Consider the following 57671-nt stretch of genomic DNA (forward strand, 5'->3'; position numbering starts at 1 on the left):
CTATATTACTCTCTTCTTAAAGAAAGTCAACTGTAATCTGAAAGTTTTTTATCTTCTTCATCAAACCCCAACCTCAATCAATCTAAGAACTAAATCCTAAACCAATCAACTAAGTTATTGTTTATCAAGAAGTTTCTTTCAACATCACCGCCGATGGATACGCATTATAGACCAATCAATTCTAAACACAACCCCCTAAACCATTTTATTTCTATTTTATTTATCAATAGAACAAATTGTAGACGAAATATGCTTAAAAAATAAAAAAACCACCAAATTTGGTGGTTTTTTATTTGGAATTTGAATTAAAACTTATATTTTAAACTCAATGTACCAGAATTATCATTCATATCTTTTGAGAATTGGCCATTATAGTTCACTCCCATTTCAAGACTTTGAGTTAAATCGGCTTTAATACCTAAATCAATAAGTCCTGTATTTTCAGCTAAAGAAGTTCCTACAACGTTATATGAACTTTGAGATCCATTTAAGCTCAGGTTTGCTTTAGAGTTTAAATCACCAAATGCATGTCTCCATCCTAAACCTGCTTGAACCGCTAAATTTTGTGACTCTAATGGTAATTTATATTCTGAACGCATCCCTAATGTAGAAAATGTCGTATTGATTGTAGACTTATTACCACTTAGGCCTGCTATGCCTGTATTCTGCTCTTTAAAAGAATTTATCTGTGTCATTACATGCGATAAACGAATGTAAGGTGTTAAAGGAACTTGGATATTTAAGTTTTTCCAATACTCTCCAAAGACTTGAACACTTTGAGTATCTAAGTCTGCCGTTGCATGTTTTGTTATATTGGTAAAGTTAATATTACGATTTACAGAAACGTCTCCCCAACGACCCACTAAGCCAACTGTTGAACCTGAGTAATCTCCAACATAACGCCCGTAAAAACCAATTTCAGTATTATTATCTTTTGCAGTGAAATCTCGTGCAGCTACTTTGCTTGTACCACGACCTTGTCCTAAGGTTGCTCCAAGGTTAGCTTTATCGCTTAATGGAATTTCCACACCAGCCAAGGCACCATAGTTACTGTATTTAGAGTCAGCAACAGCTTTACCACTATTTTGTATACTCTTCGCATAGCTCTTCATCCATACCAATGGCTGCTTTTGGTACTCATGAGAAATAAGTGATTCGCCACTTGTAAGTAAGTCTTGTGTTGCATTAATACCAAGTGAAGCATAACCCTCACCAGAAAGTGCTTGAAACGACTGACGTGCTTCGTCTGTTGTTTGCTTAGCAACAAGGTTGTAAAGTGCATTACCCAAACCTAAACGATCTAAGCTGCTTGCAACTTGGTATTGGTTATTATTTTCTGCAACGCTATTAAAACTTTGATCGTTTCTTAAAAGCTGCAATGTTACAGCATTGTTATTGTAATTAATTTTTGGTGTAAGAAAAGCATAAGCACTCGATACTTTATCAAATTTCCCCGTTATGCCTTGCTGTGCTGTAAGGATTGTATATTCAGATAGTAGGTTGTAATTACTATTTATACCAACTTGTAAAACATTTCCACCGTTTAGTTTTGTTGCTCCCTTAACATCAATACCACTCGCATTGCTACTACTTGAGTTTGCCATAACTTTAAAGGTTGAGCCTTGATTCATGACAAGATCGTTCATGACATTTAAACGATTTGTATTTTGGCTTAAATCTACAGTACCACCTTGTAATACTTGTAGACTCTGAAGCTGACCATTACCTGATAATGTACCGTTATTTTCAACAACTGTTGTGCCATTTAAGTGACTTTGTACATTCAGCACACCATTTTGAATATGTGTTGTTCCTTTATAGTTAGAACCATCACCATTATAGGTGAGGTTTCCACTACCCTTTTTATAAAAATGACTATTCGTATCTGAAATGAGCGTATTCATTAACGTGTCATTATTTGCTGTATTCATTTCAAGACTTGCATTTGTTAGTGTAACACCACCCTGACCAAATGACTGTCCGTTACTACCTACCAACTTACCTGCAATTACACTTGTACCACCTGTCCAGCTATTATGACCTGCAAGTGTAAGCGTACCTGTACCTGATTTTTCTAAAGAGCCTGTACCATTAATATCATTTAGCCAAATATCTGAAGCCGAATAACCACCTTGTTGTGCATCCATATTAATTGTTGTTTTTTGATTAAATGCACCATAACCATTGCCTGCTTTATATAAATTAAGTGTGTCATAGCCCATACCATTGTCGAGCACACCACTTGTTTTATTTGAGGTTGTGAGTAAAATTTCTCTTTGTTGATCTGCATTTAGGTAAGGATAACGTGTTTCTATAAGTAGTTCCGCATTTTTAGGTACAACAGGTGTTGCTGTCGTATTACCAAGTGATGGGAAATCATTTACAAAAGTATATTTATCATAAAGTGCTTTATTGACTTGGTATCGATTGTAAAGTTGATTCAAATCGACATTTTGATAGCACCCATCTACTGAGCCACCACATTGACTACTTAAAAAAGCCTGTGCTTGTGTATAGGCTGCTTTTCTTAAGTCGGAGTTATTCGCAAGTCCATTAATAGCAATATAAGTCGCATGCATTCGCCCACCAATCACATCCAATGGGGAGTGAATACCTGCAACGACACGGTTATAGCCCATTTCCCCTGCTTTAAGTACTAAATCGCTATATTGTTGCGGGATAACATATGCAAGTGTTAAACCTGTCCAATAAGATTCATTGGTATGTCCACTTGGAAATCCACCTTCACTACCTGCTGAAGCGCGGCCAACATCAACTAAAGGTTTTTCCAAAACCCAACTTAAATCTTCTCCATTTAATTTTTGTATAAATGGGCGCGGATATTTATATTTATTTTTTGGGGGGTTAGATGATGCATTTTTAGCAATTGCATTTCTTAAGTCTAATAATTTACCTAGGTGTCCAGAGGTATTATCTCCAATGCCGTTGCCATTATCTTTTGCCGTTGTTGCAGTTAGACCATCTAAGCTTATTATTTTTTCATAATCTATGGTTGCTTGACTGTTTGCTTCAGCACGAACAATTGTTTTTAATGGGCCTAAGGCGCCAGTTAACATATAACCTGCTTTTTGAAAATCTACAGCAAATGCCTGAAACTCTTGTTGCTTTGTTCTATTGTTTGCAATATCTCTCACAATACTCAAATTTTTATCAAGTATTGTTTGTCCTTCAGCAGTTGCTTTTCCTGTCGCCAAGCTATCGCCCGAAATCCATAACTTATTAAATCCTGATAAGACATCAGTACCTGATTGAGGCTGAGGTGTATCAGCAAAGCTCATAGAAGAAATAATACAGCTCATTGCAAGGGTGAGTTTATGCAAAGGATATTTCATAAGATTCAGCAATATAGTAAAGTTATATTACTTAATATAATTACAATTTATTACCGTATATTTACTAAACAAATACTTTATTTTTTTATTTATTGTCTCCAACACTAGATCTTTCTAGTGTTGGAAAATGAATAATCATTTATCGCTTTACTGCAACTTTCTCACGTTGACGAACCACTTTTTCAACTTTGTCTCTTGCACGTTTACGCTTAAGAGGAGAAAGATAATCTACAAAAAGTTTTCCATTGAGATGGTCCATTTCATGTTGAATACAAACAGCTAAAAGCCCCTCTGCCTCAACTTCAATAGTTTCACCCTCGAGATTTAAATATTCAATTTTGACGCGCGATGGTCTTTCAACTTTATCGTACACCTGAGGTACAGAAAGACAGCCTTCCTCATATTGCTGTGTTTCTTCTGTCAGTGGTGTAATTTTTGGGTTAATAAATACCATCGGTTGATTTTTGTCTTCTGACAAATCCATTACAATAAGTTGAATATGCTGATCAATTTGTGTTGCAGCCAACCCAATACCTGGCGCATCATACATCGTTTCGAACATATCTTGCGTCAGTTGACGAATTTCGTCTGTTACTTTTTCAACTGGTTTTGCAATGGTACGCAACCGTGGATCTGGAAAGCTTAAAATTGGTAATAAGGCCATATGCCCTCCTAAAAATTCTATTGCGTCACAATGAAGACACTTCTTCATAGCAAACTAGTGTATATTTTAGCTATTATAGCGTAACTAACTCATACTGTTTTAGGCATTACATAATGAAAGATGATTTAAATTACACTCGCACTTCTAGTGCAATGGGGCTACAAAAAAAACTTTTGTCTTTATCTCTGAAGACATTAATTACGATTGGTATCTCTATGGGAGCAGTAGAAATGGCTACTGCAAAAAGTACACTTCAACTGAACAATAATGCACCAAGCACTTACATTGTTAAATCAGGCGATACACTTTGGGGAATTGCAGGTGTCTTTTTAAAGTCACCATTAGCTTGGCCAAAAATTTGGGCAAACAACCGTGATATTAAAAACCCTAATTTAATTTACCCAGGTGATCGTTTACTATTATGTAAATATAATAATAACTCACCACTTGTAGGCAAAGATTTAGGCGATGGTTGTAGAGGTATTATCTCTAGGCATACTGGTAAAGCAAGTCGTGGTGAAATTCGATTGCAACCCCAAGTTCGCGTCCAACCATTAGATGGAGCTATTCCTGTAATTCCACTTAAAAACATTCAGGTTTGGCTAGAAAGAGCTATCATTTTACCTCAAGAAACTCTAAAAGATATTCCATATGTAGTTGGGGCAGAAGAAAGCCATTTAATGGCAGGGGTAGGACAAAAAGTATATGTTAAAGGCAATGGTATTCAAACTGGGCAATACTATGGTATTTACCAACCGACTTCGCCATATATCCTTAAAGATAGTACTGGGCATGACTACAATGCAGGTAATGAGTTAACTCAAAATGCCAGAGCGCTCGCAACTAACGTTAATAATAATATTGCAACTTTAGAAATTGTAGAAAGCTACAATCAAGAAGTCCGTGCAAACAATGTTGTACTTCCAGAGAAAGATATCCGATTGCCATCAACATTCTATCCAAGCACACAAAAAATTAATGGTGGTTCAATTATTCGTGTTCTAGGTTCTATTGGTGCTGCAACAAAAAATAGTGTAGTTACTTTAGATCGTGGTGAACTTGATGGTTTAAAAGCAGGTCAAGTATTTAATATCTCGCAACCAGGTCATCAGATTAAAGACCCTAAATCGAATGAGCTCATTAATTTGCCTTCTGAAAAAGCAGGTTCATTAATTGTTTTTAGAACTTTTGATCATTTGAGCTATGCTTATGTATTAGAAAGCTTTATTCCAGTTAAAGTTGGTTCTAATATTACTACACCAAACGATGTGGAAAATTAATAATTTCGTTTTATATGCTTAATCCTATTACATCACATCAAGTCGCCATAATTAAGTTATGGCACTTGGTAAATCACTCCTTAACTACCTACTATAAACTGATAGAACATTTTGGTAGTGCAAATTATGCCCTTTTACCATCAAATATTGTCAAATGGTCTATGCTTGGTATACATGCAAGTCATATTAAAAGAGCAAGTCAATTTTCAGATTTAGAAGTACAACATCACTTAGATTCAATTATTGAAAAGACAATTCAGTACTGTGATTTTGTTTGTACTCCAGCAGACTCAACCTATCCTCATCAATTACAAAACTATGCTGATAAGCCTCCCATTCTCTTTGGTCAAGGAAATAGTCAACTTTTAAATACACCATCAATCGCTATCATTGGAAGTAGAAAGGCAACGAAATATGGTGAAAAAAATGGCTATGATTTTGCTTATTATCTTTCAGAAAAAGGGTATACAGTCATTAGTGGACTCGCGGAAGGGATTGACCAAGCAGCACACTTAGGTGCCATAAGTCACCATAATACAGTTGCTATTATGGCAACAGGTATAGATCAAACTTATCCCAAACATCATCAAAAACTTAGACAAAAAATTTTAGAAACGGGAAATACTATTATTACCGAGTTTCTACCTGGAACAAAGCCACTACAACATCATTTTCCAAGAAGAAATAGACTTGTTAGTGGAATGAGTTTGGGGGTTGTTGTGGTTGAAGCACATTTACCTAGCGGCTCTTTAGGTACCGCCAAATGTGCAGCGAACCAAGGAAAGACCGTATTTGCCATACCAGGAAATATTCATGATAAAGTATATGAAGGCTGTCATGAGCTGATTCGAGAAGGCGCCACACTGGTTTTTCATCCACAACAAATTATTGAAGATCTTTCTTTTTCATTTGGAACTATCTCTCAAACTTCAGAAATACATTCATCTCATGAAGATATCTTTATTCCAGTACACTTAAAAAATTTATATGAGCAACTGTCTTGGCAAGGACAGGATTTAGACCAAATCGCTTCATCCCTTTCTTTATCTACTGCAGAAATTACAGCTCAGCTTATGGAGCTTGAGCTGTTAGAATTATGTATACAGCATGCGGGACAATATTCTCGTTTAAAATGAGTGAAATAAATATGTTCGTCAATACCCCTTTAGAAGCCTCTGAAATTTTAAATATGGGAGAAGTTCTTGCTTATCCTACAGAAGCAGTTTGGGGATTAGGATGCGACCCTATGAATAAAGATGCCTTTTATAAAATCTTAAAACTAAAGCAAAGACCAATTGAAAAAGGGGTTATTTTACTCGCCAGTCATATTTCACAAGTTGAACCTTTATTTGAAAATATTTCACAAGAAATTCAGCAACGTATTATTGAAAGTTGGGCCGCAAAAAGTTCATCTGAACGAGCAACAACATGGCTTCTTCCCGCCAACAATTTTATTCCTGAGTGGATTAAAGGCAATCATTTATCTGTTGCAGTTCGAGTCACTCAACACCCCTTATGTCGTGAGATCTGCAACCAATTTAATAATTTTATTGTTTCAACCAGTGCCAATCCTGCAGGAGAAACTCCAGCAAAAAATTGGCAAGAAGCACAAGCCTACTTTGCTAATAACGTACATTATTTAAATGGTGAGATAGGAAAATGCACAGAGCCAAGTCAAATTATTGATGCAGTGACAGGAAAATTTATTCGAAATTAAAAAAAAGCTCAGTCGAAAAAGAGGTGACTGAGCATTGAAAACGATGTGAAATACACATCCGAGGGTTAAATCTTGATTGATTTGAATTATGTCTAAAAAAAAATATTATTAGAAATACTTTAAACATCTATTCAATATAAAACTAAAGTATCATTACATAGATAATTTGTGAATTATTTTACAAATATATCGAAAATAAACAAAGAATTAATCTCATAACAAGATAATAAATCTAAAAAAACAGTTAAATAAAAAATATATCAATTGCTAAATTTTATACTTATTTTCTATTTTTTAACGGTCCTTTCATTGATAGAACGTCTTATTTTTTGTCGTTGTGCAAGTGCAACGCCCAATAAAATAATCACACCACCGATTGTATGATATGCCGTCCATTTTTCCGACAACCAAACCCATGCAATGATAGCTGTAAATATTGGAATAAAATTCATAAATATACTAGATCGACTCGGACCAATATATTGCACAGCTAACATCCATAATAAAGGTGCAAATATAGAAGGAAATAATCCTGCATATACAATACTCCATATATTTTGCTGATTTAATTCATCAAGACCGAAATAAAAAATAAAAGGCAGATGATAAATTAATGCAAGAAAGATTTGGACATATAAACTGATCAGTATCGGTAATTTAATTTGCCACTTTTTTAAAAAAACACCATAGAAGGCGTAAAAGAAAACAGCAAATAATATTAAAATATCGCCTAGATGGGCTCCAGCACTCAATAAATCTTTTAGATTACCTTGTGATACTACGTAAACCAGTCCAATCAAAGAAATAATACTACCTACAATCGCATATATACTTGGTCTTTCTTTTAAAATTATGAAAGAAACAACAATTGTAAAAATTGGAATAAAAGCATTAATTATTCCCATATTTGTTGCTGTTGTATAATGTGCCGCTGTATATGCGACTCCCTGATACATCACCATACCAAATGCACTTAATATGGCTAATTTTGGTAAATTTTTAAAAATAGATTTTCTATTTATCCATAAGTTCGGTAACACAAAGGGAGTTAATACAATAAAAGCAATAAACCACCGATAAAAACTTATACTTACAGGAGAGATATAACCAGACACATAACGTGTAACAACGATATTGAATGACCAAATAATAATAGCAACCAGTGGAAGTATAAATGCCCATAAAGGCAATATTTTTTCTTTTTCCATGAATACAAACTACCAACTATACAAGATGGAGATATTTTGCAGAATGTCTGAAATAGTTTAAATATTGAATATAAGACATTTATATGGCAATTTAGCCAATATTATCAATTTCTTTACTTTAAAGGTGATATGCAGAAACTAAATGAACTTATAGAAATACAAGAATTCGTATTTTTTCCAAAAGATCATGTATCTTGGCACGCTTGTTTGTGGGGTGACTTTAATTTTAGTTTTGATGGGATTCTACAAATACAGGTAGGCGAACAGAAATTTATAACTCCCCCGTATTTTGGATTATGGATTCCTCCAAAAATTGAGCATTGCTGTATCTCTATAGATGATCAAGTTACACACTTCGTCTGTATCCGTATTCACCCATCTATCAGCCATAAAATTGCTCCGTCTATTAAGACATTAAGCCTTCAACCATTCTTTTATGCTTTAGTCAAAGAGGCAATTCGCTTAAAAAAGATAGGACAACATTCATATTATCATCACCTACTCCAAGTTATCTTAGATCAGATTTCTCTTGCAGATACTTATAATGACTACCTACCTCAAACAAATCACTCAATTTTAGCACCTATTTTCTCTGAGCTTTCTTCAGTAAATCGGTTACATGAACCAACTTCTAAAATTTTATCTGAATTTACTATAAGTGAAAGACATATACTTCGTCTAACCCATCAAGAAATGAATATTTCAATTCGTGAATGGCGCGATCGTGCGAAAATTCTATACGCAATTTCACAACTTAAACAAAATACTTCTATTAAGGAAATTAGCTATAAACTTGGTTATAGACACTGTTCAAGCTTTATTGAGTTTTTTAAGCGTCATACAGGGAAAACGCCAACCCACATTTCTCGCATATAAAATGCTATAACATCTATGTTAGATATAAATTCATAGGATAAAACATGACAACTTCAATTTACGATATTCCAGTTAAAACAATTAAAGGAACAAAAAGCACCTTAGAAGAGTACAAAGGCAAAGTTTTACTCATTGTAAATACTGCCTCTAAATGTGGACTTACTCCACAATACGAAGGCTTAGAAAAACTTTATAGCCAATACAAAACAGATCAATTTGAAATTTTAGGCTTTCCTGCAAATAACTTTATGGAGCAAGAGCCTGCTTCAGACGAAGAAATTGAACAATTTTGTTCTCTTAACTATCAGGTTAGTTTTCCTCTTTTCTCAAAAATTTCTGTTGCAGGTGAAGATAAACACCCCTTATATACTTATTTGACAGATGCCCAACCTCATCGCCATGGTGGTGAAGCATTTGCTGAGAAACTGAAGAAGGCAAATATTTCAATCTACCATGAGCCAGAAGTCCTATGGAACTTCGAAAAATTTATTATTAATAAAGAAGGCGATGTGATTGCTCGATTCTCACCAGATACGACTGTTGATAATCCAGAACTACTTGACGTCATAAAAAAAGCAATCGCATAACTCATTTCAAAAATGTATAGTGGATAAATTCACTATACATTTACTTCTAAAGTGAATGTATTTTTTTCCTTAGGTGCCAAGGAAATTGGTTGCGCAATTTGACCACACTCTAGGCATATAAACTCTTTCCATCCATCATCACGCATATCATTTAGGCGTTTCGATTTTTCAATCCATGGATTCCATACCACTGCACTTTCTGCATTCGTTTTTATAAAGATTGGAGAATTTGCTGTAGATGTAATTTTAAAGTTTCCTGAGGTTTTTGGGTAAATACGATCTACTTCTTCTTGTACAAAAATATCCGTCACTTCTTGTTTGTAGTATTCGTTATTTCTTAACTGATCAATATATTCTACATTTTTTAATCCTTCTATTTTCGTTGAAAAGATATCAGTTGCAAAATAACTGTGCCATGCAAATGAGTACTCAAATTGTCCTTCGTCTTTATTTTCTAATTCGAAATCAATCGTTAATTTTTGTCCAAGATGAATAGTTTGAACTAAACAAAATTTAAATGGCCAAATTTCTCTTGTTTGTACATTGTCTACAAGCTCAAAACGAAGGTGATGCCCGTCTTCATTATGAATAACTTCTTTTAGTTCCCATAAAATATTTCTAGCAAAGCCATGCGATGGATAATTTTTATTTATTGGACTTGAGCCAAACCATGGGAAACATAAAGGTATACCTCCACGGATTGCTTTCTTAGACTCATACTTATTTAAGTCAGATAACCATAATTTTTCAGATATACCTTTCTGTGTTTTTAATTGATAAGAAAGTACTTGTGCACCTTGAAAAGAAATAGCCGCTTCACAAAAATGATTATCTATTTTTAAAATATCTAGCTCACCAAATTTTTGAGTCTTTATGTTCATTTGATTTCAGTTATAAGTTAAGTATTTATTCATTATATGCCAAATAAAAAAAGCCACTCAAGTGAGTGGCTTCTTATCAATCATCAATTACATTGCACGATTCTTAATTTTACGAATCGTTTCAAGCTGTCCTGCAATCTCTGAAAGAGATGCTAATGCTGCTGCCGCGTCTAGATCACTCTTTTGATTTGCAAGCAATTGTTCTGCATTTTTACGTGCTTCTAAAATTGCCGCTTCATCTAAGTTTTCTGCGCGTGTCGCAGTATCTGCAAGTACAGTAACAACATGTGGTTGTACTTCTAGAACACCGCCAGATACATAGACGATTTCTTCTTGACCATTGTCCAAAATTACTCGGATTGGACCAGGTTGAAGTAAAGTAACAAGTGGCATATGGTTTGGCATAATACCTAACTCACCACCTGCACCTTTAGCAATCAGCATTGTTACTGCGCCAGAGTAAATTGACTCTTTTACACTTACAATATCACATTGCATAGTCGCCATGAGATCATCTCCTTAAATTAGAGTTTCTCGGCTTTAGCAATCACTTCGTCAATGCCACCAACCATATAGAACGCTTGTTCTGGAATATGATCGTATTCACCAGCGAGAAGACCTTTAAAGCCACGAATCGTTTCTTTAAGCGATACCAACTTACCAGGAGCACCAGTAAACACTTCTGCAACGTGGAATGGTTGAGAGAAGAAACGTTGGATTTTACGCGCACGGTAAACAACCAATTTATCTTCTTCAGCCAATTCATCCATACCCAAGATCGCGATAATGTCTTTTAGCTCTTTATAACGTTGCAAGATGTTTTGTACTTCACGTGCAATGCTATAGTGCTCTTGACCAACAACCAATGGGTCTAATTGACGCGAAGTTGAGTCAAGTGGATCGATCGCTGGGTAGATACCTTGTGATGCAATATCACGGCTCAATACAACTGTTGCATCTAAGTGAGCAAATGTTGTTGCTGGCGATGGATCTGTTAAGTCATCGGCAGGAACATATACTGCTTGAATAGATGTAATCGAACCTGATTTAGTCGATGTAATACGCTCTTGTAATACACCCATTTCTTCTGCAAGTGTCGGTTGATAACCTACAGCAGATGGCATACGACCAAGTAACGCAGATACTTCAGTTCCCGCTAGTGTGTAACGGTAGATATTATCTACGAATAAAAGAACGTCACGGCCTTTACCATTTTCGTCTTTTTCGTCACGGAAGTATTCAGCCATTGTTAAGCCAGTTAAAGCAACACGTAAACGGTTACCTGGTGGCTCATTCATCTGACCGTAAACCATCGCTACTTTGTCAAGAACGTTAGAGTCTTTCATCTCGTGATAGAAGTCATTCCCTTCACGAGTACGCTCACCAACACCAGCAAACACAGATAAACCACTGTGAGCTTTAGCGATGTTGTTGATTAACTCCATCATGTTTACAGTTTTACCAACGCCGGCACCACCAAATAAACCAACTTTACCACCTTTTGCAAATGGGCAAAGTAAGTCAATGATTTTAATACCAGTTTCTAGTAAATCAGTTGATGCAGCTTGTTCTGCATATGATGGTGCTTGACGGTGAATCGGTAAGTGAGACGATGCCTCAACTGGACCTGCTTCATCGATAGGACGGCCTAAAACGTCCATAATACGGCCTAAAGTTCCGTCACCTACTGGTACAGAAATTGGGCCATTCGTATTCGTTACAGTAAGACCACGTTTAAGGCCTTCAGTAGAACCCATTGCAATTGTACGAACTACGCCATCACCAAGCTGTTGCTGAACTTCTAAAGTAGTTTCAGTACCATCAACATGAAGCGCATCATAGATTTTAGGAACACTGTTTCGTTCAAACTCGACGTCGATAACCGCGCCGATGATCTGAATGATATGACCGCTACTCATTGCTGTCTCCTCAATTCAAATTTCAATATTGTTAAACGGCAGCGGCACCACCAACGATCTCAGAAATTTCCTGAGTAATCGCGGCTTGACGCAGCTTGTTATAAACGAGTTGTAGGTCTTTGATTAGCTGACCTGCATTGTCTGTTGCTGCTTTCATTGCAACCATACGCGCAGACTGCTCACACGCAATGTTTTCAATTACGCCTTGATAAACCTTTGACTCGATATAGCGAACCAATAAACCATTTAACAGTACTTCTGCATCTGGTTCATAAAGGTAATCCCAACCATATTCACGATTGAGCTCTTCACCTTCTTCTGCCGGAGCCAAAGGAACAAGTTGTTCAACTTTTGGCTTCTGTGTCATTGCGTTTACAAAACCGTTAGATACAAGATAAACGCGATCTAATTCGCCTTTATCGAATGCATCTAGCATGACTTGTACTGAGCCAGAAAGTTGCTCAAGTTCTGGTGCATCGCCAAGTTGTGTCGTTGCCCCAACCACTTTACCGCCGTAGTTTTTGAAAAACGAAACCGCTTTTTGACCAATTAAAGCAAATTGAACTTCAATTGATTGCTCTTGTTGTTGCTGAACATGCTGAACAACTTTTTTGAACAAGTTAATGTTCAAACCACCTGCTAGACCACGATCTGAAGAAACTACGATGTAACCAACGCGTTTTACAGGACGTTCTACCATATAACGGTGTTTGTATTCAGGATTCGCTTGTACCAAGTGAGCAATAACACGGTGCATATTTTCGGCATACGGACGGCCTACAGCCATACGCTCTTGCGCACGACGCATTTTAGAAGCAGCCACCATTTGCATTGCACGCGTAATTTTTTGCGTGTTTTTAATGCTGGCTACTTTGGCGCGAATTTCTTTTAAATTTGCCATACGCTTAACCTAGTCGTCGAAAGCTCCATGAAGAGCCTTCGAAGGGTGATCCGTGAACCAAACTTAAATTTAAGCTCATGCTAAAAATTAGTAAGTTTGAGTCGCTTTGAAGTTCTCTACACCTGCTTTAATTGCAGCTTCGATATCTTTGTCATATTTACCAGTTTCATCAATTTGCTTCATTAAATCAGCATGTTCTGAACGGAAATATGCAATTAATGCGGTATCAAAGTCTACAATCTTGCTTACTTGTACGTCAGTCATATAACCTTCGTTTGAAGCATAGATAGAGATTGCTTGGTCTGCGATAGAATATGGAGCATATTGTTTTTGCTTCATTAATTCAGTTACACGCTGACCATGCTCAAGCTGCTTACGCGTTGCTTCGTCAAGATCTGAAGCGAACTGAGCAAATGCTGCAAGCTCACGGTATTGAGCCAATGCTGTACGAATACCACCAGAAAGTTTCTTAATGATTTTCGTTTGAGCAGAGCCACCAACACGAGATACTGAAATACCAGCGTTTACAGCAGGACGAATACCTGAGTTAAACAATGATGTTTCTAAGAAGATCTGACCATCTGTAATCGAAATTACGTTTGTTGGTACGAATGCAGATACGTCACCCGCTTGAGTTTCAATAATTGGCAATGCAGTTAATGAACCAGTTTGGCCTTTAACTTCACCTTTAGTGAATTGCTCAACATAGTCTGCAGATACGCGAGAAGCGCGCTCAAGAAGACGTGAGTGAAGATAGAATACATCACCAGGGTATGCTTCACGACCTGGTGGACGACGAAGCAATAATGAGATCTGACGGTAAGCAACAGCTTGCTTAGACAAGTCATCATAAATAATTAATGCATCTTCACCGCGGTCACGGAAGTATTCACCCATTGTACAACCACCATAAGGCGCGAGGTACTGCATTGCTGCTGGGTCTGCTGCTGCTGCTGCAACAACAGTTGTATATTCCATTGCACCAGTTTCTTCTAGTTTACGTACAACGTTTGCAATTGTTGATTGTTTTTGACCAACAGCAACATAGATACATTTAATACCAGAGTTCTTCTGAGCGATGATTGCATCGATCGCCATCGCTGTTTTACCAGTTTGACGGTCACCAATAATCAACTCACGTTGACCACGACCAATTGGGATCATGGTATCTACTGATTTATAACCAGTTTGAACAGGTTGATCTACGCTTTGACGCCAAATTACACCAGGTGCTACTTTTTCAACAGCATCTGTTAATTTTGCATCAATTGGGCCTTTACCATCAATCGGGTTACCCAAAGCATCGACTACACGACCTAAAAGTTCTGGACCAACCGGAACTTCTAATACACGGCCTGTGCAACGTGCTTTTTGTCCTTCTTGAAGACCTAAATAGTTACCTAAGACAACGGCACCCACTGAATCCTGTTCTAGGTTCAGTGCCATACCAAATAAGCCGCCGTCAAATTCGATCATTTCACCGTACATTGCATCAGCAAGACCGTGAATACGCACGATACCGTCGGACACCATAACAATGGTGCCTTCGTTTTTAGCGGTCGCGCTGGTGTCCAGATCGCTGATACGCTGTTTAATGAGCGCACTGATCTCGGATGGATTCAGTTGTTGCATTGCGCTATTCCTCAATCTTTTATTAGTTCAGTCTTATTGCGGTTAAGCAAGAAGACGAGTCCGCATTTTTTCAAGCTTGCTAAGCGCAGAATCATCTATCACTTGATCGCCTGCATGAATCACAACCCCTGCAATTAATGCAGGATTAACTTCAACTGTTACTTGAACTTTTGCATTGAAACGCTTTACGAGCGCATCTGTAAGCAATTGTTCTTGTACAGCTGTTAATGGAAATGCCGATTCAATGACAACATCCACTACATTGTTATTTTGTGATTTTAGCGCTTCATACTCATTCGCAACTTCAGGCAATAATGACAAACGGTCATTTTCAGCCAGAAGTACGATAAAGTTCGATAGTGCTTCTGACTGTTGCTCACCTAATACTTGCGTAAAAAGCTTCACCTTCTCTTTTGGAGAAAGTTCAGGGCGATTTAAATAAGCGGAAAATGCTTCATCTTGCACCGCAGCACTGAGCAGTTGAAGTGCATTAGACCAATTGTCAGTTGCACTTTGCTCAGAAGCATAAGCAAATGCTGCTTTAGCGTACGGGCGTGCCAACGTCAAGAGTTCAGCCATATTTCGCCTCTCTTATAGTTTCGCAGCCAGCTGAGTCAGCATGGCATTGTGGGCATCTGCATCAACTTGTTGGCTTAGAATTTTTTCTGCACCATCTACTGCTAACGCAGCAACTTGTTGACGTAATTGTTCACGAGCAGAGTTGATTTCTTGATCAACAGACTCTTGAGCTTGTTGACGAATGCGCTCACCTTCTGCCGCTGCTTGCGCACGAGCTTCTTCAATCATTTGTGCTGAACGACGATTTGCCTGTTCAATCAATTGAGCTGCTTGTGCTTTTGCTGCATCTAACTCATTTTTTACTTGCGTCTGAGCATCTGCAAGATCTGCTTTTGCTTTTTCAGCAGCATTTAAGCCATCAGCGATGCGACGCTGACGCTCACTAATCGCATTGATTAGTGGTGGCCAAACGAATTTCATACAAAATGCGACGAACATCGCAAATGCAATCGCTTGACCAATCAATGTGAGGTTGATATTCATTGCAATTCCTCAAACAAATAATTTCGGAATATAGCGAATTAACCTACTAAACCTACAAATGGATTAGCAAAAAGAATGAATAGACCAATACCAACGCTGATCATTGGAATCGCATCAAGAAGACCCGCAACAATGAACATACGTGTTTGAAGTTGTGGAGCTAATTCAGGTTGACGAGCTACAGCTTCTAAGAAACGACCACCTAACAATGCAAAGCCAATACCAGTACCTAGTGCAGCAAATGCGATTAAAATAGCTACTGCGATTGCAGATAATCCAACTACTAAATCCATGAAAAAATCCTCAGAGGTTAGGTTATACCAAATTAAAATATAAATTACGCCTAACCCTATTAATACAGTTAGGCAATACCATTAATGTTTTTCGCTTGCCATACTCAAGTAAACGATTGTAAGCATCATAAATACAAAAGCTTGCAGCGTAATTACGAGAATGTGGAAGATTGCCCAAGGCACAGACAATGCCCATTGCGCCCAAAATGGTAGCAATGCGATGAGGATGAAGATAAGCTCACCTGCATACATGTTACCAAATAGTCGAAGAGCCAATGAAACTGGTCGTGCTAGGAAAGTTGCTAATTCTAAAACTAAGTTTACTGGAATTAATAAAACTTTAAAAAACGGATTACTTGGGTTAAATGGGTTAAGTGCGAGCTCACCAACAAAACCACCCACACCTTTTTCACGAATGCTATAGAATAAGATTAATCCGAATACAGACAATGACATACCTAAAGTTACGTTAATGTCTGTTGATGGAACAATCTTAAAGTAAACGTGATGTGGATCCATGCCAAATACATTTGCACCGATCACTTGCGCTAAGTAAGGGATGAAATCCACAGGGATTAAATCCATTAAGTTCATGAGGAAAATCCACACGAAAATTGTTAGTGCAAGAGGCGCAATTAAGCGAGATTTACCATGAAAAGTATCGCGAACACTTGAGTCAACGAACTCAATAATCATTTCAATAGCCGCTTGAAATTTTGTAGGTACGCCAGAGTTAGCAACTTTAGCGACAGACCAAAAAATTAAGCAAAAAATGATACCAAGACCAATTGACCAACCCATTGAGTCCAAGTGAATAGCAGAAAACCCCATCTGTTGAGCTTCATTTGCATTCTCAGCCAATTTCCATGTACCGTCAGGCATTTTGCCGTAGGTTAAATTGGTCAAGTGATGCTTGATATACTCTGTCGAAGTAAGGGCATGTTCTTCAGCAGCCATAAATCACACCTGGTCAATGTCAATCATAAAAAGAGAAATGAATACCGCGTGCTGCTTGGCATCTCATGTCTCTATAATAATATTCAATTTTTGATCTATTCTACACTCGTTTTTTGTGTTGTCTGGAAACCAATAATGGCGCAACCCATGACATCGACTGAACAAGTATAAAACCACAGAACAATGCTACCGGTGACAGCGGTTTTACATTGCTTAATATCAAAAAAAATCCAACGATCATTATTGCAAATTTACCCATCATGCCTTTATACATGTTAGATAGAACCTGTCGAGATGCACGAGCACCTGCGACACGAAAAGACTGCCAAGAGAAATAACAACTTGTCAGCAAACAAACAAATGCACCAAGTGCAATACTTTTTGCTGCTGTTATATCCTTAACGATCCATGCAACTAGAGCTAAAAGGGGCACCATTATTGCCTGTAGAATAATCAAAACTTTTGCCAATCGACGATCTATTAGACGATTTACGTTAGCCATGAATACTCATTCATCATATTAATGCTTGACACGTTTAACTCACGATCATTTTTAATCGAAGGCATTATAGAGTCCCCCCCCTAAACATGCAATCGTTTCCGAGCTTTCTATACACCTTTTTAGTAAAAACTCAAGTTTTTTTAATTAGACATTAAGCTAAACCCGCTCCATTTTAGTTGCGCGAAGTTTGTACGCAATCATGTACCTTCTTAGCAAGGTCACTCCATGCAGAGATGAATTGGGTTTCTCCTGCCAAACTTTCTTCTACAGACTGAAATTGAATAGGTTGTAATTTTTCATATTGATTACGACTTGTTTCACCTTCAGCCAACAAACACATACGAGGATAAGGTCGATGATCATTTAAATATTTGATCTGTGAAACCGTAGGAGGAATATGTGGATCGGAAGTTAGAACACCTGCTAACTGTAAGTTTAAAGAGCGCTCTAAATATTGATAGGCATCGTGATATGTCCAATATTGTGCAGGCACCTTATATCTACCGAACTTATGTGTCTCTGCAAGAAGTTTCTGAGAAAAATCACGTGCATTTGCCCAATATTGATCTTTAGATTCAGGATGTTGTTTCGATCTTAATGCTGCCATAAAAAATGCTATACGTACGGCGTTATTCGGTTCCAACCAAACATGTGTATCTACAGAGTTAGGAATGTTTTGTCCCTGTAAGTCACGCAAAGGAAGTGTTGCCAGTACGCCTGAACTTAGTAACGATACTGCATTGGCTTTATTAGAGAGAATTTTATCTAAAGGAGCTTCATGTGCTTTACCTACCCAAATCACAAGTTCCGCATCTTGTAATGCCTTACGGTTCTCTGGTGTGAGCTGAATATCATGCCCAGATTGGTTACCTAAGAGTAATTCAGGTTTTTCAATACCTTTTGTAACCTCTTGTGCAATCAAATACAATGGGTGAATGGAAACAACAAAACCTTTTGCCCATAGTATATTGCTACACAAGCAAAGCATTATGGTTGCGATAAAACGTGTCATCATTGAAGTAATCTCTACAGCCTATAGATGTTATAATATAACGATTAGTTATACTATAACATTAAAAAGAACTATGCTAAGCTATTGTGTTCAGCTCTTGGAGCTAAATTTATATTTTGGGTGATATTTATGGCTTCATGCACACATTCACATGATAATTCAGTTCATGGCGTTCATGACCATGGAGATTTAAGCACACGTTTAGCAGATGCAGAAAGTCTTTGTGTTTCTCATAATGCAAGATTAACGCCTTTACGCAAAGAAGTGCTCAGCCTCATCCTCAAAGCAACTGGCCCAATTGGTGCTTATGATATTTTAGCACAGATTAAAAACACATCAGATAAACCTGCTGCACCTCCTACAGTTTATCGTAGTTTAGACTTCCTATTAGATATGGGACTCATTCATCGACTCAGCTCGATTAATGCATTCATTCCATGTTGTCACCCACGTGAAGGTCATCAAGCAGCGTTTCTCATTTGTTCTAGCTGTAAATCTGTTAAAGAGGCTTCAGCAGACAATGTTCTTAGTCAACTATCAAAATTGGCAAACTCAGATCATTTCAATATAAATCATACAACCATCGAAATTTCTGGAAAATGTCAGCAGTGCAGTCAATAAGCTCCCCTCCCCTACTTCTGTCACTTAAAGAAATTAATGTAAGAATAGACGAAAGAGAAATATTAAAAAAAGTTGATTTTGAGCTATATCAGAACGAGATCGTGACTTTAATCGGCCCAAATGGTGCAGGAAAGTCTACCCTTATTAAGGTACTACTCGGCATATTAAAACCCAACAGTGGTCAAATTTCGCAGAATACGCCACTTAAATTTTCTTATGTACCTCAAAAATTCAACCCCTCACATAGTCTACCTCTACGTGTAAAGGACTTACTTGCACTAGAAACATGTGATATCGAAACAAAAAATCAAATTATTGAAGAAACAGGAATTTTAAAACTTCAAAACGCTAAAGTACAACAACTCTCTGGCGGTGAAAGGCAACGTGTTTTACTAGCCCGTGCTTTACTGCGTAAACCAGATGTCTTAGTTCTTGATGAACCCATGCAAGGTTTAGATATTCAATCTGAAGCAGAGCTATATGAATATGTTCGTAGTGTGCCAGAACGATATAAATGTGCTGTGGTCATGGTATCTCACGATTTACAATGGGTTATGCAAGGTACTCACCGTGTCGTCTGCTTAAACAAACATATTTGCTGTAGCGGACTACCCGAGAATGTACAACAACATCCCGAATACCAAGCAATTTTTGGTACTCAACGTGCATTTTATCAACATCATCATGACCATTGTGCACATGGCGACACACCTACAACAATATGTGAGCATGAGCATCACCCCCATATTCACCCAGAACCGGAAGCATAGCGTATGATGGAATGGTTACAGCTTTTGCTCCCAGCTTGGGTCATGGGCTTTCTGTTAATTTTTCTCACTGCTCCCCTTGGCTGCTTAATGCTTTGGAGGCGTATGTCTTTTTTTGCAGATACAATGGCACATGGCACATTACTTGGTGTTGCAGTTGCAGGAATTTTAAATCTTCCGTTGTGGATTGGCGTATCTCTTTTGGCATTTACGTTGGTGAGTCTACTTTGGTTTTTACACGATAAACGACTACCAAATGATGCACTCTTAGCATTGTGCTCTGCGACACTTCTATGCAGTGGTTTATTACTTATTCAACAACTCCCTGCTTTACGTCCAGAATTACTCAGCTATCTTTTTGGCGACCTACTTACAATTAGTTGGTCAGATCTCCCTCTTTTTGGGCTAATTGTATTAATCGCAGTTACACTTCTACGTTTTTTTTGGAGTGCACAAATTCAAATTGCGATTGATCCAGATATAGCAATGAGTGAAGGCATCAATGCCAATGTTCAACGTCTCATATTCATGATATTACTTGCTATATTTACAGTGCTGGCGTTGCGTGCTGTTGGATCTCTTCTCATGGGTGCATTACTTGTAATTCCATCACTTACAGCAAGATTACTTGCACAGTCACCTAAGCAAATGGTTTTGTTCTCTTTCATTTTAGGACAAGTAGCACTTGCCATTGGTTTATGGTCTAGTGCATTACTCAACATTGCAACAGGCTTAAGTATTGTACTCACGATGTCACTGATTTTCTGTCTTATCTTTTGTTTTCAAAAAATAAAGTATCGCCTTGTTTAAACAAAAACCCCTTATAAAAAGGGGTTTTCAATTTCTTTTGCATCTTCAATTTTAATTTTCTCAGGCAAATCTTTAGTTCCCTCTAAAGTACTTACAAGTTCATTTATAAAGTTTTGCAAAGCTTTTGCTGTTTTCAAGCCTTCTTGATCCTTAGTAATTTGTAAGTTCCCATAAATATTAATGCGATCTTCGGCATTTTCCAAAGTTAAATCATAAATTGATGAAGACTCATCACCTGCAAACGGTTTAAACATTTTATTGTCCTCTATTGTTATCTAACAAGCATAGATGTGTTATGAACTTTTCAACATTTTTAAAATAAACTCTAAAATACTCGGTAATAGTTGTTTCAAAAACTGTATCACACGTTCTTGAATACCGCTAATCGTACCACTTGCACTATTTCCTGTTCTTCCCTCGGCATAAAATTGCTTCTGCAAAGACTGTATATCTGCATCTGATACATGCTCTGCACACTCACTCTTCGCATCCCAACTTAAATAACTGGCTTTTTGTGCAGGTTTCACCTCACCACCCGTCAGTGGTAAATCATATATTTTTCGTTTTGTACTTTCATTGAGCGTTGGAAATAAATTGATACCTGTTAAGTCTTCAATCTCACACACACTCACCACTCGAACATTGAGTGAATTATTATTAGGTGCATAATAGGCACCAATAACACCTGTTTGTGGATAATAAACAGCTTTAAACACAGCAGATGGAACAAATACACCGTTACCTATGGTTGAAAGCTTCTTCCCTGAGAAAATAGGGCCTGTGATTACATAAGCATCATGTTTTTGTTTTGTTACAGTAGAACGTGTTGCTTCTTCAAGCTTTCTCCAAATATCCTGATTATTTTTAGGTGCTTGTGGCACCATATTCGCCAGAGAAAAACTATCTGCTTGTGAAAGCGTATCTGGCATATCTCCATTAGGAGACATATGCCCACGGTCAAAACCCGATCCTTTATAGTCTCTTAAAGTTGCACGAAACTGAGGACTCACTCTTTCTTCTTCATGGAAGCTATCTTCGCGTTTAATTTTATGGCTTAAACGCTGTACTGTTAAATGCTCGGCACTCCAAAGTGGTGTTTTTGACATTCCAGAATACATGACATTAAAGCCATGAAAACATAGTGCTGTCGTATTCTTTTTTAAGCTATCTCTGACTAAATATGGTGGTGTATCTTTATAAAACTCATTCAGACAAGAAGAACTGCTCCAAAAGTTCGTTCCAGCATAAACACTCTGACCACCAATAACAGCAAGTGTAGTTACTGTGGTACATGCCAAATAACGGCGTAAACGAGAAATTGCTGGAATAGAAAAAACTTTGTGAACCATTAAATATTTCATATTTTTTTCGAAAAAATGTCCTTGGGTGAGATTATCAAGCAACTTTTGGAAAGTATATTCAAGATCTCTCAATTGTCTATACATTAAACAATAGCATTTTACAAAACCACGAAATATTCATGTTTATGTATACATATGATGCTTTTATGAAAATTTTATACTTCCTAAATTGATTATAAATAAAATATATGCGAATGTAGCTTTGTTATAATTTAAACAATTTTATTGATGTGAATTGGAGTTACATGATGGGTAAAATCATAACGACAATTGGGTTAGCGACGGGTCTTCTTGCAACAACTGCTTTTGCAGAACCTGCTGTTGAGTCAGGTCAAACCTTAGAAAGTCTCTCTCAAGCACAGGTGTCGACGACTGTAAATGGACAACCGGGGTCATTAAAGAGTCTTTTACAAAGTGGGCAATATACATTGGTTTCACCAGATAGCAATGTACAACAAACTCCAAATGACAATACTGACCAACAGCCAGCATCTACGCCTGCTGGAATGTAATTGGCAAATAAAAAACCGGGCAAATTGCCCGGTTTTTTATTTTTAAATTTCTATCTGACTTCCCATTTCAACCACACGATTGGTCGGAATAAGATAAAAGTCACTCACTGGACTTGTATTGCGATACATAGAAATAAAGAGCTTTTCTCGCCAAGGTGCCATCCCCTCTCCAACCGTATGAATTAAGCGATCTCTAGAAATAAAGAAACTCATATGCATCATATCGAATTCAAAACCAAGTGATTCATACGCTTGCTGTAATGCAACTGGAATATCGGGTTGATCTTTAAAACCATAGTACATAAAGATTCGATAAAATCGATCATCTAATTTTTCAATATGTAGCCTATCTTTATCTTGAACATATGGAACATCTTGAGTAATGACAGTCACCATGATGTTTCGTTCATGTAAAACTTTATTATGCTTGATATTATGTAACATCGCATGAGGCACAATATTAGGCGTACCCGTTAGAAATACAGCTTCGCCCGGTACGTACTTCGTGTCGTCACTTGCACGTACACTTTTTATAAATAGTTCAAGTGGAAGCGCATCTTTTTCGAGTCGCTGAATCACAATTTCTCGACCATTTTTCCATGTGATTAATATGGTAAAAACAACAAAACCAATCACTATCGGAACCCAACCACCGACCAAAATTTTTGAAGACGTTGATGCAACAAATACCGTATCTATACATAAAAATGGAATTGCAAATGCAGCCACTTTCCACCAAGGCCACTGCCAACCACTTCTTGCATATGCAGAAACCAAAATGGTACTACACAACATCGTCATCGTTACTGCTATACCGTACGCACCAGCGAGGTTTGCACTATTGTGAAATAGCAAAATTAAAATGAGTACAGAGACGTATAATATCCAATTAATGAATGGTAAGTAAATCTGTCCTTGCTCTATATCCGATGTGTGATGTACAGCAAGACGCGGCAAATATCTCAATTGAATGGCCTGATTTGCCATTGAGAATACACCTGTAATTACTGCTTGCGAGGCAATAACTGCTGCAGCAACCGCAAGAATAATCATGGGAAATAATCCCCACTGCGGTACTAAAAGATAAAATGGATTTGAAATTGCTGTTTCATCTCTTAAAAGTAATGCACCCTGTCCTGCATAATTTAACAATAAGCAAGGACATACAATCGTAAACCATGCTAAACGAATAGGTTGTCTACCAAAATGCCCCATATCTGCATAAAGTGCTTCACCACCCGTTAGCGTTAATACCACTGCACCCATAGTTAGAAAAGCAACTTTAGGCTCACTAACTACAAAATTTACAGCCCAGTACGGATTAATTAAAGTCAGCACGTAAGGTGTTTGAATAATACTCCAAATACCTAACAAACCAATTGAGATAAACCATGTCAGGGTAATCGGGCCAAAAAGTTTCCCCATCGTCCCTGTACCGTGGCGCTGTATCATGAATAATGCTGTTAAAATTCCAAGTGCAATAGGCATCAACCATTGGTTAAAACTTGGTGTAACAATGCTTAACCCTTCAACCGCAGATAGAACAGATACTGCAGGGGTAATAATGCCGTCACCAAAAAATAAGGAGGCACCAATAAAGCCTAATGCAATCAGATAAATCTTTTTATTATGATCAAGTCTTTTCGATCGCAAATTAAGCGCAAGGAGAGACATAATTCCACCCTCACCATTATTATCTGCTCTCATAATGAAAGTGACGTACTTAATACTAATTGTAAGCATCATTGACCAAAAGACCAATGACAACACCCCCATAACAGTCGATTGACTGATAGAAATATGTGCTGCAATAAAGCACTCTCGAATTGCATACAATGGACTGGTTCCAATGTCACCAAACACAACACCTAAAGCAGCCAGTGTCAATGCATGCATAGATGGTTTTACCGTTGAATTTTGCATAAAAAAACTACATGTTCTTCGCACATATGGCGAATATTAGCACTAAGTTAAGCCTTTTGCTTTAAATCTTATATTTCAGCTTGGCAGGTTGTATTTTTTTCGCTATCATCCTCGCCCATTGGTGAGGTGTCCGAGTGGCTGAAGGAGCACGCCTGGAAAGCGTGTATACGTTTGCGCGTATCGAGGGTTCGAATCCCTCTCTCACCGCCAAATTATAATGATTTCATTACTCAATAAATAATACTCTATTTCCCATAACTTTATTTTTCCTTAATATTTATTCTATATACATTAAACTCATTTATTTATATGAAGTTAAATAATATCTGCAAAGCTTGCATTTAAAATACTTACTAAATCATCTGGTTTAATTCCTATATCTAATCCTCGACGACCTCCACTAATATATATTTTCTCTAACGAGGTTGCTTGCATCGCAAGTAGTGTTTTTAAGCGTTTTTTTTGGCCTATAGGACTAATTCCTCCAACCAAATAACCCGTAATTCTTTCTGCATCGTGTAGGTCAGCCATTACGACTTTTTTGCATCCCAATGCTTGTGCAACTTTCTTCAAATTTAATTGATGGCTAACAGGTAATACAGAAACATAGAACTGCTTCCCATCTGTAATAAGTAGCGTTTTAAATACTTCCTCAGGCTGTAAACCCAGCTTTTCAACAGCTTCCAAACCATAGCTATTGGTCGCATTTGCATCATGTATATATTCATGTATGGTATAGCTGATTCTCTTTGCTTTTAATAACTTACATGCAGGTGTCATAGGAATAAATTTCTAGTGTAGGAAAATAAATAGGATAATAGTGATGGATATTTTAAAAACAAATCAGGACTTTATTTTATATACACCTGATTTAAATGTAATTTTAAAATACAAACAAAATTATCACCCTATTTAAAGTGAATTCAAGTAAACTTTACGGGGTTTAAATCTACAATTATGTCCAATAATCAAAAAGAACTGATTTTAAGGGCGAAGCATAGTAGAATTTGCCTTTTAATTTTTCCCGGAAAGGCAGCGCCTCAACTCGATTTATGATGTTTTTCAAGGATTTTTTATGTTAGCGCTAGATGTACAACATGTTAGAATGGATCAACATGCTGTTGATAAAGCTCAGGCGTTAGAGTGTCTAGTCAACATTTTAGTTGAAGATAAACTAGTTACTCCTGAATATTTAGAAGGCTTAAAAGCACGGGAGCAACAAAGTGCGACCTACCTAGGTCAAGGTATTGCTATACCGCATGGTACGCCACAATCAAGACAATATATTTTAGAAACAGGTGTACGACTCGCCCATTTCCCACAAGGTGTGGTATGGGACGGAGAAAATAAAATTTATCTCGCTGTTGTCATCGCTGCAAAATCAGACGAACACTTACAAGTACTACAAATACTGACAAGAGCACTGATTGACGATGTTTCAGACCGTGTTAAAAATGCAACATCTGCAGAACAAATTATAGAACTCCTTCATGCACAGCCTCCCTCTTTAGCATTACACGAAAACCTTATTGCAACTCAAGTTCCTGCAAACGATACAGATGATTTACTGTGGCAGGCAACGCAATTACTCAAACAACAAAAACTTGTAGAACCAGGTTTTATTTGTGCACTCGATCCTAAACAAATGATTCATTTAGGTGAAGGTACTTGGTCTATTACAGCAAGTGAACATGTCCTTAGTCCTGCTGTTAGTATTATCAAACCTGAACACCCTATTGAGCACCAAGGCGAAAGCATTAGCACATTATTGTGTATCGCAAGCAACGATCAGTTAGATATGCCACAGTTTAACCGCTTAATGGATATTCTTTTTGATCCGAGTCAACTTGAAAAACTCACACAAGAAAATGACAGCCATCAAATTGCACAAATTATTGGTGCAGAAATTATTCCTGACTGGCCGTCACGTAGCGTAACGCTCGCCAATGCACATGGTTTACATGCAAGACCTGCCACTCAATTGGTAAATATTAGTAAAACCTTTAAAGGCGACATCCAAGTCTCTGCAGATGATGGGCAACTAGTTTCTGCAAAAAGTTTAACTAAATTACTCTCATTGGGCTGTAAGCGCGGTCAAGTACTTACCTTTATTGCTGAACCAAATACTGATGCTGTTGCTGGATTAGATGACATTATCGCTGCTGTAAAAAATGGCTTAGGCGAAGAAGTAGAACCGATTGATGAACAAGAACTAGCGAACAATAATACTGATAAAGTTGAAGTGCTTACTTTTGAAGAAGAGGAATCAAACTCTGGAATTCCAGCATCTTCAGGTCTTGCTTTCGGTCCAGCACATGTCATTAAACCACGTGAGTTTAAATACGAACGTAATAGTAAAAATGTAAAAGCAGAGACTGCGAAACTTGAACAAGCAATTGCACAAGTTAAAGAAAATATCCGCCAGTTTATTGCTGAAAGCAAAGTAGAAGCAATTAAGCAAATTTTTACAGCACATCTAGAAATGTTAGATGATCCTGACCTTATTCAAGGCGTTCATAAAGGGCTAAAGCAAAATCTTTCTGCACCTGCTGCTTGGCACGAACATATTGAAGCTGCTGCAAAAGCACAAGAACAACTTAAAGATCACCTACTCGCAGAGCGTGCGGCAGACTTACGTGACATTGGTGAGCGTGTTTTGGCTGTCCTTTGTGGTGTACCAGATGTTGTAGAACCTCAAGAGCCATACATCCTAATTATGCATGATGTTGGGCCAAGTGATGTTGCTCGTTTAGATAAAGACCGCGTTGCCGGTATTTTAACAGCAGTAGGCGGTGCAAGTGCGCACAGTGCAATTGTTGCAAGAGCACTTGGTATTCCGGCTGTTGTTGGTGCGGGCAGTAGTGTTCTTAAAATTGAAAGTAATACAACTGTACTCATTAACGGCGACAATGGCGACTTTGTCATTGATCCAGCTCAATCACTTATTGAACATGCTGTTGCTGAACGCGAGCGCCAACGTCAAATTCGTATTGAAGCAGAAAAACACTGTTTAGAACCTGCAATCACACTAGATAAGCATCAAGTGGAAATTGCTGCAAATATTGGAAAAGTAAACGCAGCCGGAAAAGCTGTAAAAGATGGTGCAGAAGCAATAGGTCTTTTGCGTACAGAACTGGTCTTTATGGCACATAACAGTGCTCCAGATGAAAAGACACAAGAGGCAGACTATCGTGTTGTCCTTGATGATCTTGCAGGAAGACCACTGGTTGTACGTACGCTCGATGTAGGTGGCGATAAACCACTTCCATATTTACCAATTGCAGAAGAAGAGAATCCTTTCTTAGGTATTCGTGGTATTCGTTTAACACTGCGTAAACCAGAACTCTTACGTCAACAGCTTGTTGCACTTTTAAAAGCTTCTGATAACCGCCCACTTCGCATTATGTTCCCTATGATCGGACGTGTCGAAGAATGGCGTGCTGCAAAAGCAATTTTAGATGAAGTACGTCAAGATTACCCATGTGAGAATTTAGAAGTAGGTATTATGATTGAGGTTCCTGCTGCGGCACTTCTCTCCCCTATTCTTGCTCAGGAAGTTGATTTCTTTAGTATTGGAACCAATGACTTAACCCAATACACCATGGCAATTGACCGTGGTCACCCATTGCTTTCAGCTGAGGCAGATGGTCTGCATCCAAGTGTACTTTTACTCATTGATCAAACCGTACGTGCTGCACATCAATATGGGAAGTGGGTAGGTATCTGTGGTGAACTTGCAGCAGATCCAAAAGCAGTTCCAGTACTCATGGGACTTGGTGTAGATGAGTTAAGTATGTCGAGTACAAGTATTCCTCTTGTAAAAGCACAAATTCGTACATTGAACTTTGCTGAATGCCAAAATATTGCACAAAAAGCATTACAGTGCGACAGTGCAACTGCAGTAAGACAATTAGGTGAATAAGCATGGCAAAAGTTCTAACAATTACACTCAACCCTGCAATTGATATTACTCTTCAACTAGATACTCTGAAAGTTGGAGAAGTGAATCGTCAACAATCGGCACAAAGTTTAGCTGCTGGTAAAGGACTGAATGTCGCGCAGGTTTTAAAAGATTTAGGTCATTCACCTATTGTTACTGGTTTTCTTGGACAAAGTAATCGTCAAATTTTCGATAAACACTTTGAAAAAGAAGGTTTAGACAATCACTTTATTTATATACATGGTGAAACTCGCCATAATATTAAAGTTGCTGAACAATCTGGAAGAATGACCGACATTAACGGGAAAGGATTTTTCGTTGATGAAGACGCCAAAAATCGTTTACGCGAGACGATAAGTCAACTGATTGATCAGGTAGAAATTATTGCAATTTCTGGAAGTTTACCTCAAGGTTTCTCGCCTGATGAACTTATAGAACTTATCGAATGGCTGAAAAGCAAAGGAAAGAAAGTTGCAGTAGATACCAGTGGTAAAGCACTGAGTGCTGCTATTTCAGCAAATCCATGGCTAATTAAACCAAATACAGATGAACTTAGCGAAGCATATAATGCACCTGCAAATACCTTTGCGGAACAAAAGGCTGTATTTGATAAGTTAAATGCCACAATTGAAAATATCATTGTTTCAATGGGCGAAGAAGGTGTGAATTGGTTACACCCTTCTCACCCATTACATGCAAAAGCACCCAAAGTCACTGTAAAAAGTACAGTAGGTGCTGGCGATTCTCTTGTTGCAGGAATGATTCACGGTTTTCTTACAAAAACGGCACCTGAAGAAACACTCAAAACAGCAACTGCCATCGGTAGCAATGCCGTAACTCAAATTGGTTTTGCTATTGAAGATCTATCTGCCATTGATAAGCTGAAGCAACAAATCTCAATTGATTCATTGAGTTAGGTGAGAAAAATGCAAAACACTAAACATATTTTATTTGTTCCAAATAGTCCTGAACAACCTATCAATGCATTGATTTTGGCACGTAAACTCGCCAGTGTTGCTTCATCTCTAGGATATAAAAACACTGTTGCACAATCTATGGAAACCATGGATACGCAGCAAGCAGATCATGTCATTTTTATTGGTCGCCGTCCAAGTTTGACAGATGCATTAAAAGACAAACAAGTTTCAATTGTGAGCTTAGATGTACTCCAAAATAATGCAGAAGATATTCTAAACAATGCATTAAATACATCGACAACTACAGAAGCACTTGCATCTACCAGCACTGCCTCATCAGGAAGTGCTAGTAAATTTGTTGCAATTACTGCATGTCCAACAGGTGTTGCACATACTTTTATGGCAGCAGAAGCCTTACAACAAGGCGCTGCAAAGCATGGGTATCAAATTAATATTGAGACTCAAGGTTCTGTGGGTGCAAAAAATATTCTCACTCCAGAAAGTATTGCAGAAGCAGATATTGTTATATTAGCAACGGATATTGAAGTAAATACCGATCGATTTATTGGTAAACGTGTATATCGTTGTGGTACAGGTTTTGCGCTAAAACAAACCGATAAAGCTTTTGCAAATGCAATTAAAGAAGCGACAGTTTTAGAATCAGGTACACAACAAAGTCAAGATGAAGCAAAAAGTGAGAAGAAAGAAAAAGTAGGTGTATATAAACACTTACTTACAGGTATTTCTTACATGTTGCCTATGGTTGTTGCAGGTGGCCTCATTTTAGCCATTTCACTTTTCTTTGGCTTAAACCCAGCCGAAGGGACGTTAGCAGCCAATCTGGGACTCATTGGAAAAACAGCACTAACTTTAATGGTGCCAATGCTATCTGGCTATATCGCTTATTCTATTGCAGACCGCCCTGGTCTAACTCCGGGCTTAATTGGTGGTTTTCTTGCAGCAGGACCTTTAGGTGCAGGCTTCTTAGGTGGAATCGCATCTGGTTACATTGCAGGTTATATTGCGCTCTTTCTTGCCAAGAAAGTGAAGCTACCTCAAAGTGTTGAATCTCTAAAACCAATTCTTATTATCCCATTGTTTGCCAGTCTTATTACTGGTCTAATTATGGTTTATGTTGTAGGTCATCCAGTTGCCTATATTTTCGATGCTATGAAGCACTTCCTGAATAATATGGGTACAGGTAATGCTGTCCTTATGGGAATGATTTTAGCTGGAATGATGTGTATCGACTTGGGTGGTCCAATTAATAAAGCTGCATATGCTTTTACCGTGGGTCTACTTACAACCAACACTTACATGCCAATGGCTGCTACCATGGCAGGCGGTATGGTTCCTCCTTTAGGTATGGCTATTGCGACCTTTATTGCAAAAGCAAAGTTTGACCAAGCTGAGCGTGATGCTGGTAAAGCAGCCTTTGTTTTAGGCTTATGCTTTATCTCTGAAGGTGCGATTTCATTTGCAGCTAGAGATGCAGTTAAAGTCATTCCAAGCTGTATTATTGGTGGGGCAATTACTGGTGCACTTGTTGCCTTCTTTGGTTGTCAGTTAATGGCACCTCATGGTGGTATTTTCGTTCTACTCATTCCAAATGCAATTAACCATGCATTTTTATATCTTGCTTCTATTTTGGCAGGTAGCATTGTAACGGGCGTAGTGTACGCAGTAATTCGTAAGAAGAATCCTGAAACGCCTGTTGTAAAAACAGTAGAAACCGCATAACTCTTCATTCTTTTGTAGCTATTTAGCCGAGTAGTTTTACTCGGCTTTTTACATTTTAGAAATAAGATCTCATACTTTTTTAAGCGAATTTTAAATTTTAACTTTTATTAAAAAATAGCCATTGATATAATACTAAAGTATTGCTTGAGTCGTATCTCTCACTGTGATGGTAAATGGATATTTTACCGTGCCAATCTGCAAAATCTCCAACCTTCTTCTGAGTACTTACACTCATCTATGGACAGTTATTCATTTTAGGGAACTTACATGAAGAAATTCATGAAATATCTTCTCATACTCATTATTGTATTGGGAATTTTATTCGTTTTATTTTTATTCCGACCAATTAGTTCAAAAGCCATTGAAGTAGATGCAAAAGAGCCTACTGTTGATGTCGTCCTTATTGGCGGTGGAATCATGAGCGCCACATTGGGTACTTACTTAAACGAACTACAGCCGAATTGGAATATTCGCATGTTTGAACGTTTAGATCATGTCGCTCAAGAAAGTTCAAATGGCTTTAACAATGCTGGAACTGGACACTCAGGCTTTATGGAAATGAATTATACCGAAGAAAAAGACGGTAAAATGGACATTTCAAAAGCTGTTAATGTGGCAAATCAGTTTGAAATTTCAAAGCAATTTTGGGCATATCAAGTTAATAACCAAGTTTTGGGTCAACCGAATACTTTCATTAATCCTGTACCACATCATGCATTCGTTTGGGGCGACAATGTCGACTTCTTAGAAAAGCGTTATGCAGCAATGATTAAAAACCCATTGTTTAAGGGTATGGAATTTACAGAAGACCCTGAAGTTATTAAGAAATGGGCACCTTTGGCCATGGAAGGACGTGATCCAAAGCAAAAAGTTGCTGCGACACGTATGGAAATTGGTTCTGATGTGAACTATGGTTCGATTACTACACAGCTCATTAATCATTTAGAAAAATCACCAAACTTTAAGCTTGCACTCTCTACAGAAGTTACAAATCTGAGTCAGAATGCAGATAAGACATGGTCTATCGAGTCTAAAAACTTGAAAACTGGTGAAATTAGCCGAATTAAAGCAAAATTTGTCTTTATTGGTGCAGGTGGCGCAGCCATTAAAATGCTTCAAAAAACAGGCTTACCTGAAGCAGAACAATATGCAGGCTTCCCTGTGGGTGGTGAGTTCTTAATTACAGATAATCCAAAAGTTGCATCTGAACATACAGCCAAACTGTATGGTCGTGCAGATCTTGGTGCACCTCCTATGTCTGTACCTCATATTGATACGCGCTACATCGATGGCAAAAAGTATGTTCTTTTCGGACCATTTGCAACGTATTCAAATAAATTCTTAAAAAATGGTTCTCAGCTAGATTTATTGGCTTCGACAAATCGCTACAACGTTCTACCAATGACAAACATTGGATTACAAAATCTTGATCTTGTTCGTTACCTTATTAGCCAAGTACTTATGTCTGACGAAGACCGTTTTAATGAATTGAAAAAGTACTATCCAAATGCAGATCCAAAAGACTGGCATTTAAGCCAAGGTGGCCAACGTGTTCAGATTATTAAGAAAGAACCTGGTAAACCTGCAAAACTTCAGTTTGGTACAGAAATCTTTGCTTCTCCTGATAAATCTGTAACAGCGTTGCTTGGTGCTTCTCCAGGTGCTTCAACATCTCCATATATTATGTTAAGCCTACTTGAGAAAGCATTCCCTGAACAAACCAAAGGTGAGTGGAATCCTAAGCTTCATGAAATTATTCGTTCTTATGGACAAAAGTTACCTGAAGATGCGCAACTACTCGATCAAACACGTCACTATACGAGCCAGACACTTGGTTTAAACTATGTGACACCTGCGGATTTATTCACAGCACCAACACAAAGTAAATAACGTTGTATTCACACAAAAGGGATGAAATTAATTTCATCCCTTTTTATACTAATAAACTCCCACAATATTAATAACAGCATGAATACTTCTCCCCTCCAATGGTTATCCAAACTAAATTTTCTTTTAATTTTTCTAATGCTGATCCATGCAGCGTACATTGCTATTATTGGTGGGGCTGTAAAGTTCTTTCTCTTTAGCCTAATTGCTTTATTTATCCTGTTAGGCTCCAAGTTTACGCATGTGGTGTATAAACTCTTATTCGGTATCATTACGCTCATATCAGCCGTCTATTGGCTCATATACAAACATGATTCCGTTTTGCCACTTGGGCTCATTATTGCTTATGTAATAGGATTCTTTTTCTTCAGTAGTCATTATAAAACAAAGCTAAGAACCATCGCATTTTTTGTACTCTTTATTATTGTGGGTATATATCAATTCTCGTATTTTCAAAATTTAAAATCGCACTATGCTCAGTACAAAACCAATGAAACATGGCAGAAATATGGCGCATTATGAATGATTTTCATCCTAAAGATGAATAGGTTTCATTTTCTATTTTTTTGAATAAGATTATCAAAAACTTCATTAACTTCGTATAAAAGTTTTCAGTATACTGCCTCTATTCGTACAAAATAGATGTGTATTATGAAAATTTTAGATGGCGGTGTTGGCCGAGAACTTGCACGGCGTGGGGCACCGTTTAAACAACCAGAATGGTCTGCTTTAGCACTTTGGGAAGCGCCCACTACTGTCAAAGATGTACATTTAGATTTCATCTACTCAGGTTCAGAAGTAATTACTGTAAATAACTATGCAGTTGTCCCATTTCATATTGGCGAAGAAAAATTTCATCAAGAAGGTCGCCAACTTATACAAGTTGCTATTGATCAAGCCAAAGCAGCTGTACAAGAAAGTAAGAAAGAGGTTCAAATTGCAGGTTGCCTACCACCTCTTTTCGGATCATATCGTGCAGACTTATTTCAAGAAGATCATGTCAACGAGATTGCAATACCAATTATTGAAACGCTTGCACCTCATGTAGATTTTTGGCTAGCCGAAACTCAATCTTGCCTGAAAGAAGTTGAACTTGTACACGCACTACTACCAAAAGATAATAAACCTTATTGGGTGTCATTTACCCTACAAGACGATATTTCATTGGAGAACGCTCACCTACGCTCTGGCGAAAATCTAGAGCAAACAGCGGCATTATTAAAGCGTATTGGTGCAGATGCCGTTCTATTCAATTGTTGCCAACCTGAAGTAATTCTCAAAGCAATTCAAGAGATACGATATTTATTACCAGAAATTCAAATTGGGGCTTATGCAAATGCCTTTCCACCACAAGATGAAAATGCAACAGCAAACGATGGACTCGATGAAATTCGTCAAGATTTAAGTCCTGAAGCTTACTTACATTTTGCACAAGAATGGAAAGATGCTGGCGCAACTCTCATCGGTGGCTGTTGTGGTATTACACCTCAGCATATACAACGCCTTTCTGCGTACTTTAAAGGGTCTGTGTAAATGTCGTCTCAGAAAATTGGACTATTTTCGCTGACAGCACTCGTATTTAGCTCGATGGTTGGTTCTGGTGTATTTAGTTTACCTCAAAATATGGCGGCTGTTTCTAACGGAGCAGCACTCATAATTGCTTGGCTTATTACAGGCGTAGGAATTTTATTCTTAGCATTTGCACTTTTATTCTTATCTCGACAGTATCCAGAGTTAGATGGCGGAATCTATAACTATGCGCGTGCAGGCTTTGGAGAGCTTATCGGCTTTTGCTCTGCTTGGGGTTACTGGCTATGTACGACGATTGGTATTGTTGGATATGTTGTTATTGTTTTCGCATCATTAGGAATGTTCGTAGATACCAAAGAGCATGTCATTTTTGGTGATGGCAATACCCTTTACGCCATGATCGGCTCGTCTATTTTTGTTTGGCTTGTACACTGGTTAGTTAGTCGAGGAATTAAAGAGGCTGCAATTGTGAACTTAGTTGCAACCATTGGGAAAACTGTTCCCATGGTTGTATTTATTCTATGTACATTCTTTGCATTTAAACTCGATCTGTTTAAATTTAACTTTCACGACGTTTCCTTACAAGTACCTATTTGGCAACAAGTCAAAGATTTAATGCTTATTACCTTGTGGGTCTTTACAGGGATTGAGGGAGCTGTTGTTTTATCCTCACGCGCAAAGAATAGAAATGACATTGGTAAAGCAACAGTCTTTGGTGTATTAACTGCGCTCGCTTTTTACATTATGGTGACCGTCCTCTCCTACGGATTATCTACACGTGCAGAAATTGCAGGTATGCAAAATCCTTCAATGGCAACCATCTTGTCTCACTACATTGGTTTTTCAGGTACAGTGATTATTACGGTTGGTTTAATTATTTCTGTTGCTTCTTCTTATTTAAGTTGGACACTTTTTGCGACAGAAATTCCTTTTCTGGCTGCTAAAAATGGGGCTTTTCCGAAGAAGTTTCTAGAAACCAACGAAAATAATGTTCCAAGTGCATCTCTTTGGTTAACCTCAATCGTGGTTCAGCTTTGTCTTATTGCTGTGTATTTCTTCAATAAAAACTATACTCAGCTTTTACTCATTTCATCAGTCATGATTTTACTGCCATATTTCTTGGTTTCTGCATTTTACTTAAAAGAGTCAATCCGAAATAAACGTCAGAAGCACATTCTAATCGCCGGTGTTGCAACAATATATGCACTATGGCTTCTCTATGCTGCTGGTGTTTCACTTCTACTTCTATCAGTTGCTCTTTATGCAGTAGGTTTAGTCATATTCTTATACAGCTACATGCAACATAAAAAGCAGCTTCAAAAAACCTAAAAATAGACATAAAAAAACGGTTCATAATGAACCGTTTTTTTTAATATGAAAATTATTTAAGTGAAAGCTCATATGCTTTCGCTTTTTCCACATCAAATTGTTTTTCCCATTTACTAATAACAAGTACTGCCAAGGCATTACCAATTACGTTCAATGCAGTACGTGCCATATCTAAGATACGGTCAACACCTGCAATAAATGCAAGACCTTCTAAAGGAATACCGACAGAGCCTAACGTTGCAAGTAACACAACAAATGATACTCCTGGAACACCCGCAATACCCTTAGACGTTACCATAAGCGTTAAGACAAGGACAATCTCTTGAGTTAACGACAAATCGATACCATAAAGCTGAGCAATAAAGATTGCTGCGATACTTTGGTAAAGTGTAGAACCGTCTAAGTTAAATGAATATCCTGTTGGTACAACAAAGCTAGAAATTGCTTTTGGTGCGCCATATGCTTCCATTTTTTGCATAATACGTGGTAGAACTGTTTCAGAACTAGCCGTAGAGAACGCTAAAATTAATTCATCTTTTAAGATTTTAATAATAGTAAAGATATTTAAGTTGCAGAATTTAGCAACTAAACCTAGAACACCTAGACCAAAAATAAAGATTGCGGCATAAACTAGCCCAACAAGTTTTGCTAAAGGCACTAATGATGAGAAACCAAAACTTGCAACAGTGACAGCAATAAGTGCAAATACACCTACAGGTGCATACATCATTACAATATGAGTTACACGGAACATTGCCTCTGAAACAGACTTCATGACATCAAGTAATGGTTGCTTTGTTTCATTTGGAAGCGCAGCCAAGCCTGTACCAAAAAGTACTGAGAAAAAGATAATTGGCAGCATCTGTGCTGTTGCCATTGCATTGAAAATATTCGATGGAATCAAAGACAATAATGTCTGCATAAAACCATGTGAGCCAGATTGAATTTGCTCAGTTGTATGCTCATATTGAGAAATATCAACTTTATGTAAAAGAGACATATCTACACCAGCACCAGGCTGGAATGTATTTGCTAAGAATATTCCTAAAATAATTGCAACAGTTGTAATTACTTCGAAATAAATAATTGTTTTTAATCCAAGTGTTCCCAGTTTCTTAGAATCACCTACACCAGCAATTCCTAAAATAAGTGTAGAAATTACAATTGGAACAACAATCATTTTAATCAGACTAATAAAGATCTGACCTGCAGGTTTCAAGAAATTAGTAACTGCATAATCTCTAACTTCAGGTTGATTATGTAGAATCGCCCCTACAATAACCCCTAAAACAAGGGCGATTAAGATTTGCCACGCCAGACTAATCTTCACTTTTTTCATAGGCCAAAAACCCTACTCAGTCCCATCATGTGCAATCAATATTGACATTACAACCGCGGGAAGTGGAAAGATAAAAGCAAAAACTCATGTGTTGAGTCTTTATAATGCTCTGCTAAAAACTGAACTAATGTACTAATGGGCTATGTAAGCGTCAACATAAAATTACATATGATACCAGTTAAATAATGTATCATTTTTTATTTTCTTTAATTATCAAATGCTTACATATATCCCAATTTTCCTTATCAGTTTATATCTACTCTAATATTTTACGAAATAATAAAAAAATCAATTATACTAAAGTCTTGTTTTTCGGAAAAATTTATAATTTTATGATATGAATCAAATAACAAAAATCTATAATTCAACTGGTTTTATAAATACAATATTTCTTTTGTACTTACAATTACACAAATGCTCGTTATAATCATTTTTTCATAAACATCAAAAAATACTGAGCTCTATGACAACACTAACTTGCTTTAAAGCCTACGATATTCGTGGCAAATTAGAAACTGAACTCAATGAAGATATCTCCTATAAAGTTGGACGTGCCTATGGGCAAATTTATAAACCAAAAACGATTGTTGTAGGTTGCGACGTTCGCTTAAGTAGTCAAAGTTTGAAAGAAGCACTTATTCGTGGTCTCAATGATTCAGGTGTAAATGTACTCGATCTTGGCATGACAGGCACAGAAGAAGTATATTTCGGTGCTTTCCATTTAGATGTACAAGGTGGTATTGAAATTACAGCAAGCCACAACCCGATGGACTACAATGGTATTAAACTGGTTCGTGAAAATGCGCGACCAATTAGTGCAGACACTGGTTTAAAAGATATTCAAAAACTCGCTGAAGAAAACAATTTTGAAGAGGTTGCTCAAAAGGGTACGACAGAGTCATACAACATTTTACCTGAGTTTGTAGAACACCTTTTAACTTATATCGAACCTGAAAAAATTCGCCCATTAAAGCTTGTAGTAAATGCAGGAAATGGTGCAGCAGGTCATGTTATTGATGCTTTAGAAGAAAAATTTAAAGCCATGAATATTCCTGTTGAGTTTATTAAAATTCATCATGAAGCAGATGGTAATTTTCCAAATGGTATTCCTAACCCATTACTCGTCGAAAATCGTGCAAGTACTTCAGAAGCTGTTTTAAAACATGAAGCAGACATGGGAATTGCATGGGATGGTGACTTCGACCGTTGCTTCCTTTTTGATGAAAAAGGAGAGTTTATTGAAGGTTATTACATCGTTGGCTTACTTGCACAAGCATTTTTAATCCAAAAGCCTGGTGAAAAAATTGTGCACGATCCTCGTCTCATCTGGAATACACTAGATATTGTTGAAAAATATAATGGTATTGCTGTTCAATCTAAATCAGGTCATGCATTTATTAAACAAGTAATGCGTGAAGAAAATGCCATTTACGGCGGTGAGATGAGCGCGCATCACTATTTCCGTGATTTCTCATACTGCGACAGTGGCATGATTCCATGGTTACTTGTTACTTCACTACTTTCTGAAACGCAGCAAACACTTTCCTCTTTAGTAGAAAAAATGATTGCTAAATTCCCATGTAGTGGAGAGATTAACTTTAAAGTTAATAATACAGACACAGTAATTCAACGCATCTTTGATCATTATGCTGTTCAATCACCAACGATTGACAGAACTGATGGTGTAAGCTTGGATTTTGGCGCATGGCGTCTAAATATTCGAGCTTCGAATACAGAACCATTACTGCGACTTAATATTGAAATTAATGCAGAAGCAGCGGGTCGTTCTGTACAATCTTATGTAGATGAAGTGTCAGCAATTATTACACAATAAACAATTTGGCTAGCAATAGCTCGACTATTGCTAGCTCCTTTGTTTCACGTGGAACATAGGTAATGTATATAGAGTGAAATACGATCCTGCTCTAATCCATTTTTATATTTTTCAATCTTGATCTTACTCACACTATGCTTTGGATTATTCTTCTTATTATAGGAATATGCTTTTTAGGCCTCATTTTTCAATTTTGGCTCGTTATTTTATCAACAGTCATTGGGGGCACATTTTGGGGAACTACAGGAGGAATTATTGGCTTTCTGGTTGGGTGTTTTTTGCAAGCAACTCAAGAAAAAAAGTTTGTCCGTTCACGCCGTCGTCATGACAACTACTATACGCACTCAAACCAAGTGCCGTATAACATTACTCGATTAAAACCTATTATTGAACTTGTTAGTTATTATACAACATTTCCAGATCAGACATGGTCGACAGATAAAGTAAGTTATGTCAAAAATGCATTTCAAGCAGAATGCAAAGATGAAACTGACTTACGTTTACTTAAAAATCTACTGAAAGAACGAAGTGTAGATTTATCACAGATTCTTAGGGGTGTATTAAGTATTGCCTCTGATTATGAAACACGTATTACCATTTTTAAGATGTGTTGCCAAGGCTTAAACTATAATGATTATAATGATCGAGATATGGAAAGAATCCTTACAAATTTGGCAATGCACCTGCAACTGCATGCGTTTCACTATCAAACCATTATTAATATGTTTAAGTCTCACTATGAAGACAATTCTAACTATAGAAATGAAGAATCGAATACGACGAGCTTATCAGATGCTTACCGAATACTAGATCTATCCGAAACAAATGATCAAAGTGCCGTAATTAAGGCATATCGCAAAAAAATGATGCAATATCATCCAGACAAGCATCCCAATGCATCAGATCTTGAAAAAGAAAAACTTAATGAAAAAGTCAGCGAAATACAAAAGGCAAAAGAACGTATTCTTAAGGCTCTTTCATAAATGAATATATTATTTAAAGCCCATTGGATTTTGTCGTTGCCAGTTCCAACTGTCTTTTAACATATCTTCTAATTGAAATTGGGGTTGCCATTTAAGCTCTCTCATTGCACGTTGATTATCTGCAAAATAAGCAGGTAAATCACCTACTCGGCGTGGTGCATACTCAAAAGGTATGTCCAACCGATTTACTTTTTCAAAAGTTTCTTTAATCTCTAATACAGAGTGCCCCTGCCCTGTACCAATATTCCAAGTACGACAGCCATTTGTTTTTAGACGGTTATCTAAAGCATGCAGATGTGCAGTTGCTAGATCGACCACATGAATATAATCGCGAACACATGTGCCATCGGGAGTGTTATAGTCATTACCATATATAGATAACTTTTCTCTTTTCCCTATAGCAACCTGAGTAAGATGAGGAATTAAGTTATAGGGCTTTCCTCGTGGATCTTCACCAATTTGCCCACTTTGATGTGCACCAATCGGATTGAAATAGCGCAATAGAGCGATAGACCAACGCTGATCTGCTAATGCTAATTTTTCTAGCATCTGCTCAGTCATCAATTTTGTAAATGCATAATTATTATACGGCGTATTGGCAGGCATATTTTCACGGTATGGCGATCTATTATTTTCTCCATACACAGTCGCAGACGAACTAAATACAATATTAAATACATTGGCCTGTTCCATTGCTTTAAATAGGCTAATGCTTCCTGCAATATTATGTTCAAAATACGAAAGTGGAAATCTTTGACTCTCTCCCACTGCTTTTAAGCCTGCAAAATGAATAACAGCATCAATTGAATGATCTTTGAATATTTGTCTAAGCTTTTGATCATTACGGATATCGCACTCAATAAATATTAATGATTTTTGAGCGAGTTTTTCTACACGTTTTAGTGGTTCTAAACAACTATTCGATAAATTATCAATAACGATTACATCATGACAAGATTCTAAAAGGGCAAGACACATATGTGAACCTATGAAACCAGCCCCTCCAGTCACTAATACATTAGACACCCTTCTTACCGAGCAGTATTTCTAATAATCCTTGTGTAGACACATCGAATGCTGACAAGTCATCTTGTTCACCATTTAAAACAGGGAGCAATTGATTTGCAATTTCCTTACCTTTTTCTACGCCCCACTGATCAAATGGATTAATATTCCAAATGACAGATTGCACGAAAACTTTATGTTCATAGAGCGCAATTAACACCCCTAAAGTATATGGACTTAATTCCTGAATAAGCATTGTCGTACTGGGCTGATTCCCTTCGTATTGCTTATATTCAGGTAAATGATCTAACTCTTCTTGCGCGAGTGCTTGATTACCAAATGCCAGTAACCTAGATTGTGCTAAACAATTAGAAAGTGCCAAATTGTGCTGTACAGCCAATGCCTCTGCATTCTCTACATAAGTAAAATGTTTTGCATTATAACGTTGTACTGGTGCAATAAAGTCACAACTTACAGAGTGTGTACCTTGGTGCAGTAACTGATAAAAAGCATGTTGGGCATTTGGACCAACTTCACCCCATACAATTGGACATGTTTTCAATTCAACTTTTTTATGATTTCTCTGAATGGATTTACCATTAGATTCCATTTCAAGCTGTTGTAAATAAGATGCAAAATACTTTAAACGACCATCATATGGTAGAACTGCATGCGTCTGCATGTCTAAAAAGTTAGTATTCCATACACCAAGTAGTCCCATTAACACAGGAATATTTTCTAAAAATGGAGCACTTTGAAAGTGCTGATCCATTGAATAGGCACCAGCAAGAAATTGCTTGAACCCTTCAACTCCGACAGTGAGTGCAATTGGTAAACCAATACATGACCAGAGTGAATAACGTCCACCTACCCAATCCCAAAGTAAAAATTGTTTTTCAGGATCAATTCCCCAAGCGGTCATTTTTTCAGGCTTTGTCGATACGCCAATAAAATGGTTCTTGATTACCTTATTTGTTTGACCAAGGGCTTTTTCAAGCCACAAGCGTACTGTTTTTGCATTCGATAATGTGTCAATCGTGCCAAATGATTTTGAAGAAATAATAAAGAGCGTTGTTTCCGGGCGTAGCTGATGAAGTAGATCAGATAATTGACTACCGTCCATCGTAGAAACAAAATGAGTCTTTAATGGCACTTTCGTCTGAACCTTAAAATCAGACAATGCATGGCTTACCATTAATGGGCCAAGATCGGAACCACCTACACCAATATTCACCACATCTTGGATGACTTCACCTGTCGCACCACGATATTGTCCTTGATGAATTTTTTCAACCAGTGCATACATTCTTTCAAGTTGTTCATTCACTTGATTCGCTAAGAGCTGATGTTGACTTCCTTGCTGTGGCAACCTGAGCGCCCAATGCATTACAGCACGATTTTCAGTATAGTTAATGGCTTCAGTCGAAAAAAGCTTACCAATCCAATCATCTAATTTTTGTTGTTTAGCAAAGTTAACGAGCTCTTCAAGCACAGGAGCTGTAATGCGCTGTTTACTATAATCAAAAATAAGATCTTCAAAAGTCTGTGAAAATTCTTGGAATCTTGATGGGTGCTGATTAAAAAGATCATTTAAATGAACATTTTGTAAACTTGTAGAAAGCTTTTTCAAGTTATTGTACGGCGTATTCATTATATCTTTTGGGAACTTTGTTATATTTTGGTCGCTCATATTCGCCCAACTCCTTCATATGCAAAGCCTTGTGCTTTGACATAATTTGCATCATATACGTTACGACCATCAAGAATGAGTGGATGGCTCATCAACTGATGTAATCTCGTATAATCTAAACTTAAATACTCTTTCCATGCTGTCAGTAAACATAAAGCATCTGCATTTTCAACAGCCTCATAACGATGTTCACACAAGATCAGATCATCACGACGACCATATTTCTTTGCAATCAATGGCAATGCCTGCGGGTCATGTAGTTGAACCGTTGCACCTTGTGCCCACAATGCAGTTAACATCTCATGAATAGGTGAAAAATTTATTCGAGCTGTATTTTCTTTAAATGAAGCACCCCAAATGGCAATCACCTTGCCTTTGAGGTTACATTGATAGTAATTCCATAGCTTACGAAATAACACTTCTTTTTGTTGTTCGTTAATATTCCAAACTTGTTCTAACAACTCACTACGTGTGCCAGTTTCTGCAATGGTTTTAGTCAGTGTAATAATATCGTGTGAAAAGTTTTCACCACCAAAGCCAACACCAGGTGCTAAATAGGATGAACCAATTCTAGAGTCAGCACCAAGGCCTAATCGAACATTTGCAATATCTACACCCATTTTTTCAGCAACTTGTGCCAAGTCATTCATATAACTGATTCGAGTTGCCAACATGCCAGAAATACTCAGCTTGGTAAATTCCGCATCTTGAATAGGCATAAATAAATAGTGATGATTTGAACTATAAAAGGGTCTTAAAATTTCTTTAATTTTAGTTTTTGCAACAGCAGTTTCGACACCTACAACAATATGTTGAACTTTGGTAATACTGTTAAGTGCATTACCCTCTTGAACCATATCTGGTAAGTAACACCAATTATCTTTCGTTGCAAAAGCTTGTAATTTTTTTGTACCTTCTAGACCAAAACTTGACCCATTAATCATAAGTTTAGGATGAATAATGGGTTGTTCTTGTAAATTTTTTAATACCTGTACCGCAAACTCATACTCATGCGAATTAAATGCAAGAAAATATGCATCCACATCGTTTGGAATATCTTCACACTCAGAAACAATTAAGTTTTTATAATTAATTTGTTTTTGTATTAAATCATTAACGGTTTTATCTTGGTATTCTACTGAACAACCATATTCTTCTACAGGATACTGACACCAATAGGCTTGGTGTCCGTATTCTGCAAATAAACCCGCCATGACGCCTGCATTTAATGTTGTTCCATAAATTGCAATTCTCATGACTTTCCTTTTTTTAAATATTTAATTCTTCAATCATTTTTTTAAATTCTTGACCTAATTTAGGATGCTCTATTCCGTAGTGCAAAACAGCTTTCAAGTAGCCTAACTTACTACCACAGTCAAATGTTTCACCTTGCATTCTAAAAGCTTCAACCACATCGCTCGATTGCAAAGTTGCAATTGCATCCGTTAATTGAATTTCGTTTCCAGCACCTTTAGGTGTGGTTTCTAAAATATTCATAATTTTTGTAGGTAGAACGTAACGCCCAATCACAGACAGATTGCTCGGTGCCTTATCAATTGAAGGCTTTTCAACAATACCCTTCATAACCACACTTTCACCCATTTGAGGTGTTTGATCTACATCAACAATTCCGTACTGATCTACCAACTCTCGTGGTACGGCTTCGACCATAATCTGTGCAGCATTCGTTTGGCTAAAACGCGCCACCATCTGTGCAAGATCATTCTCTGAACTTCTCTCTTTTACCAATACATCTGGAAGTAGTACAGCAAAATCATCGCTTCCAATAACGTCTTTTGCACAAAGTACAGCATGGCCTAAACCGAGTGGTTGAGGTTGTCTTACACTAATAATAGATACATCTTCGGGTACAATTTTTGTAATTTCATTGAGCAAATCAATTTTATTCTTTTTTTCTAATGTTGTTTCTAGTTCAAAATTACGGTCGAAGTAATTTTCAATTGATGCTTTAGAGCTATGGGTCACCAAGATAATTTGTTTGATTCCAGCAGCTACTGCTTCTTTAACTACATATTCTATTGCTGGACGATCTACAACTGTAACCATTTCTTTAGGAATAGACTTACTGGCGGGTAAAAAGCGTGTTCCTAAACCTGCAACTGGAAGAATAGCTTTTTTAATCATAACAACTCTGCTTTCATTAAGAAAAAATTTATTGGTTTGATGATATATTCTAGTTAGATTAAATTGAATATAATTTTATTCAAATTTAGTTAATTCTTTTTGTCATCTTAAAGAACTAAGGCATCATATAATATATTATAATACAGATGGAATAAATCCATAAAAAATATACATAAATAAAATTTAGAATTGTTTTATTCTAAATTTTAAAGTTCTGCCATTTTAAAAATTTCTATTAAAAAATTTCAATCACATCAGATAATTAATTCTAAATATAATTTTACATAAAGTATCAAGATGTTTTTTTACATATTTATACGCTAGTGCTATTTTAGTCATTTAAATATGTTATACCTTACTGAGGTATGCTTTTATGAACAAAGGAAATTGTTCATATGAGTTCGTATTCATGTAATTTTTTGGATTTTTTATGCGTAAAATTCTACCTATTTCAGCTGCTATTTTAGTCAGCAGTCTTACACTACTTCCACTTACTGGTTGCTCTAAATCAGAGACAGCACAAAAAGATAATAAAGCCTCTGCAGCTGCGACTAAAGATCAAAAAAGCACAGATCCTTTAGAAGTTCTAAGCTATGCCCAAGGTTATCAACTCGGTGCCCAGCTTCCTGCTGAGATCAATACAAAGCAACTCGCTTTAGGTATTGAAGAAGGTAAAGCACATAAAGACTCAATTTATACTCAAGATGAAATTAAAGCTGCTTTTGAAAGCTATCAAAAAACCGTAGCTCAAAAAGCACAAGAAGCTGTGAAAAAGAATGAACAGTTTTTAGCAGACAATGCAAAAAAACCTGAGATAAAAACAGCACCATCTGGCTTACAGTATCAAATTCTGAAAGAAGGTACAGGTAAAGCCCCAACCGCTAACTCTACTGTTAAAGTGAACTACGAAGGAAAACTGGTTGACGGTACTGTATTTGACAGCACTTACAGCCGTAATGAGCCTGTTGAACTTGCATTAGGCTCAACTATTCCAGGCTGGATTGAAGGTATTCCTAAAATTAAAGAAGGTGGTAGCATTATGCTTTATGTACCTGCCAAACTAGGCTATGGCGAACATCCAGTTGGCAATATTCCTGCAAATAGTGTTTTAATCTTCAAAGTAGAGCTTTTGCAAGTGAAATAACACATAAATAAACATTTCGGGATAGAAAATATCTGTTAATTTTCTATCCCACCTCATGCTTTACCCATTAATTTACTTTACTTATCTATTGATTTTTATAACAAAAATTGATCAAAAAAAATCAAGACTAGGAATATCTTTCTTAAAGCGTTAATATAAAAAAATACTACTTATTTTTAATCTATCCCGTAGTATCTTCTAATTTCATGTATAGAGCATTAGACATCTATATGGAAAACAATACCTGCATAGCCTTATTCATTCATTGATTTCAGTGTATGTAAGCTAGGTATTACTTAATTTATTTGATTTTTTTTGGGAATATCGACATGAATAAGACTATAGTTGGCCTATTTTCAGTCACGTTAGCAACTACAGCAACATTGGCAACAGCAAATAGCAACAACAATGTTAGCGACCAAGAGGCTTACAGACTAGGTACGCAACTCGCAAATAATAAAGATGCATCTACTGCATTGCGTCAAGGTATTGAAGATGGGCAAAGAAGAGACTCTCGTAATCAGAATACCGATAACAACAGTAACAGACAAAACTCGAGCAGAACGAACAACCAAGAAGATAATCGTTCTTCTCGAAATGTAAACACGAACAGCTCAAACAATCAAAGCCACAATACACGTAATGAAAGCTATGCTAATAATAGCTCTAACCAAAATACACGTAACGAAAGCTATGGTAATAATAGCTATAACCAAAATAGCAGAGATGAAGGCTATTCGAGCAACAACCAAAATACAAGAAACTCTAATACTGGTAACAGTAACGTAGGAAATACAAACTCACGTAATAATTCGAGTAATCAAGCTGAAAACTCGCAACAACGTGGCGCAAGCAACGTAAATGATCGTACATTCTTTGCTGAAAATGGACGTCGCTTAGGTGTGGTAACGACAAACTCTGGACTACAATACCAAGTATTGAAAGCAGGTTTAGGTCGTATTCCACGTGACCAACAGAACGTGCGTATTTCTTATGAAATTAAAGATTTAAATGACAAAACGCTGGCTCGTCAAACAGATCAGTACTTAAGATTGAATCGCTTAATGCCTGCACTTGCAGAAGGTGTGCAAACAATGCGTGAAAAAGGTAAAACACGATTCTTTATTCCAACTGGTTTAACGTCAGGTATTCGTGACTTTAACTCTTCTGTTCCAGCCAATACAGCTGTAATTGTTGATGTAGATTTACAAAGTATCGAATAATTTTTGTTTGTCTCATCAAATACATTTTTAATGAAATTCACTATACAAAGGTATCTCTCCTGAGATACCTTTGTTACATTATCAATCAAAGGATAAAATAATGAAAAAAAATCTGATTTTCGCTATTTTTTCTCTCTCCTGTATCACAAATATTGCTAGTGCAACAACAATTAATACTCAAAGTGCTTTAAGTGATCAAGCAGGATATAGTCTTGGCTATTTACTAGGTAAAAATAATACTGAAGCATTACAGGGCATTAATTTAGATGCTTTTATTCAAGGCCTCACAAATGCTGCTCAGAATACTACCCCTGCCCTAAATGAAGAACAGATGGGTCAAGTACTTATGACCTATAAAAAGCAAACAGAAGCAAAAGAGTTTTTTGAGTTAAAGCAACAAGCGGAAAGTAACCAAAAATTAGGAGACAGCTTTCTTCAAAAAAATATGAAAAAATCTGGTGTGATCACCACAAAAACAGGGCTGCAATATATTACATTACAAGAAGGGACAGGTATTAGTCCTAAGTCTACCAGTACTGTTCGACTCAACTATGAGGGGCGACTCATTGATGGTACTGTATTTGACAGTTCTATTGCACGCCAGCAACCTGTCACATTACAAGTCAAGGATGTGGTTACAGGGTTAGCACAGGGTCTGCTTACTATGAAAGAAGGTGGAAAGTCTCGCTTCTTTATTCCTGCTCAACTGGGATATGGAACAATTGGTGCAGGCGACACCATACAACCGAATAGTACACTCATTTTCGATGTTGAACTCTTAAAAGTAGAAAATTAGAATTTAAGTGTTCTGTAGATAATTTGCGATAAAATGAATAATTCAATTTGTCGCAACTTTCTATTATAAAATAATATTACATACAATATATTTACAAATTCATATGAAAAATTAAAAATATAATCTGGTTCAATTGCAAAATATAATAATGCAAAACAACCATCGATCTAAATTATAATTGTGACTCTGAGTAGAGTCGTCAACAAATATAACGATCGGTTATAACTATTAATTAGATCAGTTTAATCTAATTTAAATATGAGAATAATCTGATTAAAATTAATACTCAAGCATGATATTGAGTTTTTTAGGAAAAATATGAATTTAAAACATCCTTTAGCAATCGCAATATTGATTGCTCCGACTTTTGCATCACAAATGACCATTGCAGCAGACCCACTTACTCGTGACAACGGTGCTCTCGTTGGAGATAACCAAAACTCACAAACAGCAGGTGCGAATGGTCCGACACTTCTTCAAGATGTTCAACTTATTCAAAAACTACAACGTTTTGACCGTGAGCGCATTCCTGAACGTGTTGTGCATGCTAGAGGTACAGGTGTACATGGTGTATTTACACCATCTGCAGACATCTCAGACTTAACAATTGCAAAAGTATTTAAACCAGGAACACAAACACCTGTATTTGTACGCTTTTCATCTGTAGTTCATGGAAATCATTCCCCTGAAACATTGCGTGATCCTCGTGGTTTTGCAACGAAGTTTTATACACAAGATGGAAACTGGGATTTGGTAGGTAATAACTTTCCAACTTTCTTTATTCGTGATGCGATTAAATTCCCAGATATGGTTCATGCTTTCAAACCAAACCCGCAAAATAACTTAGATGATATGGGTCGTACGTTTGATTTCTTCCAACATATTCCTGAAGCAACTCGTACCCTCACAGAACTTTTCTCAGACAATGGTACACCAGTAGGCTACCGTTTCATGGATGGTAACGGTGTACATGCATATAAACTTGTAAATGCTAAGGGTGAAGTACACTACGTTAAATTCCATTGGAAAAGCTTACAAGGCACTAAAAACTTAACACCAAAAGAAGTTCCAGTTGTTCAAGGTCAAGATTATAGTCATATGACAACTGATCTAGTGAACAGTATTAAACGTGGTGACTATCCAAAATGGGATCTTTATATTCAGGTACTTACTCCTGAAGACTTAGATAAATTTGACTTTAACCCATTGGATGCGACAAAAATTTGGCCAAATGTTCCTGAACATAAAATTGGGCAAATGGTACTGAATAAGAATGTAGATAATTTCTTCCAAGAAACTGAGCAAGTGGCTATGGCGCCTGCAAACATTGTTCCTGGTATCGAGTTCTCTGAAGATAAACTTCTTCAAGGTCGTGTATTTGCATACTCTGATACACAGATGTATCGTTTAGGTGCAAATGGTTTAAGCCTACCAATTAACCGTCCTATGGTTGCTGTAAATAATGGAAACCAAGATGGTGCAATGAACTTCGGTCATACAACATCATCTGTTAACTATGAACCAAGTGCACGTAACCCAAGACCGCAAGTTGCATCTGCTCGCTATACTGAGTCAGCGCTAAACGGGAAAACACAGCAAACTAAAATTCAAAAAGAACAGAATTTCAAACAAGCTGGTGATTTATACCGCTCATTTACCACAGCAGAACGCCGTGACTTAATTGAGAACTTTGGTGGCGCACTTTCAGGGGCTGATGAATCTGCAAAATATAAAATTGCATCATTCTTATATAAAGCCGATCCTGAATACGGTACAGGTGTTTCAAAAATTGCAAAAGTTGATGTAAACCGTGTGAAAGCAATGGCTGCTCAATTACAAGACTAATTTTTCACAAATGTGAGAATCAACATCATGTATGTGACATGCATACATGATGTCTCATCAAAGAGGGATTGTAATGAAGTTTTTATATGTATTTTTAACAGCAGCTCTATTTGCTTATTCACCGCTCAGCCTTGCAGATACGCCGGCCTCTTTTCAGACCCAAACATCTACGTCATCACCTAAAGAAATAAAATCTAAGCTCAATCAGTATTATTTTGATGCTGCACGCCAAGGCAATACTGAGATGTTGCAAGAGTTTATTCAAGCTGGGTATAACCTAAATATTCAGGATGAAAAGGGATACACTGCCCTTATTTTAGCAGCCTATCATGGTCATCCTGAGGCAGTTAATCAGTTGCTAAAAGCAGGTGCAAACGCATGTGTACAGGATAAGACAGGTAATACCGCACTTATGGGTGCTATTTTCAAAGGCGAATTGCGTATTGCAAGGACCCTTATGAAAGCTGGTTGCTCACCCGATCAAACCAATGGTTCTGGTCAGACAGCAAGTATGTATGCTGCTCTATTTCAACGTAAAGAAATTCTTGATGCACTTGTTAAACAAGGTGCAAATACTGAACTTAAAGACAAACGTGGTAATAGTGTTGATAATTTAAGTCAGGGCAACTTTAACTAACTAGATTGATAATACTTTTCTAAGACTTGACTCAAAATACTTTCAATCATCCATACCCGATATAAACTATTAAATGTATATACACGCCCCTGTACTCTCAGTACAAGCACAGGAAAGTTTGGTTGATGCTTTGCCAAACACTCAATATCATTTTGCTTTAAACGTGCTTGTACATCTTGTTCAGTATGACGATCTATGGACAGTTCTTTGCGAACAGCCTCTACATGTGGCTTGTAAGACAAGTCTTTACCATGTACCCAAGCAGCTTCTAAAATATGGTACATGGTGTCAACTTTTGCATCATCATCTACACTATAAAACAGTTTAGCCATCTCCGATGTAGCGTGCTCTGTAGGTCGACAAAACGGTGTAAATGCCACTTTGGTACGTTTAGATAATCTTACAGCGAGTGGCCAATCGAATTGATCACGTCCATGATAGCTTAATGGATAAATTCGGAGCTGAATATTATAATAGTCTGCTAACTCTTCTTTAATATAAGACAACAATAGCCAGCTAATTGGATCTTCTAAAGCAATGTATAAATCTAGCTCAGGTTGCATTGCTTGAATATCTGCAAGCTCTTCAGCATCATTAATTAAATGCTCACGCCATTCAATATGATTAATTAAGAAAATAGGATTATCCGTCAATAACTTTTGTTGCTTTAAACGGCGCGTTAAACGCAGCAAATCATCAAATGCATTATATTTTTTTCCACCAAACTCAAAATAGCTCGCTAGAATTGCGTCCTGATTAAATGTACGTTCTGGAAACTGTTGTGCTTTATGCTGAGTGCTGGCCATTACATACAAAATACGTAATTTGCCATATTGTTGTTGCCACAGCATATGAAATACATCTTCTAGTAAATATAAAAACTTCTCATCCCTTAAAGGTGTGTTTTTTAAAATAATTTCTGCTTGTTCTAAAGCACTTTGAGAAGGCAGTTCTGGTTGATCATCGTAACCAAAACCATGCTGTTTTGCTAAATTTTTAGCATCATTAAGCGTATAATTTTGCCATTCTTCGGCAGTCATATTATTCGGTGGCACAGCCACATGCTTAGAAATTACAATTTTTAGAGGCTTTAATTCATCCACTAAAATTTCGTTCAGTTTTGCCAACTGCTGTACGATAAGATAGCTATATACATCATCTAGACGCAAGTGGATTGTTAAACCCTGATCTATAGGTAATACATCCTGACGTGTTGGCTTCTTATAGAACCATTTCGAATGAATTGGATCCAACCACCGACGTAAAAAAGACATGTAATGCGCCTCTAAATATAATTTCTTCATTCAACAGTGAGGGCAACAAGTGAATCAAATGAGATTGTCACACTCAAAGTTTATTGTTGTTCGATGAATTTAAAGTTTAGCAAAAATTAAAGTTTCTGCGTGAGATATTCTATTGTAAAAGAAAATTTAAGGGTGTTTTAATTTTTATATAAAAAAACCGCTATAAATGAATTATAGCGGTTTTTAAAGAGTAATTATTTACAGCGTTCTTACTGCACCTTTTGCTGCACTTGTCGTGTGTTGTGCATAAATCTTCAGTGCTTTAGAGACTTTACGCTTTCTCTCTTCTTTTGGTTTCCAACCCTTTTCTTCTTGAATTGCACGGCGTTGTGCAAGTGTTTCATCATCCACTTTCACATTCATGCTACGGTTTGGAATATCAATTTCAATAATATCACCATCTTCGATGAGACCAATTGCCCCACCCTCTGCTGCTTCAGGTGAAATATGCCCAATAGATAGACCAGAAGAGCCACCCGAGAAACGGCCATCCGTAATTAAGGCACAATCTTTGCCCAATCCTTTTGATTTTAAATAGCTTGTAGGGTAAAGCATTTCTTGCATGCCCGGACCACCACGAGGGCCTTCATAGCGAATGACAACCACATCGCCCGCTTTAATATCATGCCCTAAAATCGCTTCCACCGCAGCATCTTGGCTTTCAAATACACGTGCTTGACCAGTAAATTTCAAAATAGAGTCATCTACGCCTGCTGTTTTTACAATACAGCCATCAAGAGCAATATTTCCAAACAATACAGCTAAACCACCATCTTGAGAAAAAGCATGTTCTGCACTACGAATAACGCCAGTTTCACGGTTACCATCTAAAGTTGGATAGTAGCGGTTTTGTGAGAATGCAACTTGCGTAGGTACACCACCTGGAGAAGAGCGATAAAACTCATAGATTTCAGGGTCTTCATGAGAAATGATATCCCACTTATTAATCGCATCTGCCAATGTTTTCTCGTGTACTGTACTTACAGATGTGTCAAGTAATTGTGCACGCTCTAACTCACCTAAAATTGCCATAATTCCACCTGCACGGTGCACATCTTCCATGTGAACATCTTGTTTTGCAGGTGCAACTTTACAAAGTACAGGAACATGACGAGACAGCTGATCGATATCAGCCATAGTGAAATCAACTTCGGCTTCATGTGCAGCCGCCAATAAGTGTAATACCGTATTGGTTGAGCCACCCATCGCGACATCTAACGTCATTGCATTTTTAAATGCTGCTTTGGTTGCAATTGAACGAGGTAATACAGATTCGTCATTTTCTTCGTAGTAGCGCTTCGCAATTTTTACAATTTGCTCACCCGCTTTTAAGAAAAGTTTTTTACGGTTGGCATGCGTAGCTACGATTGAACCATTACCTGGCAAAGACAAACCAAGTGCTTCTGTTAAACAGTTCATTGAATTTGCTGTAAACATGCCTGAACATGAACCGCATGTCGGGCATGCAGAACGTTCAAAATCTTTTACTTCTTCATCGGTATAGCTATCATCTGCTGCAACAACCATTGCATCTACAAGATCAATTGCCTTTTCATTGCCTCTAAATTTTACTTTGCCGGCCTCCATTGGGCCACCTGATACAAAAATAACAGGGATATTTAGACGCATAGATGCCATGAGCATTCCCGGCGTAATTTTATCGCAGTTTGAAATACAAACCATGGCATCTGCGCAGTGCGCGCTTACCATATACTCTACAGAGTCAGCAATTAAATCACGAGAAGGTAAAGAATACAGCATCCCATCATGACCCATTGCAATACCATCATCGACTGCAATGGTATTAAATTCTTTTGCAACACCACCAGCTGCTTGTATTTGCTCTGCAACCAATTGCCCAAGGTCTTTTAAATGTACATGACCTGGAACAAATTGCGTAAACGAATTAACAACAGCAATAATGGGCTTGCCAAAATCTTCATCTTTCATACCAGTTGCACGCCATAAACCACGTGCTCCTGCCATGTTTCTTCCATGTGTTGATGTTTTAGAACGATAATCAGGCATTAGTGTTTCCAATTTTTATGCTTGAGATGAGTTACGATCTCTGGCTAAACGTACAATTGCTGTATGAAATGAGCCAGTTCGCTTTCTCATACAAAGAGTGACAGTAAGTTAGATGTTGATTTATATAAACATGCCATCGTAACAATGAGGTAAGCATGCAACATCATAGATATGGAAAATCACGCTTATTGGAAGCAGCAATACCTATATATTAGGTTGGGTGAGCTTGCATAAGAAGCCAACAATAGTCGTTTAGACTCAAAGGCGTATTTCCAAAATCTCAATATATTCATCATCTACATTATTAATAATAAGGATCTCTTATTTATTTCCTAATTTAGATCATCATATTCTTTTTCATTCTATAGAACAGTTTTACTTTCTAAAAGGCCAAACATCATTCATTTACCCAATAAGGGATTAAACTTTAATGAATATTTTTTTATTATTGATAAATATTTTTTATAGGATATAAAAAAGCCACCTGATTCGATGGCTTTTTAAAATATATCAATTACCACTCCACAACAACGCGTCTGTTTGGAGACTCACATGATCTCTTAGCCACCGTACGCTGCTCTCCCTTACACTGCTCAAACTGACTTGTCTTATTTGCAGCAACCACATGAATAATCTCTGCAGAAATACCAGACTGAATGAGAGCTTGCTCGACTGTTTTAGCACGTGCTTGAGAAAGTTTCTGATTGTAGCTATACGAACCTTTGGTATCGGTGTAACCCGTCACTGTCACCTTCTGAGTGTCAGATTTTTTAATTTCACGAACAATGGTTTCGATAGGACTATCTGTTGAAACAATTGCTTTCTTATCTGAACGATCAAACGCAAATAATACATATGCTGTATGTGGAATCACTTCTTGTTTAACAGGAATAGGTGCAGGTACGATTACAGGATGATTATTTACACCCCAATCCATAAGCCCCTGACATTCTTCACCCTTCCAATATAAGTGCTCGCCAATATAATCCTTATCAAAATCTATACGTAATTGGCAACGCTTATATTGTTGTGTGTTAGGTACGCGAATATCTAACACATAATTCCATGTACGAACAAAAAGTAAGCCCTCACTAAACTGAGGGTTGCCCAGTAAGTGACGGTATTGATCCTTTGTTAACCCTGTAGATAAATTTGCAATTGTGCCGTATTCGTAACGTGAAACTTGTTTTAAGTAGCTATCTTTCACATCTGGAAACTGAATGTCGGAATCACTTGTTGCACTAACCTCCTCAGCTTTAGCTGACATAGACAACATCGTAAGTGTAAGTGCTGTGCTCATGAACAATGTAGATATTATTTTTTTCATTTGTTTTATACTCTTGAAATTGTGAACAGATGGTATGAGATCGCTTGTCATACGCTACAAACGATCCCAGTTTATCTAGTCTATAACTTAGTCAATCACACCTGAGATACCTACACGGAATAATGGCGAGCCATTATTACCACCTGCGACACCACCACTCATTGACCAACGACCATTGTCTGCTGTACGACGTAATGTCGCACCGATTGCACCTTGGTTATTGTAATAAGAAGCTCCTGCCGCATATGTCCATTTACCTGCAACATATGGTGCTTGCTCTAAAGCAGCGGTTGCTGCAATACCTGAAGATAGTTTGTCTTCAAGTTTATTAATACGGTTATTCGTATAGGCAAATGCTTGGTTCAAATTGTTTTCCACATTTCCAACACGGTTATCCACAGCCGTTAATGCATCACCAACATTACTGTAGCTACTGTTCGCCACTTTATAGGTCGGGCTAGAAAGCGTTCCATCTGCATTGACTGCTGCACTACCACCTAGTGCCGCTGCGATAGAAGCATTTGCAGCGTACACTTGTGAACCATTCACAGCATCTTTAGATGTCGAACCAATGCTACCATTTGAAACATTTGTGACTTTTTGATTTCCTGCATCAATTCCTGAAGCTGTTACACTTGGACCTGTTGCTGTGCCAGATGCATCTTTAAAGCTTAAACCATTGTTGTTAATCGTTGAGCTTGTTTTATCTGCACCTGTATATGTCGTTCCTGTTGCTGTAGTGGTTGCAGAGTTTCCTTTCGCATCAGATAAACTCGCTTGTGTAGATGTATAATTTGCATTATTAATCACATTGCCTGAGCTATCTTTTGTTGCAACGTTTGTTCCTGATGCCGTTGTTGTAGAACTAACCGCATTGCCAGACGCATCTTTACCACTAAGCGTATTCGATGTTGCCGTTGTCTGATTCGTATTGCCAGACGCATCCTTAACTGTATTACCTGTAGCAGTAGATTGGTTCGTATTACCTGTACTGTCTGTCACAGTATTTCCAGATGTTTTTAGAGAATCTAACTGGCTTTGTACTGAATACAGTTGGCTACCATTGACAGCATCTTTAGAAGTAGAAGTAACAGCACCATCTGCAACATTTGTAACTTTCTGGTTACCAGCATCTAATCCTGAAGCTGTAATACTTGGACCAGTTGCATTGCCATTTTTGTCTGCAAAGCTAACACCATTGCCACCTACTGTCGTGCTTGAACCATCTGCGTTTGTATATTTGGCATTGTTTGCACCATAGTTTGCGTTTGTTGTATTGCCGTTACTGTCTTTACCAGTAACCGATACACCATTCGCCGTAGTGGTCGTATTGTTGCCATTGGCATCAGACAAACTCGCCTGTGTCGCACTATAGTTCGCATTATTGACAACATTGCCATTGGCATCTTTTGCAGTCACTGTTGTACCAGCAGCAGAGGTATTTGAAGTTGTTGTACCCCCATTACTTGTATTACCAGAAACCGTATTGCCTGTTGCATTACTAATATTCGTATTACCAGAAGAATCACTTACTGTGTTTCCTTCAGTTTTTAAGGCAAGTATTTTGTCATCAACTGCTTTTAGCTGTGCAACATTCACCGCATCACTGTCTGCTGTTCCTGCAGCAACACCTGTAATTTGACGATAAACATTATTTTGTGAATCGCCAACTGCTATTGCACCTGTTGTTGATGTAGTTGCATTGATTGCAGACTGATTCGCACTTGTTGCACCTGTTGGGACATAACCATTTACACCAGCGCCTGTACGAGCAGCAGAGTTGTTGCCTAAAACGACTGACCCTGCAGTTGTTGCTTGAACGTTATTACCAACCACAAACGTATTATCTGTACTTACAGTATTGTTGTTACCTAATACATAGCTTTCATTGCCAGTAATTGTGCTCGGGTCACCAAATGCACCAGAATGATTTCCAGTCACATTGTTACCAGTACCCACGCTAATAGATTGAGTACCAGAAGCAACAGCACCATCACCAATTGCAACAGATGAAGCACCCGTCACACTTGAGTTATTACCAATAACAACGGAGTTAGTCGCTGTTCCAGCAGCAGATGTACTCTTACCTAAAGCAATTGTATTATCTGCACCTGAGTTAATCACTGCATTTACACCAATTGCTGTCGAGTTTGTACCGCCTGCACTCGAGTCATTTGTCTTACCATCTAC

49 protein-coding genes and 1 tRNA gene (1 of these 50 running past the window's edge) are annotated in these 57671 nt (G+C 37.4%); 23 read left to right on the top strand and 27 right to left on the bottom strand.

Translation table 11 applies throughout. The features are described 5' to 3' along the window. Positions 1-305: 305 nt before the first annotated feature. Positions 306-3353, bottom strand: coding sequence for an autotransporter domain-containing protein (locus I2F23_RS06860; RefSeq protein WP_195771820.1), 3048 nt, complete (start codon positions 3351-3353; stop codon positions 306-308). A 139-nt stretch (positions 3354-3492) separates the two neighbouring features. Next, a complete protein-coding gene (gene def / locus I2F23_RS06865; RefSeq protein ID WP_195771821.1) occupies positions 3493-4017 on the bottom strand; it encodes a peptide deformylase in 525 nt (174 codons plus the stop codon). Positions 4018-4130: 113 nt separating this feature from the next. Between def and I2F23_RS06870 the strand changes: the two genes are divergently transcribed. The 3 genes from I2F23_RS06870 to I2F23_RS06880 are packed head-to-tail and all read left to right on the top strand — an operon-like array spanning position 4131 to position 7014. Further along, positions 4131-5297: a LysM peptidoglycan-binding domain-containing protein gene (locus I2F23_RS06870; protein WP_195771822.1), complete on the top strand. Its 1167-nt coding sequence runs from the start codon at positions 4131-4133 to the stop codon at positions 5295-5297. A gap of 14 nt (positions 5298-5311) precedes the next feature. After that, the gene (gene dprA, locus I2F23_RS06875) at positions 5312-6433 is read left to right on the top strand and encodes a DNA-processing protein DprA (protein WP_195771823.1); all 1122 of its coding nucleotides are present in this window, start codon (positions 5312-5314) and stop codon (positions 6431-6433) included. 11 nt (positions 6434-6444) lie between these two features. Then, entirely contained in the window at positions 6445-7014 is a 570-nt protein-coding gene (locus I2F23_RS06880; protein ID WP_195771824.1) for an L-threonylcarbamoyladenylate synthase, read from the top strand. A gap of 287 nt (positions 7015-7301) precedes the next feature. Here I2F23_RS06880 and I2F23_RS06885 read toward each other — a convergent pair whose 3' ends face one another. Then, positions 7302-8222: a DMT family transporter gene (locus tag I2F23_RS06885; RefSeq protein WP_195771825.1), complete on the bottom strand. Its 921-nt coding sequence runs from the start codon at positions 8220-8222 to the stop codon at positions 7302-7304. A gap of 129 nt (positions 8223-8351) precedes the next feature. Here I2F23_RS06885 and I2F23_RS06890 point away from each other — a divergent pair, with 129 nt between their 5' ends. Next, the gene (locus tag I2F23_RS06890; protein ID WP_195771826.1) at positions 8352-9098 is read left to right on the top strand and encodes an AraC family transcriptional regulator; all 747 of its coding nucleotides are present in this window, start codon (positions 8352-8354) and stop codon (positions 9096-9098) included. 44 nt (positions 9099-9142) lie between these two features. Continuing rightward, entirely contained in the window at positions 9143-9685 is a 543-nt protein-coding gene (locus I2F23_RS06895) for a glutathione peroxidase (RefSeq protein ID WP_195771827.1), read from the top strand. Between the two features lie 32 nt (positions 9686-9717). On the opposite strand, the gene I2F23_RS06900 is transcribed toward I2F23_RS06895, so the two are convergent. The 11 genes from I2F23_RS06900 to I2F23_RS06950 all read right to left on the bottom strand — a co-directional run bounded on the left by I2F23_RS06900 (position 9718) and on the right by I2F23_RS06950 (position 18844). Beyond that, positions 9718-10566, bottom strand: a complete 849-nt coding sequence (locus tag I2F23_RS06900) for a D-hexose-6-phosphate mutarotase (RefSeq protein WP_195771828.1) — start codon at positions 10564-10566, stop codon at positions 9718-9720. A gap of 87 nt (positions 10567-10653) precedes the next feature. Further along, the gene (locus I2F23_RS06905; RefSeq protein WP_195771829.1) at positions 10654-11073 is read right to left on the bottom strand and encodes a F0F1 ATP synthase subunit epsilon; all 420 of its coding nucleotides are present in this window, start codon (positions 11071-11073) and stop codon (positions 10654-10656) included. Between the two features lie 17 nt (positions 11074-11090). After that, a complete protein-coding gene (gene atpD / locus I2F23_RS06910) occupies positions 11091-12485 on the bottom strand; it encodes a F0F1 ATP synthase subunit beta (RefSeq protein ID WP_195771830.1) in 1395 nt (464 codons plus the stop codon). A gap of 31 nt (positions 12486-12516) precedes the next feature. Then, positions 12517-13386 carry a F0F1 ATP synthase subunit gamma gene (gene atpG / locus I2F23_RS06915; RefSeq protein WP_195771831.1) on the bottom strand — a complete coding sequence of 290 codons (870 nt, stop codon included), beginning with the start codon at positions 13384-13386 and terminating at the stop codon, positions 12517-12519. 87 nt (positions 13387-13473) lie between these two features. Further along, a complete protein-coding gene (gene atpA, locus I2F23_RS06920; RefSeq protein ID WP_195771832.1) occupies positions 13474-15018 on the bottom strand; it encodes a F0F1 ATP synthase subunit alpha in 1545 nt (514 codons plus the stop codon). A gap of 42 nt (positions 15019-15060) precedes the next feature. Next, complete coding sequence (locus I2F23_RS06925; RefSeq protein ID WP_195771833.1) at positions 15061-15597, bottom strand: F0F1 ATP synthase subunit delta; 537 nt, start codon at positions 15595-15597, stop codon at positions 15061-15063. A 12-nt stretch (positions 15598-15609) separates the two neighbouring features. After that, positions 15610-16080 carry a F0F1 ATP synthase subunit B gene (locus tag I2F23_RS06930; RefSeq protein WP_195771834.1) on the bottom strand — a complete coding sequence of 157 codons (471 nt, stop codon included), beginning with the start codon at positions 16078-16080 and terminating at the stop codon, positions 15610-15612. A 38-nt stretch (positions 16081-16118) separates the two neighbouring features. Beyond that, positions 16119-16373 carry a F0F1 ATP synthase subunit C gene (gene atpE, locus I2F23_RS06935; RefSeq protein ID WP_023274009.1) on the bottom strand — a complete coding sequence of 85 codons (255 nt, stop codon included), beginning with the start codon at positions 16371-16373 and terminating at the stop codon, positions 16119-16121. A gap of 81 nt (positions 16374-16454) precedes the next feature. Next, the gene (gene atpB, locus I2F23_RS06940) at positions 16455-17330 is read right to left on the bottom strand and encodes a F0F1 ATP synthase subunit A (RefSeq protein ID WP_195771835.1); all 876 of its coding nucleotides are present in this window, start codon (positions 17328-17330) and stop codon (positions 16455-16457) included. Between the two features lie 100 nt (positions 17331-17430). Then, positions 17431-17832, bottom strand: a complete 402-nt coding sequence (locus I2F23_RS06945) for an ATP synthase subunit I (protein WP_195771836.1) — start codon at positions 17830-17832, stop codon at positions 17431-17433. Between the two features lie 172 nt (positions 17833-18004). Continuing rightward, positions 18005-18844, bottom strand: a complete 840-nt coding sequence (locus tag I2F23_RS06950) for a metal ABC transporter solute-binding protein, Zn/Mn family (protein ID WP_195771866.1) — start codon at positions 18842-18844, stop codon at positions 18005-18007. Positions 18845-18973: 129 nt separating this feature from the next. Here I2F23_RS06950 and I2F23_RS06955 point away from each other — a divergent pair, with 129 nt between their 5' ends. From I2F23_RS06955 to znuB, 3 genes are read left to right on the top strand one after another with little or no spacing between them, the layout of a single operon-like run. Then, on the top strand, positions 18974-19465 hold the full coding sequence (locus I2F23_RS06955; protein ID WP_195771837.1) for a transcriptional repressor: 492 nt from the start codon (positions 18974-18976) through the stop codon (positions 19463-19465). Next, entirely contained in the window at positions 19444-20235 is a 792-nt protein-coding gene (gene znuC / locus I2F23_RS06960; RefSeq protein WP_195771838.1) for a zinc ABC transporter ATP-binding protein ZnuC, read from the top strand. The genes I2F23_RS06955 and znuC overlap by 22 nt, the downstream gene beginning before the upstream one ends. Before the next feature lie 3 nt (positions 20236-20238). Beyond that, positions 20239-21042, top strand: a complete 804-nt coding sequence (znuB, locus tag I2F23_RS06965) for a zinc ABC transporter permease subunit ZnuB (protein ID WP_195771839.1) — start codon at positions 20239-20241, stop codon at positions 21040-21042. Positions 21043-21053: 11 nt separating this feature from the next. Here znuB and I2F23_RS06970 read toward each other — a convergent pair whose 3' ends face one another. Together I2F23_RS06970 and I2F23_RS06975 are read right to left on the bottom strand one after the other, a co-directional pair. Beyond that, positions 21054-21296: a hypothetical protein gene (locus I2F23_RS06970; protein WP_195771840.1), complete on the bottom strand. Its 243-nt coding sequence runs from the start codon at positions 21294-21296 to the stop codon at positions 21054-21056. A 39-nt stretch (positions 21297-21335) separates the two neighbouring features. After that, on the bottom strand, positions 21336-22391 hold the full coding sequence (locus I2F23_RS06975) for a DNA/RNA non-specific endonuclease (protein WP_228284792.1): 1056 nt from the start codon (positions 22389-22391) through the stop codon (positions 21336-21338). 260 nt (positions 22392-22651) lie between these two features. On the opposite strand from I2F23_RS06975, the gene I2F23_RS06980 reads away from it, so the two are divergent. Then, the gene (locus I2F23_RS06980; protein WP_195771842.1) at positions 22652-22915 is read left to right on the top strand and encodes a hypothetical protein; all 264 of its coding nucleotides are present in this window, start codon (positions 22652-22654) and stop codon (positions 22913-22915) included. A 42-nt stretch (positions 22916-22957) separates the two neighbouring features. Here I2F23_RS06980 and I2F23_RS06985 read toward each other — a convergent pair whose 3' ends face one another. Next, positions 22958-24838 (bottom strand): potassium transporter Kup, encoded by a 1881-nt coding sequence (locus I2F23_RS06985; RefSeq protein WP_195771843.1) that lies wholly within the window; start codon positions 24836-24838, stop codon positions 22958-22960. Positions 24839-24958: 120 nt separating this feature from the next. Between I2F23_RS06985 and I2F23_RS06990 the strand changes: the two genes are divergently transcribed. Continuing rightward, a tRNA-Ser gene (locus I2F23_RS06990) sits at positions 24959-25048 on the top strand. Positions 25049-25153: 105 nt separating this feature from the next. Here the strand turns inward: I2F23_RS06990 and ybaK are convergent. Then, positions 25154-25618, bottom strand: coding sequence for a Cys-tRNA(Pro) deacylase (gene ybaK / locus I2F23_RS06995; RefSeq protein ID WP_195771844.1), 465 nt, complete (start codon positions 25616-25618; stop codon positions 25154-25156). A gap of 295 nt (positions 25619-25913) precedes the next feature. Here ybaK and ptsP point away from each other — a divergent pair, with 295 nt between their 5' ends. The 6 genes from ptsP (at position 25914) to I2F23_RS07025 (ending at position 36181) form a co-directional block, all read left to right on the top strand. Beyond that, a complete protein-coding gene (gene ptsP / locus I2F23_RS07000; RefSeq protein WP_195771845.1) occupies positions 25914-28760 on the top strand; it encodes a phosphoenolpyruvate--protein phosphotransferase in 2847 nt (948 codons plus the stop codon). Between the two features lie 2 nt (positions 28761-28762). Continuing rightward, positions 28763-29695 (top strand): 1-phosphofructokinase, encoded by a 933-nt coding sequence (gene pfkB, locus I2F23_RS07005; protein ID WP_195771846.1) that lies wholly within the window; start codon positions 28763-28765, stop codon positions 29693-29695. A 9-nt stretch (positions 29696-29704) separates the two neighbouring features. Further along, positions 29705-31435 carry a fructose-specific PTS transporter subunit EIIC gene (locus I2F23_RS07010; RefSeq protein WP_195771847.1) on the top strand — a complete coding sequence of 577 codons (1731 nt, stop codon included), beginning with the start codon at positions 29705-29707 and terminating at the stop codon, positions 31433-31435. A gap of 267 nt (positions 31436-31702) precedes the next feature. Then, on the top strand, positions 31703-33325 hold the full coding sequence (mqo, locus tag I2F23_RS07015; RefSeq protein WP_195771848.1) for a malate dehydrogenase (quinone): 1623 nt from the start codon (positions 31703-31705) through the stop codon (positions 33323-33325). A gap of 648 nt (positions 33326-33973) precedes the next feature. After that, entirely contained in the window at positions 33974-34855 is an 882-nt protein-coding gene (locus I2F23_RS07020; protein WP_195771849.1) for a homocysteine S-methyltransferase family protein, read from the top strand. Next, positions 34856-36181 (top strand): basic amino acid/polyamine antiporter, encoded by a 1326-nt coding sequence (locus tag I2F23_RS07025; protein ID WP_195771850.1) that lies wholly within the window; start codon positions 34856-34858, stop codon positions 36179-36181. 52 nt (positions 36182-36233) lie between these two features. Here I2F23_RS07025 and gltP read toward each other — a convergent pair whose 3' ends face one another. Continuing rightward, positions 36234-37520, bottom strand: coding sequence for a glutamate/aspartate:proton symporter GltP (gene gltP / locus I2F23_RS07030; RefSeq protein ID WP_195771851.1), 1287 nt, complete (start codon positions 37518-37520; stop codon positions 36234-36236). A gap of 463 nt (positions 37521-37983) precedes the next feature. On the opposite strand from gltP, the gene I2F23_RS07035 reads away from it, so the two are divergent. Next, positions 37984-39354, top strand: coding sequence for a phosphohexomutase domain-containing protein (locus tag I2F23_RS07035; RefSeq protein ID WP_195771852.1), 1371 nt, complete (start codon positions 37984-37986; stop codon positions 39352-39354). 134 nt (positions 39355-39488) lie between these two features. Next, positions 39489-40337, top strand: a complete 849-nt coding sequence (locus tag I2F23_RS07040; RefSeq protein ID WP_195771853.1) for a DnaJ domain-containing protein — start codon at positions 39489-39491, stop codon at positions 40335-40337. Between the two features lie 9 nt (positions 40338-40346). Here I2F23_RS07040 and galE read toward each other — a convergent pair whose 3' ends face one another. From galE to galU, 4 genes are read right to left on the bottom strand one after another with little or no spacing between them, the layout of a single operon-like run. Then, positions 40347-41363 carry a UDP-glucose 4-epimerase GalE gene (gene galE, locus I2F23_RS07045; protein ID WP_195771854.1) on the bottom strand — a complete coding sequence of 339 codons (1017 nt, stop codon included), beginning with the start codon at positions 41361-41363 and terminating at the stop codon, positions 40347-40349. Further along, the gene (pgi, locus tag I2F23_RS07050) at positions 41356-42993 is read right to left on the bottom strand and encodes a glucose-6-phosphate isomerase (protein ID WP_228284793.1); all 1638 of its coding nucleotides are present in this window, start codon (positions 42991-42993) and stop codon (positions 41356-41358) included. Before pgi ends, galE begins: the two co-directional genes overlap by 8 nt. A 35-nt stretch (positions 42994-43028) precedes the next feature. After that, the gene (locus tag I2F23_RS07055; protein WP_195771856.1) at positions 43029-44288 is read right to left on the bottom strand and encodes a nucleotide sugar dehydrogenase; all 1260 of its coding nucleotides are present in this window, start codon (positions 44286-44288) and stop codon (positions 43029-43031) included. A 13-nt stretch (positions 44289-44301) separates the two neighbouring features. Then, entirely contained in the window at positions 44302-45177 is an 876-nt protein-coding gene (gene galU, locus I2F23_RS07060; RefSeq protein WP_195771857.1) for a UTP--glucose-1-phosphate uridylyltransferase GalU, read from the bottom strand. 430 nt (positions 45178-45607) lie between these two features. Here galU and I2F23_RS07065 point away from each other — a divergent pair, with 430 nt between their 5' ends. From I2F23_RS07065 to I2F23_RS07085, 5 genes are all read left to right on the top strand, one after another. Beyond that, entirely contained in the window at positions 45608-46321 is a 714-nt protein-coding gene (locus tag I2F23_RS07065; protein ID WP_195771858.1) for an FKBP-type peptidyl-prolyl cis-trans isomerase, read from the top strand. Positions 46322-46650: 329 nt separating this feature from the next. Beyond that, positions 46651-47544: an FKBP-type peptidyl-prolyl cis-trans isomerase N-terminal domain-containing protein gene (locus I2F23_RS07070; protein WP_195771859.1), complete on the top strand. Its 894-nt coding sequence runs from the start codon at positions 46651-46653 to the stop codon at positions 47542-47544. A 100-nt stretch (positions 47545-47644) separates the two neighbouring features. Continuing rightward, positions 47645-48340 carry an FKBP-type peptidyl-prolyl cis-trans isomerase gene (locus I2F23_RS07075; protein WP_195771860.1) on the top strand — a complete coding sequence of 232 codons (696 nt, stop codon included), beginning with the start codon at positions 47645-47647 and terminating at the stop codon, positions 48338-48340. Between the two features lie 318 nt (positions 48341-48658). Beyond that, positions 48659-50185, top strand: coding sequence for a catalase (locus I2F23_RS07080; protein ID WP_211140211.1), 1527 nt, complete (start codon positions 48659-48661; stop codon positions 50183-50185). A 73-nt stretch (positions 50186-50258) separates the two neighbouring features. After that, on the top strand, positions 50259-50822 hold the full coding sequence (locus I2F23_RS07085) for an ankyrin repeat domain-containing protein (protein WP_195771861.1): 564 nt from the start codon (positions 50259-50261) through the stop codon (positions 50820-50822). On the opposite strand, the gene I2F23_RS07090 is transcribed toward I2F23_RS07085, so the two are convergent. From I2F23_RS07090 to I2F23_RS07105, 4 genes are all read right to left on the bottom strand, one after another. After that, entirely contained in the window at positions 50819-52096 is a 1278-nt protein-coding gene (locus I2F23_RS07090; RefSeq protein ID WP_195771862.1) for a hypothetical protein, read from the bottom strand. The genes I2F23_RS07085 and I2F23_RS07090 overlap by 4 nt on opposite strands. A gap of 228 nt (positions 52097-52324) precedes the next feature. Further along, a complete protein-coding gene (gene ilvD / locus I2F23_RS07095) occupies positions 52325-54154 on the bottom strand; it encodes a dihydroxy-acid dehydratase (RefSeq protein WP_195771863.1) in 1830 nt (609 codons plus the stop codon). Between the two features lie 514 nt (positions 54155-54668). Then, positions 54669-55481 (bottom strand): trimeric autotransporter adhesin/peptidogylcan-associated protein TpgA, encoded by an 813-nt coding sequence (tpgA, locus tag I2F23_RS07100; RefSeq protein ID WP_195771864.1) that lies wholly within the window; start codon positions 55479-55481, stop codon positions 54669-54671. An 87-nt stretch (positions 55482-55568) separates the two neighbouring features. Then, the coding region annotated (locus tag I2F23_RS07105; protein WP_195771865.1) for a beta strand repeat-containing protein crosses the window boundary (this coding region is incomplete at its 5' end): on the bottom strand, positions 55569-57671 show 2103 of its 5057 nt. 2954 nt of the annotated region lie beyond the right edge of the window.

This window comes from Acinetobacter pollinis, assembly GCF_015627175.1.
In the GTDB taxonomy this organism is placed as follows: domain Bacteria; phylum Pseudomonadota; class Gammaproteobacteria; order Pseudomonadales; family Moraxellaceae; genus Acinetobacter; species Acinetobacter pollinis.

Coding starts and splice junctions, on each gene's coding strand:
- I2F23_RS06860 (WP_195771820.1), bottom strand. CDS start 3,353: ATGAAATATCCTTTGCATAAACTCACCCTTGCAATGAGCTGTATTATT.
- def (WP_195771821.1), bottom strand. CDS start 4,017: ATGGCCTTATTACCAATTTTAAGCTTTCCAGATCCACGGTTGCGTACC.
- I2F23_RS06870 (WP_195771822.1), top strand. CDS start 4,131: ATGAAAGATGATTTAAATTACACTCGCACTTCTAGTGCAATGGGGCTA.
- dprA (WP_195771823.1), top strand. CDS start 5,312: ATGCTTAATCCTATTACATCACATCAAGTCGCCATAATTAAGTTATGG.
- I2F23_RS06880 (WP_195771824.1), top strand. CDS start 6,445: ATGTTCGTCAATACCCCTTTAGAAGCCTCTGAAATTTTAAATATGGGA.
- I2F23_RS06885 (WP_195771825.1), bottom strand. CDS start 8,222: ATGGAAAAAGAAAAAATATTGCCTTTATGGGCATTTATACTTCCACTG.
- I2F23_RS06890 (WP_195771826.1), top strand. CDS start 8,352: ATGCAGAAACTAAATGAACTTATAGAAATACAAGAATTCGTATTTTTT.
- I2F23_RS06895 (WP_195771827.1), top strand. CDS start 9,143: ATGACAACTTCAATTTACGATATTCCAGTTAAAACAATTAAAGGAACA.
- I2F23_RS06900 (WP_195771828.1), bottom strand. CDS start 10,566: ATGAACATAAAGACTCAAAAATTTGGTGAGCTAGATATTTTAAAAATA.
- I2F23_RS06905 (WP_195771829.1), bottom strand. CDS start 11,073: ATGGCGACTATGCAATGTGATATTGTAAGTGTAAAAGAGTCAATTTAC.
- atpD (WP_195771830.1), bottom strand. CDS start 12,485: ATGAGTAGCGGTCATATCATTCAGATCATCGGCGCGGTTATCGACGTC.
- atpG (WP_195771831.1), bottom strand. CDS start 13,386: ATGGCAAATTTAAAAGAAATTCGCGCCAAAGTAGCCAGCATTAAAAAC.
- atpA (WP_195771832.1), bottom strand. CDS start 15,018: ATGCAACAACTGAATCCATCCGAGATCAGTGCGCTCATTAAACAGCGT.
- I2F23_RS06925 (WP_195771833.1), bottom strand. CDS start 15,597: ATGGCTGAACTCTTGACGTTGGCACGCCCGTACGCTAAAGCAGCATTT.
- I2F23_RS06930 (WP_195771834.1), bottom strand. CDS start 16,080: ATGAATATCAACCTCACATTGATTGGTCAAGCGATTGCATTTGCGATG.
- atpE (WP_023274009.1), bottom strand. CDS start 16,373: ATGGATTTAGTAGTTGGATTATCTGCAATCGCAGTAGCTATTTTAATC.
- atpB (WP_195771835.1), bottom strand. CDS start 17,330: ATGGCTGCTGAAGAACATGCCCTTACTTCGACAGAGTATATCAAGCAT.
- I2F23_RS06945 (WP_195771836.1), bottom strand. CDS start 17,832: ATGGCTAACGTAAATCGTCTAATAGATCGTCGATTGGCAAAAGTTTTG.
- I2F23_RS06950 (WP_195771866.1), bottom strand. CDS start 18,844: ATGACACGTTTTATCGCAACCATAATGCTTTGCTTGTGTAGCAATATA.
- I2F23_RS06955 (WP_195771837.1), top strand. CDS start 18,974: ATGGCTTCATGCACACATTCACATGATAATTCAGTTCATGGCGTTCAT.
- znuC (WP_195771838.1), top strand. CDS start 19,444: ATGTCAGCAGTGCAGTCAATAAGCTCCCCTCCCCTACTTCTGTCACTT.
- znuB (WP_195771839.1), top strand. CDS start 20,239: ATGATGGAATGGTTACAGCTTTTGCTCCCAGCTTGGGTCATGGGCTTT.
- I2F23_RS06970 (WP_195771840.1), bottom strand. CDS start 21,296: ATGTTTAAACCGTTTGCAGGTGATGAGTCTTCATCAATTTATGATTTA.
- I2F23_RS06975 (WP_228284792.1), bottom strand. CDS start 22,391: ATGGTTCACAAAGTTTTTTCTATTCCAGCAATTTCTCGTTTACGCCGT.
- I2F23_RS06980 (WP_195771842.1), top strand. CDS start 22,652: ATGGGTAAAATCATAACGACAATTGGGTTAGCGACGGGTCTTCTTGCA.
- I2F23_RS06985 (WP_195771843.1), bottom strand. CDS start 24,838: ATGCAAAATTCAACGGTAAAACCATCTATGCATGCATTGACACTGGCT.
- ybaK (WP_195771844.1), bottom strand. CDS start 25,618: ATGACACCTGCATGTAAGTTATTAAAAGCAAAGAGAATCAGCTATACC.
- ptsP (WP_195771845.1), top strand. CDS start 25,914: ATGTTAGCGCTAGATGTACAACATGTTAGAATGGATCAACATGCTGTT.
- pfkB (WP_195771846.1), top strand. CDS start 28,763: ATGGCAAAAGTTCTAACAATTACACTCAACCCTGCAATTGATATTACT.
- I2F23_RS07010 (WP_195771847.1), top strand. CDS start 29,705: ATGCAAAACACTAAACATATTTTATTTGTTCCAAATAGTCCTGAACAA.
- mqo (WP_195771848.1), top strand. CDS start 31,703: ATGAAGAAATTCATGAAATATCTTCTCATACTCATTATTGTATTGGGA.
- I2F23_RS07020 (WP_195771849.1), top strand. CDS start 33,974: ATGAAAATTTTAGATGGCGGTGTTGGCCGAGAACTTGCACGGCGTGGG.
- I2F23_RS07025 (WP_195771850.1), top strand. CDS start 34,856: ATGTCGTCTCAGAAAATTGGACTATTTTCGCTGACAGCACTCGTATTT.
- gltP (WP_195771851.1), bottom strand. CDS start 37,520: ATGAAAAAAGTGAAGATTAGTCTGGCGTGGCAAATCTTAATCGCCCTT.
- I2F23_RS07035 (WP_195771852.1), top strand. CDS start 37,984: ATGACAACACTAACTTGCTTTAAAGCCTACGATATTCGTGGCAAATTA.
- I2F23_RS07040 (WP_195771853.1), top strand. CDS start 39,489: ATGCTTTGGATTATTCTTCTTATTATAGGAATATGCTTTTTAGGCCTC.
- pgi (WP_228284793.1), bottom strand. CDS start 42,993: ATGAATACGCCGTACAATAACTTGAAAAAGCTTTCTACAAGTTTACAA.
- I2F23_RS07055 (WP_195771856.1), bottom strand. CDS start 44,288: ATGAGAATTGCAATTTATGGAACAACATTAAATGCAGGCGTCATGGCG.
- galU (WP_195771857.1), bottom strand. CDS start 45,177: ATGATTAAAAAAGCTATTCTTCCAGTTGCAGGTTTAGGAACACGCTTT.
- I2F23_RS07065 (WP_195771858.1), top strand. CDS start 45,608: ATGCGTAAAATTCTACCTATTTCAGCTGCTATTTTAGTCAGCAGTCTT.
- I2F23_RS07070 (WP_195771859.1), top strand. CDS start 46,651: ATGAATAAGACTATAGTTGGCCTATTTTCAGTCACGTTAGCAACTACA.
- I2F23_RS07075 (WP_195771860.1), top strand. CDS start 47,645: ATGAAAAAAAATCTGATTTTCGCTATTTTTTCTCTCTCCTGTATCACA.
- I2F23_RS07080 (WP_211140211.1), top strand. CDS start 48,659: ATGAATTTAAAACATCCTTTAGCAATCGCAATATTGATTGCTCCGACT.
- I2F23_RS07085 (WP_195771861.1), top strand. CDS start 50,259: ATGAAGTTTTTATATGTATTTTTAACAGCAGCTCTATTTGCTTATTCA.
- I2F23_RS07090 (WP_195771862.1), bottom strand. CDS start 52,096: ATGTCTTTTTTACGTCGGTGGTTGGATCCAATTCATTCGAAATGGTTC.
- ilvD (WP_195771863.1), bottom strand. CDS start 54,154: ATGCCTGATTATCGTTCTAAAACATCAACACATGGAAGAAACATGGCA.
- tpgA (WP_195771864.1), bottom strand. CDS start 55,481: ATGAAAAAAATAATATCTACATTGTTCATGAGCACAGCACTTACACTT.